Origin of the sequence: Proteus sp. G2673 (assembly GCF_009915125.1) — a bacterium.
Classification (GTDB): Bacteria; Pseudomonadota; Gammaproteobacteria; order Enterobacterales; family Enterobacteriaceae; genus Proteus; species Proteus penneri.
Map to the genome: position 1 here is coordinate 115,343 of NZ_JAABLT010000008.1, position 57,671 is coordinate 173,013.

Here is a 57,671-nt window from a genome sequence, read left to right on the forward strand (position 1 = left end):
AAAGTGGTATTACCAAGGTGATGGACGGAAATTCGCGGGTAAAGAAGCCTTTCGTCGTTTAGAAGAGCCACATAAATTAGTACATGAGTGTGGACGTTTAGCACTAAGCGCCAATATCAATGGTGATCAAGACGCAGTAACGCAATATATAAAACAGATGGAACAAGCCAGTGTTGATGTTATCAAGTATGTGGACGTTTTATTAAACTGAGCGGCTGACTAATTAGATAAATAAAAATCAGAACATCAAAAAGGAGCGATAAGCTCCTTTTGGTGTGTTGCACTGCGTAGATCAGCTTTTGTTTATTAAGGTATTTAATTGGCTATAAAGTGTGTTTGCACTGCTTTCGTAACCTTCACGAGAAAGATGAACACCATCAGGTCTTGCTAAATCATAGAGAGCCCAAACCTTTATTGAACATTCGCCTCCCATATAATCACGCCAATCCCAAAAGAGTGTTTTCTCTTGTTGTGCCACCTCTTTTTGAATACGGATGATATCACTTAGCCATTGAGGTTGTTGTGAACGGCAATCAGGGGCTTCTTTATTTTTAACTGAATCAGAAGGCCCAATTAATAAGATAGTGCTATTAGGCGCTTGCTGGCGAATTTGACGAATTTTATCCGTAAGCTGTTGGCGATAAGCAATTAAATCAAAGGTGTCATTAAAAGCTTCATTTGTACCATAAGCTAAAATCACCATATCAGGATGTAATTGTCCTAACGTTTCAGTCCACTGTGCGCCCCATTTATCCATCATATTGATAGTGGCACCATTAATGCCTAATGAAGAAAGCATTACCCCAGGTTGTTGATTGGTGATCAACCAACCGCCTAATTTAACAGGCTGGTTTTTGTTAACGGTAATGCTGACAGGGAATGTCATCGTTGTCGGGGTTGAAAACTGCCATTTACCTTGTGTTTGCGAGAGTGAAAGGACTTTGCTTGTCGATGACTGTACATTCACTTGCGCTGTTGTTGGCGTTTTATAAAGTGCTTGTAACTGATAACGTTGCTGAGTTATTGGGTTTTCAGATAACTGTAATTTTGCCCATTTCGCTTGAGGTTCACTAATAAAACCCCCTAATGGGAAATCAGGATCGCTATCTTTTCTGCTAGAAAGCAGTGTCCATGCTTTTTTGTCACTTTGGTATTGTACGTTTGCAATACGCTGACCAGCTACATTCGTCGGGGGAATAAAACCAATACCGCCATTACCATAGTCAGCCTGAAAACGTTCACGCAACTTACCACTGAAAAAATCAGCCGCAGTATGGGAATCCCCTAACTGGACAATGTGAACAGTTTGGCGACCTTGCTGGAGTTTCTTAACAAAGTCTGCAAAGTGAGGATCATGATAGTTATAAAGCTGTCTTGAACCATCAGCAGGTAATACGGATGGTGTGGGGAGCTTTACTGTTTTTTCAGTGTCTTGGTTACAAGCGACTAAGAGTGAAACTAAAGCCAGTATGATTGAGCTACTGATTAACGTTTTACGCTTAAGGATGTGCGTTATTTGTTTCATTTACAATAACCGTGTTTTTATCTTTTATATCATCGGCTGCATTATCTTCTTTACTTTCTTCTTGAAGATGAATACGTGAGAATACGTGCTGAGCAATAATTTGCTGACCTTTTAAGCTAAAATGAATGCCATCACCGGCTCTTAACTTAACACGGCTACTACCATCACCCATATAATCAGAATAAATATCTTTTTCATATTTAAACATATCATTGACGGAAAGGTAAATTTCGCCCATTTTCTCAGCTTCTTCACGATAAAGTTTATCGAGATATGCCATACCTTTAGATAACTTCTGCTTGCGCATATTAGGTGGTCCAACCCAAATAACAGTGACATTATTCTGTCGAGCATTTTCTATAATGCTTGCAATACGCGCTCGGTAGGCTGACTCCCATGCTTCACTCGCAAATTTTAAGTAACGTCCTCCGCCATCAGGTGGCATATCCCAAGGATCGTTAGGACCTAAAAAGACCACTAATAATTTGATAGAGTCATCACTGGCTAAACGTGTCGCAATAGTTTGTGGCCAATTGAAAAAGCGTGGATAAGCAAGTCCTGTACTTTGTTTACTTAAATCGATACTGTTGATGTTGTAATCTGTTTTCAGTTGACGCTTAAGTAAAGGTGCAACACCTTGCATCATTGAATCGCCTGCAAATAACACTTTGTCTTCTGATGATAAGGTAATTTCTGTTTTCTGAACGATGGGTTTTAAGGCTTGTAAGGCGTCATCAGACACATCCGTAACCGAATGGTAGGGTAATCCACTCATTGCTTGCTTACGCTCTAACAGTTGAGGGAAGCGTTGCGTTAATTGAGTTGCTGGTCGCGTATACCCGTTAAAGAAGTGTAGGCCAACAGCAAAGCCTTCAGGAAGTTGCTCAGGCGCTGAGGTTTGTACTATTGGTTTTGCCTGATTATCAGGATGATTAACTTGCAGGTAATCACCATAGCTTTCTACCGCAACGAATACGCCATCACGCAGCTGCCCCCCGACTTGCCAAGCATAATAGTGAGAAAGCCCAGACCAAGGTGCTGGGCGGTGATATTGTTGCTGCCAAAAGCGCTCTAGTGATGTTTGGTTTAGCCAAATCAACAGGATGGTACTAAAGAGTACCATTAAGGCGACTTTTGCTGTCTTTTTTAAATTTGAGCAGAAATCAAAAGCTGGCATAAATAAATCCTGGCACCCCATCTGGAGACAACATAAAAATAATCGTGAGGATCAACGCAAGTGGTAGAGGATAAACATACCACGGCACTCTTTTCTCAAGACGAGCCACAATATCCCTTAATGTCACAAAGCAAGGGTAAAGTAAAAAAAGTCCCCAGAACATAAAGAGGGTTAAGCCTTCAGCTTGTAGTGATGCCCAAGCTCCCACACTAAAGAGTTGCTGGATCAAGACCAACGCATCTCCCACGGTTTGACTGCGGAAAAATATCCATGCAAAGCAAACAAAGTGAAAAGTGATTATCCACGACAACAACATGTTTAATGACGATAACGCACTAGGAGGAGCATTTTTTTTCGTTGGAAAGAGGCGGTGTTTAATATTCAATAACACCACACCAATCCCGTGAATAGCGCCCCAAATAATGAAAGTCATGGCAGCGCCGTGCCATAATCCAGAAATCACCATTGCAGCAAAGGCATTAAAGTTCTGTCTAATCACTCCTTTACGATTACCCCCTAAAGGAATATAGACGTAATCACGAATAAAGGTAGATAAACTGATGTGCCACCGACGCCAAAAATCGGCTAAGTTTATCGCTAAATAAGGCGCATTAAAATTACGAGGTACGACAAAACCTAGTAATAAGGCAATACCTGTAACAAGATTGGTGTAACCCGAGAAGTTAAAATAGATATGCCATGCATAGGCATAAACAGCCGTCAATACTTGCCCACTTTGCGCTAAATCGGGGGCATTAAATACCGGATCGACATAATTTGTTGAGAACCAACCACTTAACCAAAAGAGTTTTGCGATAGCTAAAACAATCAGCATTATCGCCCCTTTATAATCAATGATTTTACGTGTTGGCGCCTGAATTTGCGGGAGAAATTCTTTAGCGCGATTAATTGGCCCCGCGACAATACTTGGGAAAAAGCATAAATAAAGAACGACATCCAAAAATGGCGCTTTAGGGATCTCTTTTCGGCAAACAGAAACGACATAACTGACTGAATGGAAAATATAGAAAGAGAGCCCTAATGGTGCAAGCAACTCAATAAGAGGTAGCTCAATACTGAGTCCCCATTGCTGGAATGTTTGCGTCAGTGTTTCTTGAAAAAATGAGTAATATTTAAAGGCGGTAAAATAGACTGCAACGAGTAACCCTAATAGCCAGTATATGACTTTAGAAGATGTGTACTTAGTTAATATGTTCGCCAGTAAATAAATAAACAGTGTATAGCTTAATAAGATAATCGCAGGACGATAATCTGCATAAAACAGAAAAGCATAACTAACTGTAATCAGTAGAATATTTTGTATCTTGACGTGCTTTTGGAAGAGCCAATATAGAACAAAAAAGCTAACAAAGGCTCCGAGAAACTCGAATGAAAAAAAATTCATAAATGGCTCTAAGGGTGTGATTTAAAAGTCATACCAAACGTGTTACCACATATATTATGAATTCTAAGCAGGCTTTCAATCAAAAGATTATCTTGTGATAAATAAAAGCCACTTTTCTCTAAAAAGAAAAGTGGCTTTTTGTCAGATGAAAGCTTGTTAAAGCTTAATAGATTAACTATCTTGCTTCGACTGCAACTGAACTTGAGTGATCAGTTTTTTATTTGAGTCGAACATTTCGGTCAGATAATCGTTATAACTTGAACCCAATTCTGAGTAACCTTTCAAGTCAGTGATTAACTGGCGAGAGTCGAGTTGTTGCTGCGTCATTCTTTGCTGTGCTCTTGAGGAGCGCAATGAATTATAGGCGCGGTGCGTATTGAGATTACGCATATAAGCAATCACTGAGCCTTCAATATCAGGGTAGGCTGCATAGCCTTTGGTTTTCCCTGGAACGTTATTGCAAGATTGACTCCCACATCGCATACCGAATAGATTATTATTTTGTTGTGCCAACTTCGATGTTCCCCAGCCAGATTCTGTTGCAGCTTGCGTTGCGACAAAGTGTGTCGGAATAATATCAACGCGAGTTAATAACGAATCCCAATTTACCTTTTTCGGGCTGGTACATGTAACGCCATAATATTGACAGATCTCACGCAATTTTTTTAAATCTGCGCTGCCCCAGTGCTGGGCTTTACGTTGGGCGGTTAACCACTCACGATCTTTCAAAATCTTATTATTAACATTGTCAATAATAGGAACTATGACATTTAAAAACGCTTTCTTACGCTGTGTTCCCGAAGGGTATTTTTTCAAATCTGGCAACGGTGTTGACGTGCTTTTGAAAGAATACGCTTGCAGTATATGGGAACTGCCGGTACTGGTTGAAGCAAAGCTTACACCAGTAAAGAGTAGTGAAATCAAGAAAGCGAAGACGGCACTTGTCCTCATCAATTGAGAGGGCATTGCTTCTCCTCGTTTAACTGGATAAAAATCGAACGAATACTAGCAAATTACTTTTTTCATATCTACAAAATATCGCCTCACATTAGGATAACTACGAGTGATTTGTTAAAAAAGTGTATAAGTTTTACTGGAAAGCCTCGTTTTATAATCGCTTTTTTCTTTTAACAAAAAGTGCTTTTTTGTTCTAAACTTAAATTTATCTTATAAAAAAAGACGTGACTTAACCCAAATTTAGCAAAATTAAGCATTTTTAATGTGTCAATTTTGTTTGTTATTTAGTCAATTTTTGTTGTTTTTGGTCTAGTTTTATTATCAATTTCACGCGCTTTTTCTGTTAAATCAGTAAAATCCACTTCACTCCAGTAGGTTTTGGGATGAGGTAAGTTCTCCATCTCTTTTGTTGGCCAAAGCTGAAATTCTGCTAATTGTTCTAAAACGTAACCAGAATAAGTATTTGGTAATGTGAGGTAGTGAGGCGACGTTGTTTCCTCAAAAGGTAACACTGGATAGCGTTGGTCTGAGATATGATAATCACGCATTAAAACTAAAAATTTATCAGGAACTCGTTGCTGACTATCCCACCATTGTCCATCAATAACATCAAACCATTGTTGTGTTAATTGGCGAGGCTGAGCTTCTAACTGGTAGAGCGCAGAAGGAATAATACCTTGCATTGATTGATTATATTGCTCAAGGCTGGTGGCGTGGCCTTTTAAGATCAGTGTAAGAGAAAGCCTTGCGCCAATTAAATTGGAATAGAGATCTTCAGGTGAAAATGCTGAGATACCTTCTGAAAAACCGGGGACAGAACGAAAACCATACCACTGTGCAATTTCATGCCAGACAGCGAGGCGATAACCGAGGTGTGCGGCAAGATAGGCGCTTAAGGTATAACGTTCTAATTCGTTTTTAGGTGGCGTAAATGCATTAAAGTGGATCTTACGTTGTGCTAACTCATCACTTAGCGCTAATGTCCACTCTTGGCCTAATTTTGGAAAGATATGACTAAAGAGATAATAAGTATAATCTGCGGTGTCACGAATATGGGCGATATCTAGAAATCCCCCTTTGTGTGAATAAATTAAACCGGATTTTTCGCTTCCAATCCCTAATACTGCCACAGTACCGAGCCAAAAACTGTCGTTATAACGATGATTACCCAATGCAGAGGCTTCAACAACATTATCAATACGATAAAACGGGATAGGAATTTCGAACGCTTTAACTTTTAAGTTGTAACCAAAGGCACAACAAGGTCTTAAACCATTGGGTGCTGTTAACGGTGTAGGTGTTTGCCAAAGTTGTGTTGCTTCTTCGTGGGTAACACTATCAAGATTGGCATGCAGAGATTTAACCGGTGTGACTTGAGTGCAACCCGTAATAAATAAGAAGACAATGGTATTGATAAAAAGAAACCGCTTAAACATCAAAATGCTTCACCTACTTGAAAATAGAATCCTGTACTTTCTTTACCGATACCAAAATCGAGACGTACATTCATGCGGGGTTTAAACTCAAATCGATAACCAATACCGATACTCGGCAACCAATGACCTTTACCTAAATCGCGCGCTTGATCGCTTAACGTACCGCCACCAACCCAAAGTGCAATGCCATGGCGCCAATCGAGTTTTTGGCGGTACTCTAATTGGGTTGAAAATACGTGATTATCTTGGTATCGGCCTTCATAATAGCCCCGCATTTGGTGCCCATTGCTTAGTTTTGACAATTGGCTCCAAGGCACATTGCCCGACGTAAAGCGTGCATAATTATCAAATGCTAATACCGCATTATTACTTAAAGGATAATAGTAGTTATATTGTATTTGGGTCGCATTAAAGCGATTATTACTGCCTGTCTTCGGTGAATAATGGGTATAGCTGATATCAAAAGCTTGACCTTGATAAGCATTCGGTAAGAAATCGCGACTATCGTAAGTAATGCGAGCTGTTATTCCCGAACTAGTTGAACGCAAAGGTAAATCGCGTGTACTCATATAGGCTTTAAAGGGGTCATCGGGGGCGGCTGCTTGTAGATTGGAGTAATCCCACCCTAAGCCTATATAGGTGTTTTTGGTAATTTGGCGCAGTAAAGTCGGTGTTAGACGCAATTCTTGAGAGCGAAATTCGCCAAAATGATCTTTTACTCGCCCTTCGTGATAACCCTCACCCCAATAATTGGTAGGGACATTGTTTAATCTACCAGTGAGATAAAAGCGCCAAGTATCATCTGCTAAATAGGTGTAGTTGCTAAAGGTCATACCAAAAGCACCCGTTGATGAGCCAAAGCCACTTAATGAGAAAGACGAAATTTTGCTATCAGGGCGACTATCTGCTTGATAAAGCCCAACAAGGGCAATCCCGACACCCAACTCTAATTCTGGTGTATAAAAAGGGCCAGGTAATATTCCCCAGTCGATAGTTTTACTGCGATCGAAGTTATTTTCTCCCCCTAAGCCCACTAACCATTGGTCTATTTGTTGTCTATCGGGAAAGAGCTGTGCTTGTGCGGTGTGTGAAGTAAAGAGGCTGGCAAAAGCCAGCCCCAAAATAAAAGGGTATTTAACCATTAAAAACGGAACTCACCAGAAACAAGGAAGCTATTACGGTTATTAAAACCAAATTCAGTTATCACATTAAAATTGCGAGTGACTTCTAAACGGGCACCCACCGTTTGGTTCCATTTATGGGCAAGATGCTGTTCAACATCGAATTTAATATTTCCCATATAGGATGGCGGTAATATATTCATCAAGCCATCAAGTTTATCAGGTAAACTTAATCGACTCACATCACCTTTAAAACGTTGAGTAATATCTTGGTACATCGCACCCGTCCACACTTGTAGTTTAGTATTACCTTGTCCAGAAATCAGTGGTGCGAAGACAAATTCATAACCGACACGAGGTGTAATCACTAACGCTTTAATATCACCATCAAGAATATCAAGGTTAGTTTTGGTGTAATTTAAATCAAAAGTACCAAAAAATTGATTATAACCACCGGCAAAAGTGAAACCAGCACCGTAGGATTTTCCTTTATAATCAAGATTAAAAGGTAAACCGCCAGCTATAGTTTGTCCCCCTAATGAAACAGAGTTTAATTGCGCTTGAGAACTACCTCTTGTTTTTCCATAGACCCCATAAACATTCATAAAAGGGAAAATCCAAGTATCTAGTTTCAGCATATGGGATTCGTTACTACTACGCGTATGCCCAGCATCGACACCAACTTTGGAAAGAAGATTTTGTCCTGTTGCAGTATCAGAACTAAAACCAATTTTATCTACAATGACATCTTGGCGTAGATTCATGTAGTTATAACCAATCCCAAAAGGCTCGGGTAAATCATAACCACGGGCACGGGCTTCATCGCCCCAAATCGGTAAAACGCGAGATTGGCTGGCAGGGGTACGAGTATCTAATGAACCTTCACTATTTAAAGCAGTACCGCCGGACTGGCTAACACTTAAAGAAAGCAGTGGTCGATCGCTATCCGCGTAAGAAAAGCCAGTCACAAGAAGGGAGGCGGTTAATACCACCTTATTTAAATTAGAAAAGTTCATATATAACCCACAGAAAATTAAAAAAGTAAGTAGTAAAAGAGTAGTCGGAAATTTTAATCTTTTTCTTATTAATGATCACCAGCTATAAGTGCGATATACAGTAAGAGATGCTTATATTTTGCGTTATCATGGGATTATTAAGGGATTATTAAGTAAAAAACCTTATTTTTTCTAAGCTAATCTTAATAAAAGTAGTCGATTTAAACTATAAAAGATAATGATTATTCTTATTTTAATTATTACTTTTTATTATTTCGATAAAATGACTATCGGAATAAGTTATTTGGGCAATAAAACGTTATGATAATAGCTATATCCTATGAACGCTTTTAAGAAAGGACCGTTATGACCTATCAGGAGCTTTACCAGTACGCTATTTTTATGCTCTCTCGTCGTGATTACAGTACAAATGAGCTACAACGTCGAATCGAACGCCGAATTCGTGAAACTGAGAAAGATTCACCTACTGCCCCCGAATGTTTGCCTCAAGTAATCGAACGCTTACTTGGAAGCCAATATCTTGATGACAATCGAACTATTTATAGTTTCTTTCGTAGTTATTTAAATAAATCCTATGGGCCGTTACGTATTCGTCAAGAATTACGCCTAAAAGGATTCCCTAGCGAAATTATTGATCGTGTATTAGAAGAAACAGATACCGATTGGTACGCACTCTGCCAAGATCTTAAAGAGAAAAAATTTGGTACAGACAAACCCAAAGATTTTAAAGAGAGAGCCAAACAAATTCGCTATCTGCAATATCGAGGGTTTACCTCTGAATATATTAATTCGCTATTTTAAGTCATTAACGCAGTGTCATTGCGATATCGGCTAAATTTTTATTATTCTCTTTTTTAAAATAGACTTTTTGATGTAAGAAGAAGTCAAAAGGAAAAGGAGATCGTATAAATTGTACTTCATCGTTTGTAATGGTTGAAATATAGTCAATATTTTCGGGTATAAAGCAGTAACCCTCGCCCTCATCAACACAATGTAAGACATCTGCCATCTCCGTTAACCCTAACGTGTGATATTGATATCCCTTATTTTTTAGTCTTTCTAAAATGGTTGTAAATATCGGATTTCGCAAAGAACTGCTTCTTTGTATTAAGGTTTCTTTGGCAAAGAAGGTTTTGGTATCTGGATATTTTTCAATCAGCTTTTTATTTACTAATAAACCGACCTTTTGTGTGCATAAATTAATCGCATTGATTTTTTTATAAGAATAATCAAACTCAAGAGACGAAATAACAAGATCAAACTCTTTATCAAAAAGTTCTTCGTTAATATTATCGATACAACCATCTTCTAACGATAATTTATATCGATTGTTTTCTTGTCGGATCTCCAATAATTTTGTTTTTAAGTCAGGATAATAAAGACCATCTAACTTGATACAAAGCGAGGTATTCTCCTCGTTTGAGTTCATTATTTGATTTTCAATTTTTCGGATTTTTTCATAATAAGGATACAAACGGTTATAGAGTGATTTTCCCGCGGGAGTAAGATCCATCCCATTTTTAGAACGTTTAATCAGTGATTTACCCAATTGGCTTTCAAGTTCATTAATACCATGGCGTAGTGCGGATGGGGTAACACGAGTTTGTTCTGCTGCTTTTACTAGACTTTGACAAGTCGCGACAGCAAAGAACTGGTTTATTTTTCGTGAGAAAAACATTCAGACATTCTCCACAAATCATATAAATCTCATATAAGTTATTTTTTAATAATCGCCCTGAGTGATATTTTTATATTGATGTTTATCAATAATGATTTTATAACGACTAAAAATGAAATAATTCCAAAGCTAAAGTTAAAAAGCGATATTATTGACTAATATTAATAATAAATAGTCGTATTTTTTATAAAAACAAAATCAAATGATTGATTACTTTTTATCAATCTATTTTACTTGTTGTTTGTCTCTATTTTTTACGCTTATCTTTTAATTGAAAACAGTAATTAGTCGGTAAAGAATAAAAAAACTCAATAGTAGCTTATAAAAAAGTCAATTTTCTTATTTTTTTTTCTTGATATTTTAATTTTCGAGATGAAATACAGATTTTATTCTCTCTATTTTAAATTAACTTATATTAGGAAAATATTTAATGAAAAACATTAATACGCTTTTAACAAAAATGAAGGCGAATACATCAGACATGATCTCGCTTAACGATTTAACACCATTATCGCTTCATGAAATTTATGCACTTAGTGAAGAAAAACTCAGTTGGCATGAAGCAAAAACATTATATAAAGAAGCACAAAAAGCCGCCAAAATGAGTAAAATCAATGAAGCACACTATTTAGCACGTCGTAATCCACAAGTGCAAAATGCAGTGGCTTTAGGAATGCGATCTCAGATTGCTCAAAGTAATACATTAGAAAATTGGATCCCAAATCGAGACAACTATTATGTCGATTCTAAATCTGTAGCATCGATGTTTTCGCCTGCGGGTTATTTAACAGAACTTTATCGTGAAGCGAAAGAAATACATGCTGAAAACCCAAGGTATCGCCTTAATAAACGCCGTCCTGATTTAGCAGAATTAGTACTTTCTCAAGAAAATATGGATAAAGAAATTTCAACACTGTCTTTATCAAATCAAATATTAACCACAGCATTACAATATAAATTAGGTAATGATAAAGATTTATTTCAAGAACTAGCAACACACCGTACAATGGGTGAAAATCCTTATCATCAACCTTATCAAACTATTCGAGAAACATTATTATTACACGATGGCTTGGTTGATAAATTAGTGAAAGCTAAGGATTCTCTTGATATTTTGGATACAGAATGGATCTCAACAATTATTTCATCGATTTCTCCTGAGTTATATACTATTTTAACAGAAGTAATTTCTGAAAATAATATTGATGAACTAGTAGAGAAAAATTTCGGAAATAAGGATATTAGTTTAAAAAATAATCTAAGATTCTTATCTGAATATTATTCTATTCCAGAAGAAGAAATATTACCATTATTTAATACACTTAAAGTAAATAATGAATTATCTTCAAAAGGCATGTTGATCTTAAATAAAATTATTCGCTTGCATAAAGCAACGGGGATCTCTGTTGATAATTTAATTATTTTAATTAAAACAAAAAATAATGATAACAATATTGATTCTGAGGTGATCCGCTCTATTCTTCATGTGCAATATATTATGGAGAAATACAATATTAATATTGAACAATCTATAGTGCTTAATGGTGCTAATATTAATGAAAACACATTAAATAATTCCTTGTCTCTATTTGATGTTTTATTTAATTCTCCTCCTTTAGGTGAATTAAAATTTATTGCAGATAATAAAGCACTTGATTTTAATTCATCATCTCCAGATGATATTATACGTATTAATACCTTAAAAAGAGCATTTCATGCCGATGATATTGGTATTGCTGCTATGTGGAAATTAGCTTCAGGTAAAACAACGGAATTTACTTGTTCTATAGAAAATATTTCACTGTTATATCGAGTATATTTATTGGCAACAGTACATGGCCTAGATATTTATACTCTTTCTTTATTACTCGATATGTTGTCAGATCCTTTTAGTAAACCCATTAATCAACAATCTTCATCGGATGATGCGGCTAATTTAATTTATACAATAGATAATTATTTAAAGTTTATTCAAGATTATAAATTGAATATTCCGGAACTATATGTAATGACGGCAAATCAATATGATTTGCGCTATACAAATGAAATAAAAAATCTTATTGAAGAATTAATGAATGTTAAGTTAGTTAATAATGCCTTATTATATCCACAGACAATATTAGAATCTTATTTACCTATAATATCTTCTTATTTTCATATTTCTTCTTTAAAGCAAGCTGGTTCCGTATGGATTACTCTGGAATCTACAGCTTCATTAAATTTAACTATTTATAATTTTGTTGATTTAATCAATAAGGAAGATAAAACACAAGAGGATAAAAATAATATTATTACTTATATACAAAATTTATGCCAAATGATCGCTATTTTTGCTAAAATAGGCTTAAATGAAGATGAGATAGATATATTGGGGGGGCAACGTGCGATTGGTAATGAAATAATCCTTCCAAATATCAAGTCAATAAAAGATTTATCTGATTTTCATCATTTTTATTTAGATAAAATAAGTAATAAAGAGGAGCTGTTAAACATTATTATAGGTAGAGATCGAGCTTCAACTTTATCAAAAATATATAAAGTTAGTGAAGATGTGATTAATCAAATAATCTCTCTATTGAAACTTGATGATGTGATTAAGTTTGATAATATCAAAGAAATTTCTAGCTATATTGATATGGTTAAAGTTTTTAATATTACACCAAATAATTTTGATTTATTAACTAAATTAAAATTTTCCATAAGTGGTAATAAAGAAGAAGATTATTTGAATTGGGATAGAGTCAGTAAAAACTTACAAAGTGGATTAAACGCTCAACAAGCTATTTTACTAAAAAATAAAATGGATGAAAAAAAGAGTGTTGCATTATGTTCATTTTATATTAATCAGTTTAGTGAGTTAAATTTAGTAACTAGTGATGATGTTTATTATTATTTACTGATTGATAATAAGATCTCATCTGAAATAAAAACCACAAAGATAGAACAAGCTATTGCAAGTATACAGCTATATATCAATGAATTTTTATCCTTAGATATGAAAGCTAATCACACATCTATTAAATCTCGTCAATTTTTTATAGATTGGGATAAATATAATAAGCGTTATAGCACTTGGAGTGGCATCTCTTTATTAACTTATTATCCTGAAAATTATATTGATCCTACAGTACGTATTGGTCAAACTAAAATGATGGATACGCTGTTACAGACGATCAGTCAAAATAGCATTAACAGTGATACAATTGATGATGCATTTAAAACATATTTAACTTCTTTTGAACAAATTGCTAATTTAGATGTAATTAGTGGTTACCATGATGGTGTGACATTAGAAGATGGAAAGACTTATTTTATTGGTCATAATGCATCAGAAAAAGCAAGTTATTATTGGCGTAGTGCAGATCATAGTAAAATAAAAAAAGGTGTCATGGCATCCAATGTCTGGACTGAGTGGACGAAAATTGAGAATGGTGCTAACCCTTACAATAATTTAATTCGCCCTGTTATTTTTAATAATCGATTATATGTTGCTTGGATTGAACGTAAAGAAGTTGAGAATAGAGAAATTGAAAATAAAGAAAAAACGACGTCTGTACCAATTTCTAAGCAGGCACATTATAGTTTAAATCTATCTCATATCCGTTATGATGGAACTTGGAGTTCACCTATTGATTTCCAATTTTCTAATAATATCATAGAGAAAAAAGAAGGGAATTTTCATTTAAGCTATGATCAAGAGCTTGATAAATTATACTTTTTAACTTATATCACTAAGGATACCTATGATGATGGAAATAAGGAGTATAATGTTTATTCTATTGATAATGAAATGATATTTTCTAATATATCGGACTCAAATGAAGAAAATGCAGAAAACATTTATATTAATGTGAAATCTGAATTTGATATAGTTGGTAAAGAATCCATTAATAATGTTAATAACAAATTTATGTTGAGAGGAAAATTTGCTTATTCTATTTCTCATGATCCTATTGATAATATAAAAACGACTGACTCTAAAAATGTTTCTCTTTCAGGCAGTTTAATTAATGGCGTAAGTATAGAATCGAAAAATGAAATGTTATCTTGTTATCTTTCCGCTTTTATTAACTGTGATGTTAATTATGGACATCTTGCTCCTGCATCTATTAAAGATATTTTTAAAGGTTTGTTAAAAGAGGGGGCTATATTAGAGGATATTGTTTATACTTCTGGTAGTGTCGGTAAGTTAGAAACTTTGGCTTTTAATATAAAAACTGATTATAGTTATTATTTGGGTTTTGATATTAATACAGATACAGTTTACTTCTTTATTTATGATAATAATAAAAATGCGATAATTAAAGGCTCAGATATTAATAACGGAGAAGACTATAACGTAGAACTGGCTTTTTTCACTAAACAGTCAAATAATTTATTAACTTATACATCGAAAAATGAAATCGCCTTTACGCTTTCTAATGAGTTAGGCGATGTATCGTTACAAAAATTTTTAAACACAGAAACGCCAAGATTTCTTTTTTCTGTTTCAGGAGAAACAAAGAGTGACTTGCTTCTGGGTGCATATGGGAAAATGATATCTTACCCATTGACTATTAGTGAGAGTGATTTAAATAAAGTTATCTATACTGATGATGAAATGATTGAAGATATTAAGATAACATTATCTTCTAATCCAGATAATAAAGTCACCTATTCTCTTGAACAATGGTCTAAAGCCAATACTTCTTTAAATGAAGGCAGTAATAGCTTCAATAGTAAAAATAATGTACTTAAGCTTGATGTGCCGCTAAGTGATTTTAATGATGATGGTGAATTAATATTAACTACAAAAGTAATAGCGGTTAATAAGAAACAAAAAGTTATTTCTGAAATCTTATGTTCTTTCAAAGTTAGTGAATTGGAAAATATAAATGAAAGTGTTATTAGCTTAAAAACAAATCGAAAACATGCTCAATATATGTCAATGACAGTAGCAAATAAACCTTTGTTAGTACGTTTAAATACGTTATTTGCACGCCAATTAGTCAAACGTGCGAATAAAGGAATTGATGCTATTTTAACATTAAGTTCTCAGAGGCTACCTGAACCTGCTTTGGATGAAGGTGCTGACGTACCGATGGATTTTAATGGTGCTAATGCCCTCTATTTTTGGGAACTGTTCTATTACACTCCAATGATGTTAGCAAATGTGATGTTAGAAGGACAAAATTACGATGAAGCTAATCGTTGGCTACGTTATGTATTTAGTCCAATTGGTTATATTGATAGTGATACTCATACTCATCGTGTTTGGAATTCGCAGCCATTGTTAGCAGATATAGCTTGGGATAATGACCAATTGGATTCAACCGATCCTGATGCTGTGGCACAAGCTGATCCAATGCACTATAAGCTGGCTACGTTTATGAAGTACCTCGATATTGTTATGGCAAGGGGAGACAGCGCTTATCGTCTACTTGAACGAGACTCTTTAAATGAAGCTAAAATGTGGTATGTGCAGGCGCTGAAGCTGTTAGGTGCTGAAACGGAATCAGTCAGTGACGCTATTTGGTCTGCACCAAAACTAATTGATGCAGCATCAAAAACAACCTCAACACGCGTAATTCATGAAGTGTGTGACGATGGGGAGTTACCGCGTACTGCAAATACCTTAACTTCGGTTTTTTTACCGCAAATTAATGAAAAATTAGCGCAGTATCGAGATATATTAAAAGCTCGTTTATTTAATTTACGTCACAATTTATCGATTGATGGACAACCGTTGTCACTGCCAATTTATACGACACCAGCAGATCCTAAAGCACTGCAAAATGCTGCCGTGTATCAATCACAAGGTGGTGGTGGTTTGCCAAATGCAGTGATGCCAACACAGCGCTTCCCTGTTATTTTAAATAGCGCAAAATCCGTGGTCAATCAGCTAATGCAATTTGGTAGCTCACTTTTTAGCATTACAGAACGCCAAGATGCACAAGCATTGTCTGAATTATTGATCACTCAAGGTAGCGAAATTATTCTGCAAAATATCAAATACCAGCAGAAAACGCTGGAAGAGTTTGAGCATAATAAAAAAGCATTACAGGATTTACGTTCAGGTGCTGATAAACGCCTTACTTATTATAAAAAATTGTATAACCAGAATATTAGCACACGAGAACAACAAGCCATGGATCTCTATTTGAGCTCTTCTGTGTTAAATACCGCAAGCCAAGGGCTCAATATGGCAGCAGCGGCTGCAGATCTTGTGCCAAATATTTATGGTATGGCTGTCGGGGGATCACGTTTTGGCGCTATTTTTAATGCAACATCAATTGTTCTGCAATTATCAAGTTCTGCCACCCGTATTTCCGCAGATAGATTAAGTCAATCAGAGTCTTATCGTCGACGTTATGAAGAGTGGGGCTCATTATGTGACACCGCACAATCCGAATTAGATCAGTTTGATGCTCAACTTGCCGCATTAGAGGTTCGTCGACAAGCGGCGAAACTGCAGTTAGATAGTATGAAGTTACAACAACAGCAAACACAAGAGCACTTAACCTTCTTGCAAAATAAGTTTACCAATAAAGCCCTGTATAGCTGGTTACGCAGTAAATTAATGGCGATTTATAAACCTTTTTACGACTTAACTGTTTCTCGTTGTCGTATGGCAGAATTGGCTTATCAGTACGACTTAGGTGAAACACAAACCTTTATTCGTCCAAGGGCATGGCAAGGTAACTATTCTGGTTTGATGGCGGGTGAAAGCTTAATGCATAACCTGATCCAAATGGAAAACAGCTACTTTGAAAAAGATAACCGTGTATTGGAAATCACCAAGATTGTGTCGTTGGCCGATGTGTATCAAGGTTTAAGCAGCAATAAGTTTGGTTTTGAGCAAGTCGCTGATGTGATTAACAAATCGAAAACACAGCTTGGTACGGCTGAAAATGGTATTAGCTTAAAAGACGGACAGCTACAAGCCTCTATTAAGCTCTCTGACTTAGCAATAGGAAAAGATTATCCTGCTGATTTAGGTAAATTGCGTCGCGTTAAACAAATTAGTGTGACATTACCTATGTTGACAGGTGCTTATCAGAATATTCGTGCAGTGCTGAATTATGGTGGTAGTGCAGTGAAACCTCGTGGCTGTAGTGCGATTGCGATTTCTCATGGCATGAATGACAGCGGTCAGTTCCAACTGAATTTTAATGATGATCGTTATCTACCATTTGAAGGTTTACCAGTGGATGATACCAGTACACTGACTTTAAGCTTCCCTGATGCAACAGATAAGCAAAAAGAGATGTTACTGACATTAAACGACATCATTCTCCATATTAATTACACCATTCGTTAATTATCTAAATCTTAATTAATTACAGGCTCCGTAAGGAGCCTGTCAGGAGTTCTACATGCAAAATTCAGAGAACTTGGCCTTTGATGCTCCAAATTTACCGAAAGGCGGTGGTGCAGTCACAGGGTTAACGGGCAATATGGGCGCAGTCGGCCCTGATGGTGCTGCCACTTTTAGCTTACCATTGCCTATTAGTAAAGGTCGTGGTTATGCCCCTTCTTTAAGCTTAACCTATCAAAATCAAGCAGGTAACGGCGCATTTGGGTTTGGTTGGTCTGTCGGTGTGATGTCGATCCGTCGTCGTACTTCAAAAGGCGTACCGACTTATACACAATTAGATGAGTTTGTGGGTGCTAATGGCGAAGTGATTGTGCCGATTATCAATAAGAACGGTGAAGTTGAAATTGCGCAACGGGATGAGTTATTTGGCGTAAAACTTGCTCATCACTATCAAGTAATTACTTATCGCTCTCGTGTTGAGAAAAGCTTTAGTCGTTTTGAGTTTTGGTCATTACATGAGGAGAATGTCCCTGCAAATATCCCTACTCAGTTTTGGGTGATGCTGAATGCAAACGGTGATGCTCATTTGTTCGGCTATGAAATAACAGCACAGATTGTGGATAGCCAAAACCGCGCGCACATTGCGCAATGGAACCTGAATGCGTCTGTTTCTGCAACAGGTGAACAAATTGAATATCATTATCGTGCTGAAGATGAACAGGGGTGTGATCAACAAGAAATTCAATCGCATGTGAATGCCAATACACAACGTTATTTAGAGAAAGTGTATTACGGTAATCCGGTGGGTGAACGTGTTTTTTCTTGTGTCAAATCCGATAATACATTATCGAAAAACGCCCTGTTTGTGCTGGTGTTTGATTACGGTGAACGCAGTAGTGCGTTAGCGACTTATCCTCAATGGCAGAACAATTCAGCATGGGCATTACGTAAAGACTGTTTTTCTCTTTTCCATTACGGTTTTGAAGTACGCACTCGCCGTTTATGCCGCCAAGTGTTGATGTATCACCGTCTTGAAAGCTTGGAAAAACAGGCTGCATTAGCAGAAACTCCAGAGTTAGTTGCTCGATTAACACTGACTTATGACGAGTCGGGATCGGGTTCAATTTTAGTTTCGGCGCAACAATCTGCGTTTAACGATAATAAAGATGCTCAGTCGTTAGTCACATTGCCCCCTGTGAAATTTGATTGGCAAATGCTAGGTGCGACTAAACAAGCACAATGGCAATCATTGGATGAACTGGCTTCTTTTACACCACAACAGCCTTATCAATATGTCGATTTATTGGGTGAAGGGCTTGCAGGTGTGTTGTATCAAGACAGTGGCGCTTGGTGGTATCGCGCCCCCATCAGAAAAGAAGATAAGCAAAACCCAAATGCGGTCACTTGGGACAAAGCGAAAAAACTCCCCATTATTCCATCATTACGAAACTCAGCCATGCTGACGGATGTAACAGGTGATGGAAAACTGGATTGGTTAGTGACACAAGGTCATGCCAATGGTTATTACACTCAGGATGAAACGAAAGCAGAAAGTTGGCTGAATTTTGTGCCACTTGATGCATTACCTGTGGAATATTTTCATCCTAGAGCGGAAATGACTTCATTAACAGGCAGTGGTTTTGCTGATCTCGCCTTAATTGGTCCTCGTAGTATTCGTCTTTATGCTGGCTCTGCTCAAGGTTGGAAAAAAAGCAAAGAGGTGATGCAGGCTGAAGGCGTAACGTTACCCATTAAAAACGTCAATCGTCGTACCTTAGTGGCATTTAGTGATGTGTTGGGTTCAGGTCAGCAACATTTAATTAAAGTGGATTACCAAGGTCTGACATGTTGGGTTCATTTAGGTGAGGGGAAATTCAGTTTACCCATCACTATTCCTGGATTTTCTGCCGATCGCCTTAAATTCAACCCTAATCAACTCTATTTAGCGGATCTCGATGGTAGTGGTACCACTGATATTATTTACGCTCAATCGACCCATTTAGAAGTGTATTTTAACCAAAGTGGGAAACAATTTGTGCGTGGTGATGATATCGCATTACCTAAAGGGATACGTTTTGATAGCCATTGCCAATTACAAGTTGCTGATGTGCAAGGTTTAGGAATTGCCAGTATTTTACTGACAAAATCGTATCCAACACCACAACATTGGGTGCTTTCTTTACAAAATCAAAAACCGTGGTTATTAACATCGATTAATAACAATATGGGTTTGATTCAAACTCTGCACTACCGTAGTTCAGCGCAATATTGGCTGGATGAGAAATTGGCTCGTCAACAACAAAATAAAAAGAAAGCGGTTAGCCATTTACCTTTTGCACTGCATACGCTGTGGAAAATTGAAACTATTGATGAAATTACGCAAAGCCGTTTAACACAAACTTACCACTATCGTCATGGTGTCTGGGATGGTATAGAAAAAGAGTTTCGTGGTTTTGGTTGTGTTGAAATGACCAATGCAGAGTCATTTAAAAGTGAAGAAGATCTGGCAGACAAAACGCCAAGTGCGTTAACTCGACAATGGTTTTTAACAGGAAAATCCGTCGTTGATACCCAAATGCCTGATGAGTTTTGGCAAGGCGACGATGCTGCATTTGCACTGTTTTCTCCTCGATTTACACAAGGTGAAGGCAGCTCAGAAAAAGCCTGTGATGATGCTATTTATCAGGAACATGCCTATTGGTTTGAGCGTGGGTTACAAGGTCAGTTACGCAGAAAAGAAATCTATGGGTTAGATAACGCAGTGGTTGCTGATGTGCCTTATGCTGTCACTGAACAACGACCACAAGTGCGTTTAATTGAAGCGCAAGGGCGCTCGCCAGTCGTGATGCCGTCTACCGTGGAAAGTCGAGTCTATCATTATGAGCGTATTGCTTCTGATCCTGTTTGTCATCAACAGATCACCTTAGAGCAAGACGACTATGGTTTTGTTTCTAAAGCCGTTTCGATTAACTATCCAAGACGCGCTAAGGGGGCGAAAAATCCTTATCAGCATTACGAAAGCCTGCCAGAAACGTTATGGGCATCAAGTTATGACGAACAACAACAGACACTATGTTTGAGTTTATCGCGTCAAACTTGCCATCATCTTGTTCATCCTGAAAAACAGGTTTATCAGCTCGCGATTACTAATGCGAGTCGTCAAGACATTTGGACATTGGGAGCAGAAAAACAGCCGAAAGAAGGATTAAGTGTCGAAGCCTTATTAGCAGCCAATAATTTGCTGACACAAAAAGCAGGATCAGTCTTTGTAGGGCAACAGCAGCTTGCTTATATGGATGCTGAAGGTAAAGCGACATTATCAGAACCTGATTTCCCTGTGCGTTTGGCCTATAGCGAAACGGCGGAATTAGATGAAGAAACAGCAAACGCTATTTCACATCCTTATCCAAATTTAAAACTGGATAACATTATGAAAAATGCAGGTTATCAGCAAAAAGCGTATTTATTTGCTGATGAGTCAGAAAAAGGCAAAACGCTGTGGGTGAAACCATTGTTAGGTATTATCCAATATGGTTCATTAGTACAATTTTATAAGCCTCTGATTTATAAGAAATCTGCATTGTCCTGTGAATATAACTTACTATGGGATAAGCAATTTTGTGCACTCATAGGCAAAGAATCACCCTTAAATACACAAGATTTCCATCTCTCTTACGATTGGCGTTTTTTATCGCCTAATTCGATTACTGATGCCAATCATAATATTCATCAAGTCACTTTTGATGGTTTAGGTCGTGTGACGACGACGCGTTTTTCAGGAACGGAAGACGGCAAACAAAGCGGTTATAGCGATAAAGCGTTTACTATGCCGACAACCATCGATGGTGCTTTAGCATTAACCTCGCCACTGCCGATTGCAACGGGTTTTGTGTATGTGACAGATAGCTGGATGTCAACATCAGCAAAATTACCGCCTCATGCATTGCAAATCATGACAGACCGTTATGACAGTGACTCACTGCAGCAAATTCGCCAGCAAATTGCTTTTAGTGATGGTTTTGGTCGCTTACTGCAAACCTCTATCAGAGTAGAAGCCGGTGAAGCCTTTTTACGTAGCGATAATGCCACACTGAGGGTTGATAAAAATCAGAGAGCGCAACAAAAGAGCACCACGATTCGTTGGGCTATTTCAGGCGAAACAGAATATGACAACAAAGGGAATGTAAAGCGAGTTTATCAACCTTACTTTCTTAATGACTGGCGTTATCTTGCTGATAGTTCAGCTCAGCAAAATCGTTTTGCTGATACTCACTACTATGACGCATTGGGGCGTTTATATCGGGTTATTACTGCCAAAGGTTATCAGCGTAATACCCTTGTGACACCTTGGTTTATTGTGCAGGAAGATGAAAATGACACTTTAACATAAGGTGATGAAATGCGGGTTATTGACTCTTCTCTCTCTAACCCGCTTAACGTAGGAATTTTATTATGCTGGTCGCAATCCCATCTGAAAGTGATGCACTCGCTTGGATGATTATCGGTGGATTTTCAGCCTGGGGAGGTATCGTGAGGTATTTAATGGAAATAAAACAGAAACAAATAAAGTGGTCTTGGTGTGGAATTACAAGCCAAGTGGTTATCTCGGTTTTTACTGGACTATTGGGGGGCTTGTTAAGTTTTGAAAGTGGTGCAAGTCGTTATATGTCTTACATGATTGCAGGACTTTTTGGCTCAATGGGGAGTACAACACTGATTTGGTTGTGGCACCGTATTTTTGGTGTGAACAACCTTAAGGAGCCGAAATGAATACTTATACATTGAGTCAACGAAGCCAAAATAACCTAAAGGATGTACATCAAGATCTTGTCCGCGTTGTCCATTTGGCATTGACATTGAGTAAATATGATTTTGTGGTGATTGAAGGCGTTCGTTCATTAGAACGTCAAAAAGCACTCATAAAAGAGGGCAAAAGCAAAACACTGAATAGTCGCCATTTAACGGGCCATGCAGTTGATATTGTGCCATTAGTAAATGGTGCGATCCCTTGGCAAGATTGGTCTGCATTTGAATCAGTATCAAAAGCCATGAAACAAGCATCTTCCCAATTAGGTGTTTCAATTAATTGGGGGGGAAATTGGGTTTCATTTCGCGATGGGCCCCATTACGAATTATGCCGTGAGTCATACCCATGAATATAAGCACTTTTTTACGTTTGGGGGTTAAGGGTGGGGGAGCGCTCATTGTCGTCGTTACATTGCTAGTTATTCGTTATCAACATAACCAAATAAGTCGACTTTCTGAGCAAAATAGTCAGCTTGAATATCAACAAAGCACGTTGCAATCACAATTAGTGCAATGGCATCAACAAGCCGAAAAAATGTCAGAAACATTAACGCGTCAACAAAAGGAGCAACACTATTTAGAGGAAGAAAATCATGCGATACGCCAAGAGTTACGGCAAATTTTGGCTCAAGCGCCTTGTGCTAATGAGTCTGTGCCTGACGCTGTTATCCAGTTGCAGCAAAACACCCTTAACCGTCGTTAAAGCGCCAGATAAATTTGTACCAACACACTTATTACAGCCCTGTTCCGCGCCGTTTTTTAATGTGCAAGTGTGGGGGGATTATCCTGATTATGTGGCGCGTTTAATGTTGGTATTAGAGAAATGTAATACCGATAAAAAAGCGGTGGCAGAAATATTGGCAACAAAAAGTTAGCTCGGTACCAATGCGCTAGATAATAAAAAACATGCAAACTAAGGAATTATAGAAATATGTTAAATCAACAATTATATACACGAACCCCGACTGTTGTGGTTCATGATAATCGTGGATCATCCATTCGTGAGATTAGTTATTGTCGTCATCCTGATTCACTGGATAAAACCGATGAACGCATTACGCGCCATCAGTATCATGCGCGTGGTTATTTAGAACGCAGCATTGATGCAAGACTGTATGACGCACAACAGTCAGACACCTCTATTCAACCTAATATTCAACAAACCATAAGCTTAGGTGGCGCCATTACTTTATCTCAAGGGGTTGATAATGGGAATAGCTTTAATCTCAATGATATTGAAGGCACGGCTGCACAGCAGATTAATGCCAAAGGAACGGTCACAATCTATAAATATAGTGAGTCTGGGTTTGAACGATATTTAGAGAAAGTAGAAGAAGGAAAATTAGGGAATTCAGACACGAAGGTTATTCAAAAATTTAAATGGGGACAAGGAAACGCGAGTGAGTTAATCGATACCAACCAAGTTGGAAAATGTATTGAACACTTTGATACGGCAGGTAAAAAAACATATGGAAATTATTCTCTCTTGGGGCATGCTATTGCAGAAACGCAACAATTTTATATGGGGAGTGTTATTGACTGGAATTCAAGTCGTGAAGTAAATGACATTCAACAAGCTGAAAAATTTACTACTCAATATACTTATGATGCGACAGGTGCTGTATTAGAAGAAACCGATGCAAAGGGAAATAAACGCCGTATTGCCTATGATATTGCAGGCTTTGTAAAACAAACTTGGTTGACGTTAAAAGGACAATCAGAGCAAGCGATTTTACGTGCTTTAACCTACTCAGCTGCGGGGCAAAAACTGCGTGAAGAGCAGGGTAATGGCTTGGTCACCACTTATGAATATGAGCCAGAAACACAACGTTTATTGCATATTAAAACAGAGCGCCCTCAAGGTCATGCGTTAGGGGCGAAGGTCATGCAAGATCTGCGTTATGAGTATGATCCGGTGGGCAACATTATTTGTTTGAAAAATGATGCAGAAGCAACGCGTTATTGGCGCAATCAGAAAGTGGTGCCTGAAAATCGCTATATTTATGATTCACTGTATCAATTGGTCAGTGCAACAGGGCGTGAATCCGCCAATCAACAAACGCCTGCTTCAATGCAATCTCAGCCAATTACTACGTTAGTGAAAGATGCACAAAGCTATACTAATTACACCCGCTTATACGCTTATGACAGAAGCGGTAATTTAACGCAAATTCGCCATCACTCAGCTATTGCGCAACAAAGTTTTACTCAAGATATTACCGTTTCAAATAAAACCAATCGCGCCTTATTAAAGTCACAATGTTCAGATCCAAAAAACGTGGATAGCTATTTTGATGAGAGTGGTAATTTAACCCAACTTCTTAATGGGGATGCCATTATTTGGGATAACCGTAATCATCTGAAAGCCACCAAAGAGATAATGGAAAGTGGGCATTTGTCTGAGGGCGAAACCTATCAATATAACAGTGCGAGCCAACGTATGACGAAAATACGCGGGCGCAAAGTTGCTGACGGTGATTTAGAAAAAGTCACTACGCACTATTTACCGAATATTGAACAATGGGAGGTGAGTGCAAGTGCTATTACAGAGAAATATGCTGTCGTTCAAATTAACGCGGGTATCAGTGCAAAAGTCAGGGCATTGTGTTGGGAGATTGGCTCACCGAAAGAAATTGAAAATAACTCACTGCGTTATAGCTATGATGATGGTATTGGCAACAGCGGATTAGAAACGGACGGTCAAGGGAAATTAGTCAGTTATGAGGAATATTACCCTTATGGGGGTACAGCCATTTGGTCCAGCGAAAATGCGGTAGAGGCGGATTACAAAACCATTCGTTATTCAGGGAAAGAAAAAGATTCTACAGGAATGTATTACTACGGTTACCGTTATTATCAGCCGTGGATTGGTCGTTGGTTAAGTGCCGACCCCGCCGGTACGATTGATGGGCTAAATTTATACCGAATGGTACGTAATAACCCAGTGACTCTTCATGATCCTGATGGGCGAATGCCAACTATTGACTCCATACCAAATGGCACACCTTTGACAGAAATATTTCAAAGGGGAGATATTCTTTATGGCTTAGATAAGCCTCGAGAGAAATCTTTATCTGCGTTGAGCTCTTCCGGCTTTAAAAGAATAGAAGCGATTGAACCACCATCTACTAAAAATATTTTGAAATTCATTAGACAATCTTTCCGGAAGGTGAAAGAGAAAACTAATATTATCATTCAAAATGATATCACTAATGCTGTCTGGGATGTTAGCAAGCCTAAGGAGTATTCTGATAACAAAATGATAAAAAAACAGTTAAACGATCCTGAGCGAGCCATTCAATTCAGACAATTTATTTCTTCTCATGAGAAATACAATGTCATAGATCAGGATGAGGCGACTAAACTTATATCAGAACCATGGAAAGCAATGCAATTTGGGGTTCCTTTATGGAAAAAGACCAGTAAAGCCGGGCTGGAGTTTCAGCTGCTAGTCAGAAAAAAACCGCTTCATTTTATGACCGATCTCATTGGAGATGATATTGGTGTGGTTATATCAAAAGAAGGACACGGGGCGAGTATAACATCCAGTGAACTTCGTTGGTTATACCGACATAGAGACCTTCCCGAAGTTCGCTCCAACCTGATATTTTACCGTGATGGTAAAAAAATATCTCATGAGGAAATTTTTGGAAAAAGTGAGTGGTCGAATTACCATCCCAAAAATCAATATAATAGAATGGAGAACAAACTATCGTCACATTTAAACGAGAAAGCCTAGACGTCAAGTGATTCAAGATAAACTGAAAGATAGGTTATATTGATTTTCAAATACAAATTGCCGATTTGAATCGTTCGGCAATATCTCAAGGAGATTTTCGTATTTTTTGAGTAAACCCAAAACATACAACTCAGTGAGACAGTTTTCTTGTCTCATTTGGGTTGTTTTTACTTCATACCGATAATTTGAATCTTTTTAATAAAAGATAAAATAAAGTATTAAAAATAAATTTATTTATTGTTTTTATTATTAATAGTCATTTAATAAATATTAAATGACTGTTTTAGTTCCATTTTAATATTAAATTAAATATCGATATCGCTCACAAATATAAATAAATGAATATTTAATTATCTTTTTTTGACTAGTATATATTGTGATTGATGCAATCATTATATTTAAAAATACTTATTAATAATTATGAGGCTTTATTATGAAGAAAAATAAACTTATGGTATTTACTGCGACGTTATTATTATCATCAGCGGGTTTTATTTCAACAGCGTCAGCTGATGTAACGCTAAAACATGGCTATATTGATGTGCCACCTAGCAGAGCTTTTCTTTGTTCATCAAAAGGAAACAATTTAAATAAAAACTGTGGTTCAATACAGTATGAACCTCAATCAATTGAAGGGCCTAACAAATTTCCTCAAGAAGGGCCTGTTGATGGTAAAATTGCCAGTGGTGGAAATGCGGCATTTTCTGAGTTAAATGAACAAAGTGCTGATCGCTGGCATAAAGTAGCAATGAAAAGTGGAGAGAATACATTTAAATGGACATTAACTGCGAAGCACAGCACAAAATCATGGCGGTTTTTTATTACTAAACCAGGGTGGGATGTTAATAAACCGCTGACTCGTGATGATTTTGATTTAACACCATTCTGCCAACAAAATGATAATGGTGAAATACCAAAAGAAACCGTAGAGATAAATTGTAATATACCAGAGCGTTCAGGTTATCAGGTTATTTTAGGTGTCTGGGATATCGCCGATACAAAGAATGCATTTTATCAAGTTATTGATGCAGAATTTAAAAACTAATCTATTTAATTTAAAATCTAAGTTTAGATTAGTTTTTTATTTATTAAATAAAAATAACGGTTATTTATTGTTGATATTTAATCAATAGCGCCTTTTCATGGGCGCTATTTTCATTAAATTGACTAGAAATCGACCGCTTACAATGTTATTTTCTATGTTATACCTATAATTATTTAGCTTAAAACCAACATCATTGAGGTGCGATTATGGAAATCTATTTAGATACCGCGGATATCGAAGAAGTCAGAAAACTCTCTCAAGTTCTTCCTATTGCAGGTGTCACCACCAATCCTTCCATTATTGCTAAATCGGCACAAAATATCGAAACCCTGTTACCTGAATTAAAAGCGGCAATGGGTGGTAAAGGGCGCGTATTTGCACAAGTGATTGCCAGTGATGTCGATACTATGATTGAAGAAGCGCTACGTATTGGCAATATTGCTGATAATACGGTGATTAAAATTCCAGTTACTGAAGCGGGTTTGGTCGCCATTAAACAATTAAAACAAAAAAATATGTTGGTATTAGGCACGGCAATTTACAGTGTCTCACAAGGTTTAATGGCAGCATTAGCAGGGGCAGATTATATTGCTCCTTATGTACATAGAATGGATAGGCAAGGCTCTGATGGGGTAAGAGTGGTTAAAGAGTTACAAACTTTGATCACCATGCATAATTTACCGACCAAAATCCTCGCCGCGAGTTTTAAAACGCCACGCCAAGTGGTCGATTGTTTATTAGCTGGCGCTTCTTCGGTGACATTACCGATTGAGCTTGCTTACTCCATTATTCGCTCACCGGTTGTCGATGATGCAGTAAATAGATTTTCGGATGATTGGCAAACAGCATTCGAACGTCGTTTTTTATAATCAAATTAATAATATGAGATTAAGTGCTATAGCGCTATATAGCACTTAATTTATCAAATTTGGTATATGGAGTTATTAATCTTCATTTTTACTAATGTATTAATAACTAGGTTAATATAGCTTAAAATAAACGAATATTGATTTACATCTAATAATAAGCCACCTTTCTGGCAATCTAAATTCAGATCTATTACTATAATGTTAGTCTATAAATGGATTATTAATATAATCTATGTTTTTTATTTTGTTATTATAAATAAGTTATATATCAATCCATTATATTTTGTTTGTTACGATTTTTTTATATTTTTTAAATTTAATTGTTTTTTTGTTTTTACTCAGTTTAATTGTTATTACTTTGGTTTTAATAACAAAATAATAAATTGTGACGGGCGTGTTAATTAAAGAGTTTGGTTGTTAAAAAACTAATATTATATTAATGGGGTAGTTAAATTACCTAATTAACAGGGAAAACCGATACTCCGCGGTGCAATGATAATTAACATATTCAGTTATTATCTTTATTTAGCGATAAATAAAACTTTATTTGTGATACTGGAGTAAATATGTGTGAAGAATACATGAATAAGCCACTCTATCTGTCTATTGCTGATTGGGTTCAAGAGCAAGAGCGTTGGGTAAGTGCAAAAGAGATCGCGAAAAAATTCGATATCCCTCAATGCAATGCGATTAATATCGTTTCTTACATTCTTTCTGATGTAAAAGAAATTGAGTGTGAAACAAAAAGTGTTCCTAATCAGCTTGAAGGCCGAGGTTGCCAATGCCAACGAATGATCAAAGTCAGTCATATCGATCCTCAGCTTTATTCACGCTTAAAAGGTCATGTACAAGGCAAAAGTAGTCAAAGCTCACCTGAAAAATTAGCCAGCATGATCCCTCATGGATTAAACCATGAGCAAAAATGGCAATGGATGTTGTCAAAATCACAGCGACGCTAATAGATCATGTTTGATCTAACGATAAAGAGAGTACGACAGGCGCTATGGCACCTGTCGCTACTTGTTACTGACCTTTCGGTTTAACGTCTGTTATCCCACGTAAACGCGGACGATTAGGTTCAGGAGTAGTTAATGGCGTGGTTTCAACTAAGCTTTGACGACAACGTACCGCTAAATCTTGGTATTCACGAGTGTTCATCCGTTTCCATTCCATATCTTGGTCGGTAATATCACGGAAATGTTTGGCTGGGCTGCCCATTAACATTTGGCGAGGTTGTCCTTGAAAACCCGCTTTTACAAAGCTCATTGCAGCGACAATGCTTTCGTCACCAATCACTGCACCATCCATAATGACGCTATTCATGCCGATTAGGCTATCACGCCCGATAATACAACTATGAAGAATGGCACCGTGCCCAATATGTCCATTTTCTCTAACAATGGTATCCATATCGGTATAACCGTGCATGATACAACCGTCTTGAAGGTTGGCACCTGCTTCAACAATCAAGCGCCCATAATCCCCTCTGAGTGAAGCGAGCGGGCCGATATAAACACCTGCACCAATCATCACATCGCCAATTAATACGGCTGAAGGGTGAATATAGGCCGTTGGATGTACCACAGGAACAAGGCCTTCAAACGCGTAGATACTCATCCGTTTTCCTCTTTGTTGTATTATCGAAACACTAGATCATTACCGACCTTTCCATTCAGGTGCACGTTTCTCCGCAAAGGCAAGTGGCCCTTCTGTGGCATCTTCTGAATGGAGAACACTTGGATAATGTTTTAATACACCACTGCGCATTAATTTGTAGCCATCTTCAATGGAAAGTTCGCTGGTAGCGCGATAAATTTCTTTTAAAGCAGCCACAGCTAGTGGTGCGCTATTAGCGATTTGATCAGCCAGCTCGCGAGCGCTATCCATTAATTCAGCGCCACTGACAACACGATTTGCAATGCCCCAACGTAATGCTTCGTCCGCATTCATGCGACGGCCGGTCATTAGCATTTCATTGACGATAGCAGGGGGTAAACGTTTAGGTAAACGCAATACGCCACCACTGTCAGGCACAATGCCTAGTTGTGCTTCAGGTAACGCAAAAGAAGCATTGTCTGAGCAGACCATCATGTCGGCAGCGAGTGCTAATTCAAATCCACCACCAAAAGCATAGCCGTTAACTGCAGCAATAACAGGTTTATCTAGATTGAAAAGCTCGGTTAAACCCGCAAAACCACCCGCACCGAAATCAGCGTCAGGGGCTTCACCTTCAGCCGCCGCTTTTAAATCCCAGCCTGCGGAGAAAAAGCGTTCACCTGCACCTGTAATAATCGCGACACGTAAGTTCGGATCATCACGAAAACGCAGGAAAACTTCGCCCATTTCATGGCTGGTTTTCGCATCAATAGCATTGGCTTTGGGTCTATCTAATACAATTTCAAGTACAGAACCACGAGTTGTTAGGTGTAATGACTGGCTCATGTTGTATTCCTTTTCGTCATCAAAAATAAGCATTTATGATTGAGGTTATTAATTTGTGGTTAAACTTACCTATGCCTTATTTCAAATGCTTTTTAATCACTTTTCCTGAGCAATTACGAGGCAAGCCATCTCTAAATTCAACTTCAGAGGGGATTTTAAACTTCGCCATATTTTGCTCACAGAAATGGAAGAACTCTTCTTCACTCAAGGTCTCATTTTCAACCAGTACCACAAAAGCTTTAATCGCTTCATCACGAATATTGTCAGGTACACCAATTACCGCCACATCTTGAATTTTAGGATGCGAAGAAATGATGTTTTCAATCTCAACACAAGAGACATTCTCGCCACCGCGTTTGATCATATTGCAACTGCGATCAACGAAATAAAAAAAACCTTCATCGTCACGGTAACCATAATCACCAGTATGTAACCAACCTTCTGGCTCTAGTGCTTTTGCTGTAGCATCGGGTCGGTTGTAATACTCTTTGAATAAGGTTTTTCCAGGCTCGCCTTTTACACAAATTTCGCCTACAACCCCATCAGGGACTTCGTTGTTTTGTTTGTCTCTGATTTGGGCTTGATAGCAAAAACCGGGTCTACCAATGGAGGGCCAACGGCGTTTATCGCCAGGTCTATCACCGATTAAACCCACTATAGTTTCTGTCATGCCGTAAGAGGTGAGTAATCGCACGTTAAAGCGCTCAATGAAAGCGTCTTTTTCTTCATCTGCGAGATTGAGATAGAACATCACTTCGCGTAATTTGTGTTGTTTTTCTTCTGATGAAACAGGTTGTGTCATTAAAGTTCTCATCATCATGGGGATGCATTCTGTTACGGTTGCTTGATACTTAAGGATCTGTTTCCAAAAGGCTCTAGCACTGTACTTTTCGAGTAAAACAAAGGTGGCGCCCACAGAAAAGGCAGGCAGTGATGCCGTACATTGGCAATCAATATGAAATGCAGGCATAACGGTAAGAAAAATATCGTCTTCTCGTAATGCGTTTTGCCATGATGAGTAATAACCCGCAAAGCGTAAGTTATAGTGAGTGATAACGACGCCTTTGGGTTGAGAGGTCGTTCCTGAGGTAAAAAGAATTTCAGCAGTGTCATCCACACTTAATGGGGTGTGATGATTAAGCGTAACAGGGTGCTTGGCTTTCTCTTTTAGAAAATCAATAACCCCTTTCTCAGTAGGAAACGTGTTTTCTGTTATTAAAAACAACTGAGTTAAAGGATTTTGTTCATCCTGCAACATAGGTTGATAAATAGGATAGAAATTATCGCGTGTTACCACGTAATGAGCTTGGCAATGATTGATTATCCATGCGCTCTCTTCATACATAAAGCGCGCATTAATGGGCACCATAACAGCGCCTATTTTTGCTAACCCAAACCAGCAAAAGAAAAATTCAGGACAGTTATCAAGATGTAAGGCAACGTGATCGCCTTTTTTTATGCCACCAGCATGGAAAAGATTCGCGGTTCTATTTATCTCTTCATTTAATTCACTGTAGCTAAATTGTCTCACGTGTCCTTGTGCGGATTCAAAAATTAGCGCTGTTTTTGTGCCATAAACCTCTGCCAAATCATCCCACATTTGACGTAAGTTTTGTTTGCCAATCACATCCATTAAACTATTACCCTATTCTTTCGCTGTAAATTCAGACGTGTTTTATGTCTATACAGCGCCTGAATTTTACAGTGTTACTTTACAATTTTAGCCAGTCCCTTATCGACCAGCCCCCTGATTTGTTCGTCGCTATAACCGATATTTTTCAAAATTGCGTCAGTGTCCATGCCGTGAGATGGCATTCCACGCCAGATTTTTCCTGGGTTATTTTTAAATTTCGGCATCACATTTGGCCCTTTGCAGGTTTCGCCATTCATGGTTTGCCATTCGGTGATCGATTCACGCGCGATATATTGCGGATTGTCTTCAAGCTCAGGAATAGTCAGTACTTTGGCACTGGCAATATTAAGCTCTGAAAGTCGTTTAAGAACCTCAGTGATCGGTTGTTTTGCTAACCATTCGTCTAACTTGTCTTCAAATAATTGACCATGAGGGCAATTAATACGGTGAATAAGTTGAGTACCTTCTGGCACTTCAGGTGTACCTAAAAGATAAGCAAGGCCGATATCTTTGAAAATTTCTTCAATTTGAGTGATACCGACAACTTCCATCACGATAAAACCATCTTGGCAACGGTAAAGCCCACAGCCTGCGTAGTACGGATCTTTCCCTTTGGTCATTCGAGGGCAGATTTCACCACCATTGAAATAATCCATCATGAAGTATTGCCCCATACGCAACATCACTTCATACATAGCAATATCAATACTTTCGCCTTTGCCTGTCTGTTGGACTTTATACAGTGCAGCTAATGCGGATGTGGTTGCTGTCATCCCTGAGAAATAGTCTGCGGTATAAGGGAAGGCTGGCATCGGCTGATCTTTGTCACCGTTTTGGATCAGGTAACCACTAAAGGCCTGAGCGATGGTGTTATAAGCGGGTAGGTTGGTATATTGCGGATCGCCGTATTGACCAAAACCCGATAAATGCGCAATAACCAATTTAGGATTATGCTCCCACAATACTTCATCAGTAATGCCACGGCGTGCAAAGGCAGGGCCTTTACTGGCTTCGATAAAGATGTCGGTTGTTTCCATTAATTTTAAGAACGCATCACGACCTTCGTCTTTAAAGATATTTAACGATAGCGCATGAAGATTGCGTCGGGAAAGTTGGGGATAGTGAGGTTGAACGCGAATGGTGTCAGCCCATGCAACGTTTTCAATCCAAATCACTTCAGCACCCCATTCTGCAAACATTTGTCCTGCAAATGGCCCTGCAATTTCAATTCCTGAAAACACAACACGAACCCCTGAAAGTGGGCCGAATTGTGGCATTGGTAAATGTTCTGTCATAGCGTCACCTCGTAAGTGGTTTAGTGAATACTCTCTCACCTAATCATGAGAGAGTTTTCGTGATTAATTAGCGATACTGTTTAAGTACTGAACGTCCTAATGTCAGGATCTGCATTTCATCAGAACCACCAGATACACGGTCAACACGAAGGTCACGCCAGAAACGAGAAATACGGTGCTCGCCAGCAATACCGACACCACCAAGCACTTGCATTGCACTATCAACTACTTCAAACGCGGCATTTGCACAGAAGTATTTACACATAGCCGCATCACCAGAAGTGATTAAGTTGTTGTCACTCTTCCATGCAGTTTCATATAACATGTTGCGCATTGAATTGAGTTTGATCGCCATATGTGCGAATTTTTCTTGAATTAATTGGAAACGGCCGATAGCTTCGCCAAATTGCACACGCTGGTTGGCATAACGAGCGGCATCTTCGAATGCACACATTGCTGTACCGTAGTTAGTGAGAGCCACTAAGAAACGTTCGTGATCGAACTCTTCTTTCACACGGTTAAAGCCGTTACCTTCACGGCCAAACATGTCTTTTTCTTCAAGTTCAACGTTATCGAAAGTAATTTCACAGCAGCTATCCATGCGTAAACCCAGTTTTTCTAACTTGTTGACTTTGATGCCCGGCTTACTCATATCCACAAACCATTCAGTAAAGATAGGTTTATCTGGAGATGCTGAGTCACGACTCATCACAACAATGTAAGGGGTATAGGCACTACTGGTGATAAAGCATTTGCTACCGTTGAGGTAAACTTTGCCATTTTTACGGGTATACGTGGTTTGTAAGCTACCAACGTCGGAGCCTGCACCGGGTTCAGTGATAGCCGAGTTCCACATCTGTTTACCTGTACCACGAAATGCCATGATTTTATCAATTTGCTCTTGAGTCCCTTCACGTAAGACGGTGTTAAAGCCACCTGGTAATTGATAAAGCACGTAAGTTGGCGCACCTAAACGACCTAATTCCATCCAGATTGCAGCAACAGTAACAAAACCTGCATTTAAGCCGCCGTGCTCTTCAGGGATAAGCAGATTGTCGATTTCCATATCCGCTAAGGCTTTGACAAAACGTTCTGGGTATTTACTTTCGCGATCACACTCAGCGAAATAAGCTTCCCAGTTTTCACTGGCCATTAATTCGCGGACACCGTCAACAAACAGTTCCTGCTCATCATTCAATCTAAAATCCATGTTAATAACCTCTTAATATGTCATTCTTTGCGTATAGCGGATCAGTCTTTCCAATGTACTTTTGCATCTTTAATAAAGGACAAGGTGACCATGATATTGACGAAAAATAGTGGGCATCCTCCGGCGATAATGGCGGTTTGAATAGGTTTTAAACCCCCAAGTGCTAATAGGATGATGCCGATAATACCGACCAGCACAGACCAGCCGATACGCACTAATAAAGGTGGCTCAGAGCCTTCTTTCATAGAGCGACAAGTGGACATTGCTAGTGTGTAAGAGCAGGCGTTAATTAAGGTGACAGTGGCAATAAAGCAGAGAATAAAGAAGCCCCACATTGTCGCTGTACTCAGTGGTAATGCCGCCCATGTTTCGATAATGGCGCGTGGAACACCATATTGCTCAATCAGTTGTGGAATATTGAGAATATTTTGGTCAATCAGTTGTAAGGTGTTACCACCAAGGATTGTCCAAATTAACCAAGTTCCTGCGGTTAAGCCTGCAACCATTCCTAAACACAGTTCACGAACAGTACGGCCTTTAGAGATACGTGCTAAGAAGATACTCATTTGGATGGCGTAAATAACCCACCATGCCCAATAGAAGACAGTCCAGCCTTGAGGGAATCCACCTTTACCGATAGGGTCTGTATAGAACAGCATACGAGGCATATACATCAACAATGTACCGACAGAATCGGTAAAATAATTGACGATAAAGCTCGCACCACCAACGATAAACACCCAACCCAACATTAAGAAACTCAGGTAAGTACGCACATCACTGGCGATCTTCACCCCTTTTTGCAGACCAAATGCCACGCAAATTGCGTTTAATAAGATCCAGCAAGAGATAATGATGGCATCTAATTGTAGGGTATGAGGAATACCAAATAAGTATTGAATACACTCAGTGACAAGCGGTGTGGCTAACCCAAGACTTGTCCCCATGGCTAAAATTAAGGCGACTAAGTAGAAATTATCAACAATAGTACCGAATAAGCCATTAACGTGTTTTTCACCTACCAATGGGGTTAAGGTACTACTTGGACGGATAACTTCCATTTTGCGAACAAAGAAGAAGTAAGCGAATGCAACAGAAAGAAAACTATACGTTGCCCAAGGTAGAGGACCCCAGTGGAACAAGCTATAAGCAAGGCCAATTTCTTTAGCTTGAGTCGAATAACCTTCCATCCCAAAAGGTGGGCTTGAAATGTAGTAGTATATTTCAATCGAACCCCAGAAAAGGACGGCAGCAGAAGTACAAGACGCAAACATCATAAAGATCCAGCTTGCGGTACTAAATTCAGGTTTGTCTTCCCCTAGACGTTTATTGGCATAACGACCGAAGACCAACCAAAACCAACCCCCGAACATGATAACCATGTACCATTCAAAGGCCCAACCCCAGACATTGGTAACATAGCTGAATACGGCATTAATCACTTCATTTGAAGCATCAAGATCGCGAACCGTTAACCAACATAAAATACCAACAATGATTAATGGCGGAAAAAAAACCTTCGGTTCTATTCCTGCCTTTTTATTATCTTTGCTCATAGGTAAATTTTCCAAATATATTTAGCGCAGAAGTTTAAGTAGTGTTAATTCCTAATAACTAATAAAACAGTTAAGTTTATTTATGAATATTTTGTCTATTGGTGATTCATCATAATAGAAAAATAAAGTCATTGGCTAATTCACAAATTCATTAATGATGAAGAATAATGGATATTATAAGAAATCTATTCTGTTATTCACTTCACACTATTCTTTTTGTCGATTTTATGTTACGGTTTATAACGTTTTGTTTTCATTATAACTTATTGATAATTATTGATATTGCATTATATGTAATCGGCTTGTTATATTCCGTCTTTCAATATTGTTGATCTGAGTGGCAATATTGAATGTTAAATACCGTTATATTTATTATGTTCAATATTGTTGATCGAAGTAGCAATATTGAAAGTTGAACACTTCAATTAAAACTAATTTCAATATTGGTGATGTATTTAGCAATATTGAACGCTATCTCTTCTTTATTTAATAATGTTCAATATTGGTGACCTAGGTTTAATTTTTTAATCACTTAATTATGTTAATTCTATATTACATTGCCAGAGTAAATGACATTATTTATTAATTTCAGGAGATGTAATGAATATTATTACATGTTACAAGAGTGTTCCCGATGAGCAGGATATTACGGTAAATAGCGCGGACAGTTCGCTAGATTTTTCTCGCGCTAATACCAAAATTAGCCAATATGATTTAAATGCGATTGAAGCCGCTAATCAGCTTAAGACGCAACTTGATGGTATTCAAATCACGGCAATGAGTGTGGGTGGTAAAGCTCTGACAAATGCGAAAGCACGTAAAGACGTTCTTTCTCGCGGCGCTGACGATTTAGTTGTTGTGGTTGATGAGCAATTTGAAGCCTCTCTGCCTTATCAAACGGCGGTTGCACTGGCTGCGGCGGCGACTAAAAAAGGTTATGACTTAATTCTTTGCGGTGACGGCTCTGCAGATCTCAGTTCACAACAAGTTAGCTTGCTGGTGGGTGAAATTTTAAATATCCCTGCAATCAATGGCATTAATAAAATTGTTTCTCTCTCTAATGACTCAATAACCGTTGAACGTGAATTAGAAAATGAAATTGAAACACTGACCATTCCATTACCTGCTGTCATTGCGGTGTCTACTGACATTAACACACCTCAAATTCCTTCGATGAAAGCCATTCTTGGCGCTGCCAAAAAACCTGTTCAGCAATGGAGTGTTGCCGATCTTGGTCTGGATGTGATTACTGCGCGTTCAGAGCAAAAAGTCGCGGCACCAAAACAGAAAGTGCGTCAACGCATCATTATTGAAGGTGATGGTGACGATCAGATTGCTGAGCTGGCAGAACATTTACGTAAAATTCTTAAGTAATAGGGGGAGTTATGAGTCAGTTTTCAACTGTTTGGGTATTTAGTGATGCACTTTCCCGTTTACCAGAATTAATGGGTGGCGCTTCTTCAGTAGGTCAATCTATTAATGTATTTACCTTAAATGATGAACAAAGTGCGCTTGCCTTTAAATTAGGTGCAACAGCGGTTTTCCAATTAGAAGGCAAACCAGACGATCGCATTATTGAAGACTATGCACAAAGCATGGTTGAAACCATCAAACAAAAAGGTGATGCAGGTTTAGTGTTATTACCTAATACACGTCGTGGCAAATTACTTGCAGCACGCTTAGGCCATCGTTTAGAAGCAGTTGTTTCTAATGACGCACAATCTTTAAAAGCAGAGGGTGATGCATTAGTAACAAAACACATGGTTTACGGTGGTCTTGCCTTTGGTGATGAAACGCTGAAAACGCCTTATTGCGTAGTGACTGCAAGTGTAGGTGCCTTTGATGTTGCACCAGAAACAGGGGCGACGGGGAATGCACAAAAAGTGGCATGGATTGCGCCATCTCAAACTATCGTTCGTAATTCAGTTCAGCCACGTGCAATCAATGCCGTTGATTTAGATAAAGCACGCTTTGTTGTCAGTGTAGGTCGCGGTATTGGTAGCAAAGAAAATATCGTCATTGCAGAAGAATTAGCGAAAGCCATTGGTGCTGAAATCGCCTGTTCTCGTCCTGTTGCTGAAAACGAAAAATGGATGGAACACGAGCGCTATGTCGGTATTTCTAACCTGATGCTGAAACCAGAACTCTATTTGGCTGCCGGTATTTCAGGGCAAATTCAACATATGGTTGGCGCTAATGGCGCACAAACTATTGTTGCTATTAATAAAGACAAAAATGCACCTATCTTCCAATTTGCTGACTACGGCATTGTCGGTGATTTAATGAAGATTTTACCTGAATTAACCCGTCAATTATCTAACTGATTTATTTAAGCAGGGAAGGGGACTTCTCTGCGTTTATCGCAAATTCTGGAGATGTTATGTCCGATTCCGAAGATATTTTCGATGCCATTATTGTTGGCGCAGGATTAGCAGGATCTGTGGCTGCACTTGTTTTGGCAAGGGAAGGTGCACAAGTATTGCTAATAGAAAGAGGTAACTACGCTGGCGGGAAAAATGTAACCGGTGGTCGTCTGTATGCACATACTCTTGAACGCATCATTCCTGAGTTTGCGCAAGAAGCACCCGTTGAACGCGTTATTACTCACGAAAAATTGTCATTTATGACTGAAACCGGCGCAATGACAATTGATTACCAAAATGCCGAAGAAAATAACCCCAAAACCGCCTCTTGGTCTGTATTACGTGGTGAATTTGATCAATGGCTAATGGAACAAGCCGAAAATGCGGGTGCACAATGTATTACAGGTATTCGCGTTGATAAGCTCGTCGAGCGTGATGGCAAGATTGTCGGTGTGGAAGCTGATGGTGATGTGTTAGAGGCTAAAGCCGTTATTTTAGCTGATGGTGTGAATTCTATCTTAGCTGAACAGTTAGGGATGACAAAACGTGTTGCCGCTGAAAATGTCGCAGTAGGTGTAAAAGAGATCATCGAATTGCCTGAAAGTGTGATTAAAGATCGCTTTAACCTAAAAGATAACGAAGGCACGGCATGGTTATTCGCGGGATCACCTACCGATGGATTAATGGGCGGTGGTTTTTTATATACCAATAAAACCACGCTCTCTTTAGGTCTTGTTTGTGGGCTTCACCATATTAAAGATGCGAAAAAATCCGTACCACAAATGCTGGAAGATTTTAAACAGCATCCTGTTGTTGCTCCGCTCATTGAGGGTGGAAAAATGGTGGAGTACGGTGCGCATGTCGTTCCAGAAGCGGGCTTAAGAATGCAAAACGAATTAGTACGCGATGGTGTATTAATTGCTGGTGATGCAGCAGGGATGTGTATGAACCTTGGTTTTACTATCCGTGGCATGGATTTAGCGATGGCATCTGGTGAAGCGGCTGCAAAAACGGTGCTTTCTGCTATGGCAAAAAATGATTTTAGTAAACAATCACTCAATGAATATCTCAAACATTTAGAAGATGGCTCATTGCGCGATATGAAAGCGTATCAGCGTATGCCTGATTTACTTGATAATCCTCGTATGTTCACTGCTTATCCTGAAATGGTCGTTGGTATCGCAAAAGATCTCTTTACCGTTACGGGTGAAGCACCCGTACCAATGCGTAAAACCATGCTGCGTCATACCAAAAAAGTCGGTTGGATGAATCTGATCAAAGATGGGATCAAAGGAGTAAAAGCAATATGAGTTCTCCCGTAAATGTCGATGTCAAACTAGGCATCAATAAATTTAATGTCGATGAAGAAAATCCACATATCGTTGTTAAAGAGCAACCCGATAGGCAGGTATTAGAAACCTTAGTCAAAGCGTGTCCTGCAGGTCTGTATAAAAAACAAGAAGATGGCACTATCAGTTTTGATTATGCAGGGTGCTTAGAGTGTGGAACGTGTCGAATTCTTGGTTTAGATAGTGCGCTTGAAAAATGGGAATATCCACGCGGAACTTTTGGCGTGGAATATCGTTACGGATGATGTATCGCTACTTTTCTCCCAGAGCTGTCTCCGGCCTGGGAGCTTTTCTTTTTTATTTTATTTAGAAAAATACCAGGACACAGTCATGCAACCCAGAAACTTTGATGATATTCGTTTTACCTCTGTACATCGTCGGGTGATGTTATGGGGGAGTGGCGGCCCTTTTCTTGACGGCTATGTGTTAGTGATTATCGGTGTGGCATTAGAGCAACTCACACCATTATTACAGCTTGATGCACGATGGATCGGTCTGCTTGGTGCGGCAACATTAGCAGGGCTTTTTATTGGTACATCACTCTTTGGTTATATTTGTGACAAAGTCGGTCGCCGTAAAATGTTCCTCGTGGATATTGTGGCTATTGCGCTTATTTCGATTGCAACGATGTTTGTGTCAACGCCAGTGGGCTTGTTGGTGATGCGATTTTTGATTGGGATTGTGATTGGTGCTGACTACCCGATTGCGACATCAATGATCACGGAGTTTTCCAATAAAAAACAACGCGCTTTCGCTGTCGGTTTTATTGCCGCAATGTGGTATATCGGGGCAACATGTGCCAACTTAGTCGGTTATCTTTTATATGATGTTGCAGATGGCTGGCGCTGGATGTTGGGCAGTGCTTTTATTCCTTGCGCTATTATTTTAATTGGTCGCTTTGATTTGCCTGAATCTCCGCTTTGGTTAATACGTAAAGGGCGTATTCAAGAGTGTAATGAAATGATGATCAAACTCTTTGGCGAGCCAGTGGTTTTTGAAGCGGAAGATGCCAAAAAAACGCGTTTTATCGAGCTATTTAATAAACGTCACTTCTCTTTTGTGTTGTTTGTTGCGGTGATTTGGACTTGCCAAGTTATCCCAATGTTTGCCATTTATACTTTTGGGCCACAAATTGTCGGTTTATTAGGATGGGATACTGGACGAAGTGCGGCATTGGGTAATGTGGTCATCAGCCTATTCTTTATGTTTGGGTGTATTCCCGCTATGTTTTGGTTAAACCAGACAGGACGACGCCCATTATTGATTGGTAGTTTTGCCATGATGACATTGGCATTATTCGTGCTGGGTGTTTTCCCTAATCTGCCTATTTTATTTGTGATCTTAGCGTTTGCGACTTACGCCTTTTTCTCTGGTGGCCCCGGAATTTTACAATGGCTCTATCCTAACGAATTGTTTCCAACCGATATTCGTGCATCGGCAGTGGGCATAATTATGTCGATAAGCCGTATTGGTACGGTCATTTCAACTTGTGCATTACCTGCCTTTATCGCTACTTACGGGATTAATACGACGATGCTAGTGGGTGCCGCAATCTCTTTATTCGGCATGATAGTTTCTGTGTTGTTTGCACCAGAAACCAAAGGATTAACGCTTAATCAGACTTCAACCATGCCAATGAGACGGGGTAAATAACACCTTTAATTGATAAGCAAGAAAATAAGTTAAGCAATTTAAATCATTTTTTATTTAGATGTTATAAATTTTAATCGTTATTGTATTTATTTTTATATTATTTTAATTTAAATTATCACGCCAATAATTATTGATAAGATTTGTTTATACCTTAAAGAGAGATGAGGCTATTTATATTAAAGAGAGTGATTTTATTATTTAAATAAAATCACTCTCTCTTTTATTTTTAAAAATAACACCTTTATAACGCCTTAGTTTCAAATTTATTTCATTGTTATTAATTCATCTTCAATTACAAATTATATTTAACTCATCAAATCTAGACCCCAATCACAAATCTCTCTCAGACTATTCAAATGACGAAAAACAGTTCGTTATTTACCAAGAATGAATAATTTCCCCTACTCAGAATAAGGTCATTACAGACGTAAACACCAGCAAAAAAGCGGTTGAGTAGGTATTTATGACCTTATTAGAAACGACAGTTAAAGAATGTCTAAACAATATTGTAAAGCAATATGCTTCACAAATAGCCTTGATTGAAAGCCAAAGTAAAAAGACACTTTCTTGGCAACAATTACAACAAGAAGTAGAAAATGTTGCGCGTGGTTTTTTAGCGATTGGTTTAAAAAAAGGTGATCGTTTAGGTATTTGGTCTGCTAATAGTAAAGAGTGGATAATTTGTTTTCTTGCTGCGGCTCAAATTGGTGTTCCTGTTGTTTGTATTAACTTTCATTTTAAAAAAAGAGAGTTATTAGATTTATGTCGATTAACCGGTATTAAAGCCTTATGTTTTTCTGATGGGTTTAAAAGTAATGACTTTATTGAAGTGATTAATTGCCTTGCTAAAAAAGTAACTGAAAATAAGGATGTATTACCCCAGTTATTTATTAGCATGGGAAATAAATCAGCAGAAAAAAGCGTCTCATTATCTCAATTAAAAGCAATTAGCCAAACAATATCAGAGAAAGAATATCAACAGGCTATTTCACAAGTCAGTGTAAAAGATTTACTGACTATTCAAATGACTTCAGGCAGTACAGCGATGCCTAAAGGTGTCATGTTAAGCCAATATAATGTGATTAATAATGCCATGCTGTCAGCACAGCGATTAGGCGTAACGCATAACGATGTCATTTGTCTTGCGGTTCCTCTGTTCCACTGCTTTGGGCTCTCTTCTTGTCTCTTTTTTGCGTTAACAACCGGATGCCAATTAGTTCTTCTTGATAACTATTGTGCTGAAGATGTTTTAAACGTCGTCCAAGACTATCGTTGCACCGTTATGCATGGCGTACCAACGATTTTTAGCCGTTTAATGAAACACGAGCAGTTTTCTCACTACGATTTATCTAGTCTTGATAAAGGCATTATTGCCGGAGCAAGTTTTCCTCCTGCATTAATTAATGAGATTGAAAATACGCTAGGAATGAAAGGGATCACCGTCTCTTATGGACAAACAGAAGCTTCGCCTTGTTGTACTCAAACATTACCAAACGATGCATTACCCATAAAACGCAGCTCTATCGGTAAACCATTACCTTTTGTTGAAATGAAAATCATTAGTCCAAAAACGGCTAAACCTGTGCCAGTGGGCATTTTGGGTGAAATTTGTACCCGAGGCTTCCATGTGATGATGGGTTATGACAATGCCCCAGATAAAACCAAGGAAGCTCTAGACGAAGAAGGTTGGTTACATACAGGGGATATTGGTTATGTCGATGAACAAGGAAATTACCACTACGCCTATCGCATGAAAGAGATTGTCGTTCGTGGTGGTGAAAATATTAGCCTTTGTGAAATAGAAGAGGCCATTGCGGAATATCCCGGTGTTGACGCAACGAAAGCGTTCGGCATTCCTTCTGTCGATTTAGGTGAGGAAGTGATTGCCACTATTTGTGTGCAAAAAGACTGCACCCTAAATGAAAGCGAATTACGTGCATTTCTACAAGAGCGACTAGCTCGCTACAAAATCCCCAAAGAACTCCATTTCTTTACGCAGTTTCCTCATACCCCTTGCGGAAAAATTGATGTGCAAGCCCTGAAATTGCAATTGGGTTATGGCGTTTCAATCAAGGATGAAAAAACCAAAGTAGCGGGTTAAGTGACAAAGGATTTATCCACATTCTGACAACAGCAGTATGAAGTCTAAAAATAATTAGGAGAAAAAATGACAAGTCGTAAAGCACTAGAAGGCGTCACAGTAGTTGAGTTGGCGACCTTTATTGCCGTACCCGCAGCGGGTCGTATTTTAGCTGATATGGGTGCGAACGTAATCAAAATTGAATCCCCAAGTGGTGATAACTTACGTTACACCGCACCGACTGAAGGCCGTCCGTTAGATCAACATGAAAATACCAGTTTTGATTTAGAAAACGCCAATAAACGTGGCATCGTGTTGAATACGAAAACAGAAGCAGGGAAAAAAATTCTGTTTGAGCTGCTAGAAAAAGCGGACATTTTCTTAACTAACTGGCGTCCTGGGGCAAGAGAACGCGCAGGGTTAGATTATGAAACGTTAAAACAACGCTTTCCAAAATTAGTTTACGCCAGCGTGACAGGCTATGGTGATGAAGGTCCAGATAAAGACTTACCCGGATTTGACTACACGGCATTCTTTGCTCGTGGCGGCATTTTAGGTTCGCTGTACCAAAAAGGCACAGTGCCGATGAACGTGATCCCTGGCCTTGGTGATCACCAATGTGCATTAGGTTTAGTGTCTGGTGTGCTAGCTGCTTATATTCGCGCTAAAAATATTGGTCAAGGTGAGTATGTTTCAACTAACTTACTGCATACTTCAATTTATACCCAAGCAATCATGATCCAAGCGGCACAATACCCAGATTATGGTCAGCCGTATCCAATCGATCGTCGTAATACCACCAGCCCATTTATTCTGGCTTATAAAACAAAAGATGACCGTTTTATTCAAGTCTGTATGCCTGTTTATGACGCCTACTATCCAACCTTTATTTCTTGTATTGGTCGCCCAGATTTAGCGCAAGACACTCGTTATACACGCCTACAAGAAGTGGCAAAAAATAATCGCTCCCCTGAATTATATGACCTGATTTGGCAGCAAGTTGAGCAAAAAACAGCGTCAGAGTGGGCCGATATTTTCACCAAAAACGATATCCCATTCAGTATTGCGCAAACTTGGGAAGAGGTACTGGAAGACAAACAGGCTTGGGCAATTAACACCTTCTACAGCATGAAGTACAAAAATGGCAGTGAAAAAGCCTTAGTTCGTCCACCAATTGATTTCTTAGAGAGTGGCTTACCTGAATATCGTCGTGGTCCTTTGTTAGGTGAAGACACACCGTCTGTATTAGCTGAATTAGGGTATAGCGCAGAAGAAATTGCCAGCCTTGAAGCCAATAAAGACGTGATGACGTGGAAAGAATAATCCACTTATTTTTTTAATTTTCAGGAGAGCAAAGGCATGCAACAAGACATTTTCACAATGGGCGTTGATATCGGATCGTCTGCATCAAAATGCATCATCATGAAAAATGGTGACGCGATTGTCGCTAAATCACTGGCATCAGTGGGTGCAGGAACTTCTGGGCCTGAAAAAGCGATCGCTGAAGTATTAAGCCAGTTTGGTGGCTCCCTCAGTCAGATCAGTTGGATCTGTGCAACAGGATATGGCCGTAATTCTCTGAAAGAAGCCAATAAAGAAGTGAGCGAACTGAGCTGTCATGCCAAAGGCGCGCACTTTCTTTTTCCGGGCGTAAAAACAGTGATTGATATCGGTGGTCAAGACGTTAAAGCACTTCATATGGATGGTGTGGGCCGTTTATTAAACTTTGTGATGAATGACAAGTGCGCTGCCGGTACAGGACGCTTTTTAGATGTCATGTCGAGAGTATTAGAAACCAAGATTTCTGATCTCGCTCAAGAGGGCGCTAAGTCCACTAAAAAAGTCACGATTAGCTCAACCTGTACAGTGTTCTCTGAATCAGAAGTCATTTCTCATCTCGCGAATAACGAAACAATACCCGACGTGATTAATGGTATTCACCGCTCTGTGGCTAGCCGTATTGCTGGTCTTGCAAAACGAGTGGGGGTTGAAGCCCCTGTCGTGATGACAGGCGGTGTTGCCAGTAATTTTGAAGTTGTTCGTTATGTAAGCGAAGAGCTGAACGCTTCTATCGCTACCTCACCTTTATCACAATACAACGGGGCGATAGGTGCCGCCATTTATGCCTTTGAAGCGTACCGCCATCAATTGGAAGACGATGCGTTAACAATAGGAACATCAAAATGAGCAATGTAGATATGAATGCGCCGGATTATATTCCTGCGAAAAAACGACTGCAAAAAATCGCTGCTGATGCTTATCAGCGTGCGTGGGATGCTAAAAATAGCGGTGAGAAAATAGGGTGGTGTGCCTCTAACTTCCCTCAAGAAATCGCTGAAACATTAGGTTTATGTGTCGTTTACCCCGAAAACCAAGCTGCTGCGATTGCAGCAAAAGGCGCGGGTTTAAAAATGTGTGAACATGCAGAAAGCATGGGATATTCCAATGATATCTGTGCTTATGCTCGGATCAGCCTCTCTTACATGGATATTAAACAGTGTGAAGAGATGGATATGCCTCAGCCTGACTTCTTGCTGTGCTGCAACAATATCTGTAACTGCATGATCAAGTGGTATGAAAATATCGCATACGAATTGAATATCCCTATGATCCTTATCGATATTCCTTATAAAAATGATTATGACACTGATGACGTGACAGTGAAGTATGTTCAAGCGCAATTTGATGATGCGATTAAACAACTTGAAAAAGTCACTGGCAAAGTCTTCTCTGAAGAAAAATTTAAAGAAGTTTGTGAAATCTCACAACGCACAGGGCGTGCATGGCTAAAAGCCGCAGAATATTGCCAATATGAACCGTCTCCAATGAATGGTTTTGATCTGTTTAATCACATGGCTGTTGCTGTTTGTGCTCGCGGTAAATTAGAAGCCGCACTGGCTTTTGAGCAACTGTGTGAAGAGATGGAACAAAACATCAAAGAGAAAAAATCGACTTATCGCGGTGAAGAAAAATACCGTGTTCTCTTTGAAGGTATCGCCTGCTGGCCTTATTTGCGTGCCACATCTACCCCGTTAAAAGAGCAAGGTATCAACGTTACCGCTACTGTTTACGCCACTGCATTTGGTGTGATTTATCAAAATAGTGACGAGATGATGCGTGCTTACTCTTATGTTCCTAATTGTGTCTCTGTTGAGCGTGCGGCAGATATGCGTATTGATGTGAGCCGTCAAAATAAAGTTGATGGTGCAATTATTCACGTTAACCGCAGTTGTAAGCTCTGGAGTGGCATTATGCCCGAAATTGAGCGCCGTATTCGCCATGAACTTAAGATCCCAACGGTGACGTTTGATGGCGACCAAGCAGATCCTCGTGTTTTCTCTGAAGCGCAGTATGTCACCCGTGTTGAAGCATTAACAGAAATTATGGCTGCGAATAAAGCAGATATGAAAAAGGGAGACATCTAATGAAAACATTAACGGATAGATTTGATGAGATGCAAGCGGTGGTGGATAACCCCGTTGCGCAATTAGAAGGTTTTATTCGTAGTGGCAAAAAGGTGATTGGTTGTTTTCCTGAATATACTCCGAATGAAATTGTCTATGCGGCAGGTATGGTGCCTTTTGGCATTTGGGGCGCGGAAGGACGTGAGATCTCAGAAGCGAAGAAATATTTTCCGCCATTCTATTGTGCATTGGCACTTTCTTCACTTGAGATGGGATTGGATGGTGCGCTGAATAAGCTGTCAGCAGCCATAATTCCTTCTTTGTGTGACACCTTAAAATGCTTAGGGCAAAACTGGAAAGCCGGTGTGCCACAAGTGCCTTTTATCCAATTGGTGCATCCACAAAATCGTAAAACCGCAGCGGGTATTGCTTTTTTAACCGAACAATACAAAAAAATTGCACTGCAATTAGGGGAAATTTCAGGTCTGCCTGTGACAGATGATGCACTAAAAAATGCGATCCATCTGTTTAATCAGCGTCGTGCCGCGTTACGTGAATTTTCAGAGATGGCTGCGCTTCATCCAAACTTAATCACGCCACAACGTCGTAATACTGTGATCAAAAGTGGTTATTTTATGGATGTCGTTGAACATACAAAAGCCGTTGAAGCCATTGTTGCACAATGCAAAACCTTATCTGCAGAACCTTGGAAAGGACACAAAGTTGTTGTGACAGGCATTATTGCGGATAGCCCTTCTATTCTACAAATTTTGGCTGATAACAAGATGGCGATTGTGGCAGATGAAGTGGCACATGAGTCTCGTCAGTTCCGTCAAGATATCCCAGAAAATAACGCACCTTATGAAGCAATGGCAGAGCAAATCGCCCAGCTTGAAGGGTGTTCACTTTTATATGATCCAGAGAAAAAACGCGGCCGTTTAATTGCCGATATGGTGAAAAACACAGGTGCTGATGGTGTTGTCTATTTGCTAACAAAATTCTGTGATCCTGAAGAATTCGATGCCCCGATAGTGAAGAAATTCCTCGATAGAGAAGGCATTCCTTCCATCATTATCGAAATCGATCAGCAAACTAAAACGTATGAACAAGCTAGAACGGCACTGCAAACTTTTGCTGATGTGCTTTCTGCTTAACAACATTAATCAATAGTCACAAAAGACCTGTGTGGATAGCACAGGTCAATTGAACCCTAACACATATAAGTGGGGCAATCATGGGTATTATTTGTTTAATCATTGGGCTAGCGATATTAATGATCATGTGTATGAAAGGCATACATATCTTCATTTCTGTCTTTACCACTAGCCTATTTCTTGCTGTGACTGCATGGCTTGTATCACCCGATATGCTTAATCCTGTCGATGCACTGTTACAAGTGTATACCGGTGGGTTAGGTGGCTATTTTGGTAGTTTCTTCTTCATTTTCGTACTAGGTGCGATTTTTGGAAAATTAACCGCTATCAGTGGCGCTGCTGATAGTGTTGCCTCTTTTATTATTGGTAAATTTGGTGAAAGAGCCGTTATTCCTTCATTAGTTGCGGCTTGTGCCATTTTAGCCTACGGCGGTGTGTCAGTGTTTGTTGCACTGTTTACTGTTTATTCGATGATGGTGAGTTTATTCCGCAAAGCCAATCTTCCTCGCAGACTTATTCCTGCTGTCTATTTTGCCGGTGCAGGTACGTTTGTGATGATCATGCCGGGATCACCACAAATCCAAAACCTTATCCCAATGAAGTTCTTAGGTACGTCAGCTACGGCCGGTTTAGTACCGGGTATGTTGACAGCATTGTTCCAAATCACCTTAGTGATTATTTATCTCACTTGGTTATTTAAGCGTGTAAAAGCGAAAGGTGAAGGCTGGGTTGAAGACGAAAAAACAGCGAAGGCAGAGGAAGGTAAAAAAGATCGTCAATTACCCAATGTGCTCGTTGCATTACTCCCTATGCTTATTTTGCTGGTCGTGCTGAATATCCTGAAATGGGACCCTGCTATTGCACTATTCTGCGCCATTATCGCCGCCTTGATTGTGTATTTACGCTATCTCGATTGGAAAAAGCTCGTACCTAATTTGGCTGCAGGAACAATGGAAGGGGTGACCTCTCTCTTTAATACGGCGGTTATTGTTGGGTTTGGGGCATTAGTGATGACCTTACCAGCGTTCAAAGAATCATTCCAAGCGATTGCTCAATCGGGGCTGAATCCACTTGTTGTGACCGCAATTTCGGTCGGCGCTTTGGTGTTTATCAGTGGCTCAGGCTCCGGTGCGTTAAGTATTGCTATGCCAATGATTGCTGCAATGTTCCCTGCAACTGTGGTTGATCAAGGCTCCTTACACCGTGTGGCCACCATGGCATCAATGAGTACAACTCCGCCATTTAACGGATTGATTATTACTGTCTTTAGCGTTTGTGGTGTCAGCCATAAAGAGGGCTATGGCCCTGTAGGAACGTTAACTCTCGCTATCCCATTGTTAGCCATGATGTTTATGTTGCTGCTGTACACCTTCTTACCTGCATCCATAGCGACGATGTAGCAATAACGTTAACCGATTAATGCGTGCGATAAGACGACAAACGTGAAATCGCACGCCATAGAGATACCCCTATCTATTCACAGAGGAAGATAAACATGGATTTTCAGCTAACAGAAGAACAAGTCCTGATCCGCGATATGGTCAGAGAGTTTGTTGAAAATGATATTAAGCCTATTGCTGGCGAAATTGATAAAGAACACCGTTTTCCAAGTGAAAGCGTTGCACCTATGGCTGAATTAGGACTCTTTGGTTTCAATATTGATGAAAATTATGGTGGAACAGAAGCTGATGCAATTAGCTATGTATTAGCAACAGAAGAAATGGCAAAAGTCAGCGCTGCACACGCCATGATCATGGGGTCACAGTGTTCATTAACTGGGCCTGTTATTCAAAAATATGCTGATGAAGAAACCAAAGCACGTATTTTACCGGGAGTGGTTTCAGGTGAACAAATTGGTTGCTTCTGTTTATCCGAACCAAGTGCGGGTTGTGATGCCGCAGCCCAACAAACAACTGCTGTTCGTCAAGGTGATAATTATGTGATCAATGGCTCTAAATTGTGGATCACAGCCGCCCCTCAAGGTGCATTCTTTATCGTATTTGCCATGACTGATAAAAGTGCGGGCGTTAAAGGGATCACGGCATTCTTAGTTGAGCGTGATAACCCAGGGATCAGCATTGGTTTACCAGAAGAAAAAATGGGTATGAATGGTTCTGAAACCTGTTCTGTCAGTTTTAGTGACTGTGTTGTACCTGTTAGCGCACGTTTAGGTGCTGAAGGTAAAGGCTTTAGTATTGCCATGGAAACCTTAGATGGTGGCCGTTTAAGCTGTTCAGCGATTGCGTTAGGTATCGCACAAAGTGCATTAGATGCCACGATTGATTACACCAAAGAGCGTATTCAATTTGGAAAACCTATTGCAGCCAACCAAGGTGTGCAATGGATGCTAGTGGATATGGCTACCCGCGTAGATTGTGCTCGTATGTTGGTGTATCGCGCAGCTGCGGCAAAAATTGCTGGGCTTCCTTATACCCGCGAATCAGCACAAGCCAAGTTATACGCTTCTGAAACAGCAACCTATGTAACTCAAAAAGCCGTTCAACTCCACGGCGGTATGGGTTACACCAAATCTTATCCTGTTGAACGCCTAATGCGTGAAGCAAAACTCACTGAAATTTTTGAAGGCACAAGCGAAGTGCAACGCATGGTGATCGCTAAACATATTTTAGCGTAATGACATTGGGATTTTATTAATTTGCTCCCTTGAGCAAAACGGAGAATGTGAATTATGAAACTTATTGCCTGCTGTAAGGTTGTTCATGACGAACAAGACATCACAACGCGGCCTGATCGTACACTCGCAACTGATAATGCGGGTTTAAAAATTAGTTTATATGATTTAAATGCAATTGAAACCGCAGTAGAAATTGCCTCGGCTATAGGGGATAGCACCGTAACCGCATTAAGTGTGGGGACAAGTGCCATGGTAGAAAACGCGAAAATCAAAAAAGATATTTTATCGCGTGGCCCTGATGCATTAACACTTGTTGCTGATGATGCTTGCAATGCTCTTTATTCAACAGATACCGCCAATATTATTGCGCAAGCCGCACAAAAAGTGGGTTTTGATTTATTAGTTTTCGGTGAAGGTTCTGGTGACTTATACGCTCAACAAACAGGTTTAGCGGTAGGTGAGTACTTAGGCTTACCTTGTGTTAATGCCGTTAATAAAATCACCGTTGAAGGTGACAAAATCATTGTTGAACGTGATCTAGAAAATATCACTGAAGAGCTAGAGCTGACATTACCTGCCGTTGTCTGTGTGACATCAAGCATTAACACCCCAAAATTACCATCAATGAAAGCCATTTTAGCGGCGAATAAAAAGCCGGTTGAGAAACTTGGGTTAGGCGATATTGGTGTTGATATTTCAGCACTGACAGTAGTGCAAACACAAGTGTGCGCACCAGAACAGACTGATCGCCTTGGTATTATTTTAGAAGGTGATTCAGATGAAAATATTGCCACGTTTGCTGAGCATTTACGCCAAGCGGTTAATCAATAAGGAGATTAAAAATGGCTAGTTTACTACCTACTACCTTTGTTTATGCCGAGAAAGCGGATGATTTAGCGAAGCTGATAGCGTTTGCTCGTGGTCTTGGCGAAAAAGTGAATGTGTTATTTATCGGTGATGATGAAAGCACGCGTGAATGTGTCAGCCTTGGCGCTGATTGTGTCTATTGCTTTGCGCCACAAGAAGGTGTGATTGCTGAAGATTATGCGGCCTCTTTTGCTGAAATTATTAAAGAAGCAGGTGCTAATGCATTGGTTTTATTAGCATCATCAAAACGAGCAAAAGCCATTGCGGCTCGCCTAGGTGTGACGTTAAAAGCGGGTGTTGTCAGTGATGCATTAAGTCTGACTGTTGAAAACAATACTGTGATCGCAACACACCAAGTTTATGGTGGTTTAGCACATGCTAAAGCAGAAATTCGCTCACCTTATGCTATTGCTACCGTTGGTAGTGCATTAGATGTGGAGGTCATTACAGATGCGCCCAATGCATCAGTGGTGCAAGGTGCCTTTATCGCCCCTGCGCATACATTAAAAGTGTTGGCACGTAAGCCAAAACAAGGTAGTAGCGTTGATTTAGGTAAAGCGCATTGTGTTGTTGGTGTTGGACGTGGCTTTGGTAAGGCGGATGATATTGCGTTAGCGTCAGCATTGGCGAAAGCCCTTCAAGGTGAAGTGGGTTGTTCACGTCCAATTGCAGAAGGCGAGGGCTGGATGGAACACGACCGTTACATTGGTGTTTCAGGCGTGACCTTAGGTGCGGATGTATATGTTGCTGTCGGTATTTCAGGACAAATTCAACATATGGTCGGTGTAGATAGAGCAAAAATTATTGTTGGTATCAACAAAGATAAAAATGCGCCTATCTTCAATATGGTGGACTACGGGATTGTCGGCGACCTCTACAAAGTGTTACCTGCATTAACAGCAAAACTTGGCGGCTAATTCCCGTCGGTCGCTTAGTGAACGTATGCTAAGCGACCACACATAATAAAAGGATAGAAAAGTATGTCAGACGATATTTTTGACGCCATTATTGTGGGTGGTGGACTTGCTGGTGGTACTGCTGCCTATGTTTTAGCGCAAGCAGGATGTGATGTATTAGTGGTTGAGCGAGGTAATTTCGCTGGCAGTAAAAATATGACGGGCGGACGTTTATACGCACACAGCCTTGAAAAAATTATCCCCAACTTTGCCGAAGAAGCCCCAGTTGAGCGCCTTGTTACGCGTGAAAAGATCTCCATGTTAACACCGACAGATGGTGTGACGTTAGATTATCAGCATACTCAGCAAGAAGAGGAAGCTGCACGCTCTTATACTGTATTGCGCTCTTCATTTGATCAGTGGTTAATGGAAAAAGCAGAAAATGCTGGCGCACAAGTGATCACGGGCGTTCGTGTCGATGAAGTATTAGTAAAAGATGGCAAAGTATGTGGCGTTAAAGCGGGTGATGATGAAATTGAAGCCCATGTGGTTATCCTTGCTGATGGTGTTAACTCGTTATTAGCAAAACAATTAGGTATGACACAGAAAGTTAATCCTCATACTGTTGCTGTTGGTGTTAAAGAATTACTTGAATTTACTCCTCAACAAATGGAAGACCGATTTGGTTGCACTAATGATGAAGGGTTAGCTTGGCTTTTTGCGGGCGCACCATCAGGGGGATACTTAGGTGGTGGTTTTTTATATACCAATAAAAATACCGTTTCTTTAGGCCTAGTTTTAGGGCTACATAATGTCGATAAGTTCGAAAAAACGGTTCCTCAATTATTAGAAGATTTTAAACAACATCCTGTTGTTGCACCGCTTATCAAAGACGGCAAATTATTAGAATATTCAGCCCATATGGTGCCAGAAGGTGGCATGAATATGGTGTCTGAATTAGTGAGAGATGGTGTATTAGTGGCGGGGGATGCTGCTGGTTTTTGCCTCAATGTGGGTTATACCGTAAGAGGGATGGATCTGGCGATTGCTTCAGGCGAAGCTGCCGCAAAAGCGGTATTAATGGCGAAAGAACAAAACAGCTACAGTCAAAGAGAGCTGAATTGTTATCAATCTTTATTAAATGACAGTTTTGTTATGAAAGATATGAAGCTATATAAAGATCTACCTGCTTTCCTTGATAACACCAGATTCTTTACGGATTACCCGCAAATGGCAGCCAATGTTATGCATGATTTATTCGTGATTAATGGCCCAGAAAAACCAGTACGTAAGAAAATACTGTCTCAAGTTAAGAAAGTCGGTGTGATGAACTTAATTAAAGATGGCTTTAAAGGAGTACGTTCTTTATGAGTCAAGTAAACGTAGACGTTAAATTAGGCGTTAATAAATTTAATGTGGATGAAGAAAATCCGCATATTGTCTTAAAGGATGATATCGATCCTGCACAATTTGAAATCTTAATGAAAGCTTGTCCCGCAGGGTTATATAAAAGAGATGAAAAAGGGCAATATCTTTTTGATTATGCGGGGTGTTTAGAGTGCGGTACTTGTCGTGTGTTATGTGGCGAGACGATTTTAAAGAAATGGGAATATCCGTGTGGCACACTAGGCATTGAGTTTCGTTACGGTTGATGTGATAACTTTTATTTCCCCTCTCTAGAATAACCTCCAAAATAGAAACTAGAGGGGGGAGATAATTAATCTATTTATCTCAATGAATGTATTTTTCGATACTCTGAAGGTGTCATAAAAAATTCAGATTTAAATTTTCGACTTAAATTAGAAATATCACTAAATCCACATTCATAAGCCAGTTGGGTAATATTTTTCTCTGCTAAAAGTGGATTAACTAACGCCGCTTTATAATTCTCAAGACGTTTTTGGTAGATCCAACGAAGTACAGAGGTATTTTGTTCTTTAAATAACATCTGTAAATAGCGTACTGAGATCCCACATGCATTAGCACATTCATTCACACTGAGATCAGGATCAGAAAGATGTTGCTCAAGATAGTGCTGAGCAAAATAAAACAGTGTTGATCTTCCTAAGCTTTGCGGTGGTGTCGCAATACTGAATTCGCTAAAGGCTGAGGTAATTAAATTCAATAAAATATCAGCAAGTTGTTGTGCATGTTGTGGTGGCATTGAATCCAAGAATGGAATATAACGCATCACAAAACTATAAACGAGAGAGCCGGTAATGCTATTACCACGTATCGCCCTTGCAGTAAGATTTTGGGTATTACCTAAACGTGATGCCAGTTTCTCCCTTGGGATCAGGATCTTAAATAACGAGTAGTCGTTATCAAAAGACCAAGATACGGGTCTTGCCATATCAAAAATACAAAAGTCGCCTTGTCGCAGAAATGCGGTTCTTCCATCTTGAGTTAGATGGCTGGTTCCTGAACGCTGTATCTCAATTTGAAAATGTTCTTCTAAGCTCAGTTTATGGCTCAAAGGACGGCTACTTGCCCAATGTCCATTAGACTCTAACTGAATAAAGCGAATATTTGTCACCTTTTGCTCGACAATATTGGCATAAAATCGAGAATGAGGAGGCAATTCGACTTCATTGCATTCATAAGACGATAAAAAGCGGTCTTTTATTGTATCCCTGAATACGGAAAACCGATCTACGTCAGGGAGCTCCCGAGTCGTAAACATGCTTTTCATAGTACGCCCACTTTTATTGAAAGTATTTTTGTTGTGTAGCTACCCGTCGAGTATAAAAATGTCTTAACTCAGACAGAAATAGAATAATTTTTTCGATAACGTTAATCTAAACATTAGAATAGTACGTTTAAATAATTATTAATGAAGATATGTATTATCTTGCTTGTTAATAAATTGAAGACAATATATTTAAAAATTTTTAATTTATTTAAACTAAAGTCATGTAAATTATAGAACTAATTTATTGCATTTTTTATGCTATCATCTCTATGCTATTAATCCTAAGTTAATTTCCTATCTTTAGAGAGAGATCTCATAAATAGATTAAGAGTGATTCTTATTAATATCTTATTTATTTCATTCTTTTCAGAGTGTGAGTTAATATGGATTTTATGTACTTAATATAATTGATTGTTAAAATATTTTATATTTTATGGTTAAAATATAATGAGTAATTAGGTTTAATTATATAATTACTGATTTTTGATATTAATGCAGTGTTATATTATATACGGATTTGTTTTTTTATCATAATTAAATGTTAATAGTGACGGTTTTTTTAAATTTTATTAATTATATTAGTTTATAAAATTACTTAATTTATAAAATATTTTCGATAAACACAGCCCACTAAAATAGTGGGCTGAAAAGGGCTATTTTCTATCTTTAGCATAGAGTATTACCCACATACAGCACCACGTTGTTACCCTTAAGTTGTGTTTATCAATCAGCTCCTGGCTATCTGCTCCTGTCAGGTATCACTAGAGCGGATTTTTTAGGAAAATCTCGAAATTTTAATCACTTTTTTATCACAATGACGGAATATATGTGAAGGATACTTCAATTAGTAATTTATTTTATTTATTTTGCATGATAAAAATAATTATTGTGCTAATGTAATAAATATTACTATATTATAGCTAGTGTAAGGCTAAATTTTGAAAGAAAATATTTTGCAGACTATCCTAGATTGGATAGAAGAAAACTTAAATAGTCCTTTATCTCAAGATGATGTTATAAAAAAATCAGGATACAGTAAAAGGCATTTTCAAGATTTATTTTATAGTTATACTGGCAATACGATTGCTAAGTATATCCTCGCGAGACGGTTATCGTTGTCTGCAACTTTATTACGATTGACAAATCTTTCTGTGTTAGAGATATCAATCGTTTATCAATTTAATTCTCAACAGAACTTTTCAAGAGCTTTTAAACGATACTTTAAAATAACACCAAGCGCTTACCGGAGCTGTGCATACTGGGATTTTACTGATTATATACCGCAATACAGATATTTAACTTTCCCGAGTTTGATGAATAGTGAGAGCTTTGTTTGTCTGTTACATTCTGAAAATGAGGAAAGTGTTTTTTATGTTTATATTCCTTTTGAGCTTAAGGCTAAAGTTGCTCGAACGGGATTAGGTTTTAAGAATAAAAATAAAATAGATAAATTAAAAAGCTTAATAAAAAATAGTTCTGAAATTTATTTAAATGTATATTATAGATATGAAAGAACCACCTCCACTAAGAACATTTTAGCTGTATATAACTTTTTTGAATTTACTAATAAATATGAAACCTTTGTTTCTACAAATGGTGATAGGTATTATAAATTTTCATTTTATGGTACATGGGATGAATATTTCATATTATCTAATGTTATTTATTTTAGAGAGCTACCAAAGTTAAAGGCTAAAAAAAGAGATAGCTATGATATTGAAGTTTTTAATATCAACGATATGAAAGATAAATGTAATATATGCTCATTAGATTATTTCGTTCCTGTAGTATGATTTTTTAGTAATTTTTTAGGTGTTGTATTGTAATATTCTTTAAATTTTTTTATAAAATATGAAGTTGTTTTATACCCTAATTTATTTGATATAGTATTGATATTTAAATTTGTTGTTGTTAATAAATTTATAGCATGTTCCATTCTTGTTTTTGTTAATATTTTAGTAAAGCTTGTTTTTTCAGCCTCGAGTTTTTTTCTTAAAGATGATGTTCCAATATATAGCCTTTTACTAATATCTTTTATTGTCCACTCATAACTTAAATCTTCACTAATGATATTGGTGATTTTATTTGTATATGATGAATTATACATCTCATAGATAAATCCCATCATATTTATTTCTAATCCGCTCAATAAACATGCTATTTTTAATATATATTCATGTTCTATTTTATCAGACGTGACAATTTCATTGTTAAATTTACTTTTTAATTTATTAAATAATAGAATATCTTCTGGTTGAGCCTTTTTTATTAAAACATTATTTTCAATACTCTGTGCATTCTCTTTTAATCTAAGATGGTTAGAGGCAAGGTTTATTTTTAACGCATCTCTAAGAACATCACAAGATAAATA

Annotated in this window: 45 protein-coding genes (2 of these 45 running past the window's edge); 29 read left to right on the forward strand and 16 right to left on the reverse strand. The window is 38.7% G+C overall.

The window, feature by feature from the left end:
• Nucleotides 1–211 carry the 3' end of a methyl-accepting chemotaxis protein gene (locus tag GWI59_RS04585; protein WP_072064425.1) on the forward strand. The gene continues 716 nt to the left of window position 1, outside the view, so 211 of the gene's 927 nt are visible here — the last part of the coding sequence; its start codon lies beyond the left edge, outside the window; the stop codon is at nt 209–211.
• 81 nt (nt 212–292) lie between these two features.
• Here the strand turns inward: GWI59_RS04585 and GWI59_RS04590 are convergent, their stop codons facing one another.
• The 7 genes from GWI59_RS04590 to GWI59_RS04620 all read right to left on the reverse strand — a co-directional run bounded on the left by GWI59_RS04590 (nt 293) and on the right by GWI59_RS04620 (nt 8,637).
• Nucleotides 293–1,525, reverse strand: coding sequence for an SGNH/GDSL hydrolase family protein (locus GWI59_RS04590; protein ID WP_072064424.1), 1,233 nt, complete (start codon nt 1,523–1,525; stop codon nt 293–295).
• Complete coding sequence (locus tag GWI59_RS04595) at nt 1,500–2,702, reverse strand: SGNH/GDSL hydrolase family protein (protein WP_006536250.1); 1,203 nt, start codon at nt 2,700–2,702, stop codon at nt 1,500–1,502. The genes GWI59_RS04590 and GWI59_RS04595 overlap by 26 nt, the downstream gene beginning before the upstream one ends.
• Nucleotides 2,689–4,107: an MBOAT family O-acyltransferase gene (locus GWI59_RS04600; protein WP_072064423.1), complete on the reverse strand. Its 1,419-nt coding sequence runs from the start codon at nt 4,105–4,107 to the stop codon at nt 2,689–2,691. The genes GWI59_RS04595 and GWI59_RS04600 overlap by 14 nt, the downstream gene beginning before the upstream one ends.
• 171 nt (nt 4,108–4,278) lie before the next feature.
• The gene (locus tag GWI59_RS04605; protein ID WP_072064422.1) at nt 4,279–5,073 is read right to left on the reverse strand and encodes a protein bax; all 795 of its coding nucleotides are present in this window, start codon (nt 5,071–5,073) and stop codon (nt 4,279–4,281) included.
• Nucleotides 5,074–5,348: 275 nt separating this feature from the next.
• The gene (locus GWI59_RS04610) at nt 5,349–6,500 is read right to left on the reverse strand and encodes a DUF4056 domain-containing protein (protein WP_161724096.1); all 1,152 of its coding nucleotides are present in this window, start codon (nt 6,498–6,500) and stop codon (nt 5,349–5,351) included.
• Entirely contained in the window at nt 6,500–7,642 is a 1,143-nt protein-coding gene (locus tag GWI59_RS04615; RefSeq protein ID WP_161724098.1) for a BamA/TamA family outer membrane protein, read from the reverse strand. Before GWI59_RS04615 ends, GWI59_RS04610 begins: the two co-directional genes overlap by 1 nt.
• The gene (locus tag GWI59_RS04620; RefSeq protein WP_161724100.1) at nt 7,642–8,637 is read right to left on the reverse strand and encodes a hypothetical protein; all 996 of its coding nucleotides are present in this window, start codon (nt 8,635–8,637) and stop codon (nt 7,642–7,644) included. The genes GWI59_RS04615 and GWI59_RS04620 overlap by 1 nt, the downstream gene beginning before the upstream one ends.
• A 345-nt stretch (nt 8,638–8,982) precedes the next feature.
• On the opposite strand from GWI59_RS04620, the gene GWI59_RS04625 reads away from it, so the two are divergent.
• Nucleotides 8,983–9,438, forward strand: a complete 456-nt coding sequence (locus tag GWI59_RS04625; protein WP_006536241.1) for a regulatory protein RecX — start codon at nt 8,983–8,985, stop codon at nt 9,436–9,438.
• Between the two features lie 4 nt (nt 9,439–9,442).
• Here the strand turns inward: GWI59_RS04625 and GWI59_RS04630 are convergent, their stop codons facing one another.
• Nucleotides 9,443–10,315 (reverse strand): LysR family transcriptional regulator, encoded by an 873-nt coding sequence (locus GWI59_RS04630; RefSeq protein WP_161670886.1) that lies wholly within the window; start codon nt 10,313–10,315, stop codon nt 9,443–9,445.
• A 430-nt stretch (nt 10,316–10,745) separates the two neighbouring features.
• On the opposite strand from GWI59_RS04630, the gene GWI59_RS04635 reads away from it, so the two are divergent.
• The 10 genes from GWI59_RS04635 to caiF all read left to right on the forward strand — a co-directional run bounded on the left by GWI59_RS04635 (nt 10,746) and on the right by caiF (nt 29,030).
• Nucleotides 10,746–17,615 carry a neuraminidase-like domain-containing protein gene (locus tag GWI59_RS04635; RefSeq protein ID WP_161724102.1) on the forward strand — a complete coding sequence of 2,290 codons (6,870 nt, stop codon included), beginning with the start codon at nt 10,746–10,748 and terminating at the stop codon, nt 17,613–17,615.
• A gap of 55 nt (nt 17,616–17,670) precedes the next feature.
• Nucleotides 17,671–22,002, forward strand: a complete 4,332-nt coding sequence (locus tag GWI59_RS04640; protein ID WP_161724105.1) for a SpvB/TcaC N-terminal domain-containing protein — start codon at nt 17,671–17,673, stop codon at nt 22,000–22,002.
• Between the two features lie 62 nt (nt 22,003–22,064).
• The gene (locus GWI59_RS04645; protein ID WP_072064415.1) at nt 22,065–22,382 is read left to right on the forward strand and encodes a phage holin family protein; all 318 of its coding nucleotides are present in this window, start codon (nt 22,065–22,067) and stop codon (nt 22,380–22,382) included.
• Complete coding sequence (locus GWI59_RS04650; RefSeq protein ID WP_161670883.1) at nt 22,379–22,768, forward strand: M15 family metallopeptidase; 390 nt, start codon at nt 22,379–22,381, stop codon at nt 22,766–22,768. The genes GWI59_RS04645 and GWI59_RS04650 overlap by 4 nt, the downstream gene beginning before the upstream one ends.
• Nucleotides 22,765–23,121, forward strand: a complete 357-nt coding sequence (locus GWI59_RS04655) for a DUF2570 domain-containing protein (protein WP_072064413.1) — start codon at nt 22,765–22,767, stop codon at nt 23,119–23,121. Before GWI59_RS04650 ends, GWI59_RS04655 begins: the two co-directional genes overlap by 4 nt.
• Nucleotides 23,063–23,293 carry an Rz1-like lysis system protein LysC gene (gene lysC / locus GWI59_RS17660; protein ID WP_006536220.1) on the forward strand — a complete coding sequence of 77 codons (231 nt, stop codon included), beginning with the start codon at nt 23,063–23,065 and terminating at the stop codon, nt 23,291–23,293. Before GWI59_RS04655 ends, lysC begins: the two co-directional genes overlap by 59 nt.
• Nucleotides 23,294–23,349: 56 nt before the next feature.
• Nucleotides 23,350–26,157, forward strand: a complete 2,808-nt coding sequence (locus tag GWI59_RS04660; protein ID WP_161724107.1) for an RHS repeat-associated core domain-containing protein — start codon at nt 23,350–23,352, stop codon at nt 26,155–26,157.
• A gap of 433 nt (nt 26,158–26,590) precedes the next feature.
• Nucleotides 26,591–27,202: a lytic polysaccharide monooxygenase gene (locus tag GWI59_RS04665; protein WP_006536210.1), complete on the forward strand. Its 612-nt coding sequence runs from the start codon at nt 26,591–26,593 to the stop codon at nt 27,200–27,202.
• 206 nt (nt 27,203–27,408) lie between these two features.
• The gene (gene fsa, locus GWI59_RS04670; RefSeq protein WP_006536209.1) at nt 27,409–28,071 is read left to right on the forward strand and encodes a fructose-6-phosphate aldolase; all 663 of its coding nucleotides are present in this window, start codon (nt 27,409–27,411) and stop codon (nt 28,069–28,071) included.
• A 566-nt stretch (nt 28,072–28,637) separates the two neighbouring features.
• On the forward strand, nt 28,638–29,030 hold the full coding sequence (caiF, locus tag GWI59_RS04675) for a carnitine metabolism transcriptional regulator CaiF (protein ID WP_072064411.1): 393 nt from the start codon (nt 28,638–28,640) through the stop codon (nt 29,028–29,030).
• Between the two features lie 64 nt (nt 29,031–29,094).
• Here caiF and caiE read toward each other — a convergent pair whose 3' ends face one another.
• From caiE to caiT, 6 genes are all read right to left on the reverse strand, one after another.
• Nucleotides 29,095–29,688, reverse strand: a complete 594-nt coding sequence (gene caiE, locus GWI59_RS04680; RefSeq protein ID WP_006536206.1) for a carnitine operon protein CaiE — start codon at nt 29,686–29,688, stop codon at nt 29,095–29,097.
• Between the two features lie 39 nt (nt 29,689–29,727).
• A complete protein-coding gene (gene caiD / locus GWI59_RS04685; protein ID WP_109848187.1) occupies nt 29,728–30,513 on the reverse strand; it encodes a crotonobetainyl-CoA hydratase in 786 nt (261 codons plus the stop codon).
• Between the two features lie 76 nt (nt 30,514–30,589).
• A complete protein-coding gene (caiC, locus tag GWI59_RS04690; RefSeq protein ID WP_115065634.1) occupies nt 30,590–32,146 on the reverse strand; it encodes a crotonobetaine/carnitine-CoA ligase in 1,557 nt (518 codons plus the stop codon).
• A gap of 74 nt (nt 32,147–32,220) precedes the next feature.
• Nucleotides 32,221–33,441 carry an L-carnitine CoA-transferase gene (gene caiB / locus GWI59_RS04695; RefSeq protein ID WP_006536201.1) on the reverse strand — a complete coding sequence of 407 codons (1,221 nt, stop codon included), beginning with the start codon at nt 33,439–33,441 and terminating at the stop codon, nt 32,221–32,223.
• A gap of 67 nt (nt 33,442–33,508) precedes the next feature.
• Entirely contained in the window at nt 33,509–34,651 is a 1,143-nt protein-coding gene (caiA, locus tag GWI59_RS04700; RefSeq protein ID WP_006536200.1) for a crotonobetainyl-CoA dehydrogenase, read from the reverse strand.
• A 41-nt stretch (nt 34,652–34,692) separates the two neighbouring features.
• A complete protein-coding gene (caiT, locus tag GWI59_RS04705; protein ID WP_006536199.1) occupies nt 34,693–36,207 on the reverse strand; it encodes an L-carnitine/gamma-butyrobetaine antiporter in 1,515 nt (504 codons plus the stop codon).
• A 600-nt stretch (nt 36,208–36,807) separates the two neighbouring features.
• Between caiT and GWI59_RS04710 the strand changes: the two genes are divergently transcribed.
• The 16 genes from GWI59_RS04710 (at nt 36,808) to GWI59_RS04785 (ending at nt 54,260) form a co-directional block, all read left to right on the forward strand.
• The gene (locus GWI59_RS04710; RefSeq protein ID WP_006536198.1) at nt 36,808–37,581 is read left to right on the forward strand and encodes an electron transfer flavoprotein FixA; all 774 of its coding nucleotides are present in this window, start codon (nt 36,808–36,810) and stop codon (nt 37,579–37,581) included.
• An 11-nt stretch (nt 37,582–37,592) separates the two neighbouring features.
• Complete coding sequence (locus GWI59_RS04715) at nt 37,593–38,531, forward strand: FAD-binding protein (protein ID WP_109848191.1); 939 nt, start codon at nt 37,593–37,595, stop codon at nt 38,529–38,531.
• Nucleotides 38,532–38,587: 56 nt separating this feature from the next.
• A complete protein-coding gene (gene fixC, locus GWI59_RS04720) occupies nt 38,588–39,880 on the forward strand; it encodes an FAD-dependent oxidoreductase FixC (RefSeq protein ID WP_161724109.1) in 1,293 nt (430 codons plus the stop codon).
• Entirely contained in the window at nt 39,877–40,164 is a 288-nt protein-coding gene (fixX, locus tag GWI59_RS04725) for a ferredoxin-like protein FixX (RefSeq protein WP_109400055.1), read from the forward strand. The genes fixC (GWI59_RS04720) and fixX overlap by 4 nt, the downstream gene beginning before the upstream one ends.
• A gap of 85 nt (nt 40,165–40,249) precedes the next feature.
• Nucleotides 40,250–41,572, forward strand: coding sequence for an MFS transporter (locus GWI59_RS04730; RefSeq protein WP_072064404.1), 1,323 nt, complete (start codon nt 40,250–40,252; stop codon nt 41,570–41,572).
• A 463-nt stretch (nt 41,573–42,035) separates the two neighbouring features.
• Nucleotides 42,036–43,673 carry an AMP-binding protein gene (locus GWI59_RS04735; protein WP_161669901.1) on the forward strand — a complete coding sequence of 546 codons (1,638 nt, stop codon included), beginning with the start codon at nt 42,036–42,038 and terminating at the stop codon, nt 43,671–43,673.
• Nucleotides 43,674–43,739: 66 nt separating this feature from the next.
• A complete protein-coding gene (locus tag GWI59_RS04740; RefSeq protein WP_006536191.1) occupies nt 43,740–44,975 on the forward strand; it encodes a CaiB/BaiF CoA transferase family protein in 1,236 nt (411 codons plus the stop codon).
• Nucleotides 44,976–45,011: 36 nt separating this feature from the next.
• Nucleotides 45,012–45,839 (forward strand): acyl-CoA dehydratase activase, encoded by an 828-nt coding sequence (locus GWI59_RS04745; RefSeq protein ID WP_072064401.1) that lies wholly within the window; start codon nt 45,012–45,014, stop codon nt 45,837–45,839.
• The gene (locus GWI59_RS04750; protein WP_109400051.1) at nt 45,836–47,077 is read left to right on the forward strand and encodes a 2-hydroxyacyl-CoA dehydratase subunit D; all 1,242 of its coding nucleotides are present in this window, start codon (nt 45,836–45,838) and stop codon (nt 47,075–47,077) included. Before GWI59_RS04745 ends, GWI59_RS04750 begins: the two co-directional genes overlap by 4 nt.
• A complete protein-coding gene (locus tag GWI59_RS04755) occupies nt 47,077–48,210 on the forward strand; it encodes a 2-hydroxyacyl-CoA dehydratase subunit D (protein WP_161724111.1) in 1,134 nt (377 codons plus the stop codon). Before GWI59_RS04750 ends, GWI59_RS04755 begins: the two co-directional genes overlap by 1 nt.
• A gap of 80 nt (nt 48,211–48,290) precedes the next feature.
• Nucleotides 48,291–49,610: a GntP family permease gene (locus GWI59_RS04760; protein WP_006536187.1), complete on the forward strand. Its 1,320-nt coding sequence runs from the start codon at nt 48,291–48,293 to the stop codon at nt 49,608–49,610.
• Between the two features lie 95 nt (nt 49,611–49,705).
• Nucleotides 49,706–50,845: an acyl-CoA dehydrogenase family protein gene (locus GWI59_RS04765; protein WP_072064398.1), complete on the forward strand. Its 1,140-nt coding sequence runs from the start codon at nt 49,706–49,708 to the stop codon at nt 50,843–50,845.
• Nucleotides 50,846–50,899: 54 nt separating this feature from the next.
• Nucleotides 50,900–51,676, forward strand: a complete 777-nt coding sequence (fixA, locus tag GWI59_RS04770) for a putative electron transfer flavoprotein FixA (RefSeq protein ID WP_161670879.1) — start codon at nt 50,900–50,902, stop codon at nt 51,674–51,676.
• 11 nt (nt 51,677–51,687) lie between these two features.
• Nucleotides 51,688–52,629, forward strand: coding sequence for an FAD-binding protein (locus tag GWI59_RS04775; protein ID WP_072064397.1), 942 nt, complete (start codon nt 51,688–51,690; stop codon nt 52,627–52,629).
• Nucleotides 52,630–52,692: 63 nt separating this feature from the next.
• Nucleotides 52,693–53,979 carry an FAD-dependent oxidoreductase FixC gene (gene fixC, locus GWI59_RS04780; protein WP_109848197.1) on the forward strand — a complete coding sequence of 429 codons (1,287 nt, stop codon included), beginning with the start codon at nt 52,693–52,695 and terminating at the stop codon, nt 53,977–53,979.
• Nucleotides 53,976–54,260: a ferredoxin ydiT gene (locus tag GWI59_RS04785; protein WP_006536179.1), complete on the forward strand. Its 285-nt coding sequence runs from the start codon at nt 53,976–53,978 to the stop codon at nt 54,258–54,260. The genes fixC (GWI59_RS04780) and GWI59_RS04785 overlap by 4 nt, the downstream gene beginning before the upstream one ends.
• Before the next feature lie 74 nt (nt 54,261–54,334).
• Here the strand turns inward: GWI59_RS04785 and GWI59_RS04790 are convergent, their stop codons facing one another.
• Nucleotides 54,335–55,300, reverse strand: a complete 966-nt coding sequence (locus GWI59_RS04790; RefSeq protein ID WP_006536178.1) for a helix-turn-helix domain-containing protein — start codon at nt 55,298–55,300, stop codon at nt 54,335–54,337.
• A 938-nt stretch (nt 55,301–56,238) separates the two neighbouring features.
• Between GWI59_RS04790 and GWI59_RS04795 the strand changes: the two genes are divergently transcribed.
• A complete protein-coding gene (locus GWI59_RS04795) occupies nt 56,239–57,093 on the forward strand; it encodes a helix-turn-helix domain-containing protein (protein WP_161707266.1) in 855 nt (284 codons plus the stop codon).
• On the opposite strand, the gene GWI59_RS04800 is transcribed toward GWI59_RS04795, so the two are convergent.
• On the reverse strand, nt 57,072–57,671 hold the 3' portion of the coding sequence (locus tag GWI59_RS04800; protein WP_161707267.1) for a helix-turn-helix transcriptional regulator. The gene runs 192 nt beyond the window's last position; the window shows 600 of its 792 coding nt (coding positions 193–792); its start codon lies beyond the right edge, outside the window; it ends in the stop codon at nt 57,072–57,074. The genes GWI59_RS04795 and GWI59_RS04800 overlap by 22 nt on opposite strands.

Bases quoted from the DNA above. Each gene is read 5' to 3' on its own strand.
- GWI59_RS04590 (WP_072064424.1), bottom strand. From the start codon at position 1,525: ATGAAACAAATAACGCACATCCTTAAGCGTAAAACGTTAATCAGTAGC.
- GWI59_RS04595 (WP_006536250.1), bottom strand. From the start codon at position 2,702: ATGCCAGCTTTTGATTTCTGCTCAAATTTAAAAAAGACAGCAAAAGTC.
- GWI59_RS04600 (WP_072064423.1), bottom strand. From the start codon at position 4,107: ATGAATTTTTTTTCATTCGAGTTTCTCGGAGCCTTTGTTAGCTTTTTT.
- GWI59_RS04605 (WP_072064422.1), bottom strand. From the start codon at position 5,073: ATGCCCTCTCAATTGATGAGGACAAGTGCCGTCTTCGCTTTCTTGATT.
- GWI59_RS04610 (WP_161724096.1), bottom strand. From the start codon at position 6,500: ATGTTTAAGCGGTTTCTTTTTATCAATACCATTGTCTTCTTATTTATT.
- GWI59_RS04615 (WP_161724098.1), bottom strand. From the start codon at position 7,642: ATGGTTAAATACCCTTTTATTTTGGGGCTGGCTTTTGCCAGCCTCTTT.
- GWI59_RS04620 (WP_161724100.1), bottom strand. From the start codon at position 8,637: ATGAACTTTTCTAATTTAAATAAGGTGGTATTAACCGCCTCCCTTCTT.
- GWI59_RS04625 (WP_006536241.1), top strand. From the start codon at position 8,983: ATGACCTATCAGGAGCTTTACCAGTACGCTATTTTTATGCTCTCTCGT.
- GWI59_RS04630 (WP_161670886.1), bottom strand. From the start codon at position 10,315: ATGTTTTTCTCACGAAAAATAAACCAGTTCTTTGCTGTCGCGACTTGT.
- GWI59_RS04635 (WP_161724102.1), top strand. From the start codon at position 10,746: ATGAAAAACATTAATACGCTTTTAACAAAAATGAAGGCGAATACATCA.
- GWI59_RS04640 (WP_161724105.1), top strand. From the start codon at position 17,671: ATGCAAAATTCAGAGAACTTGGCCTTTGATGCTCCAAATTTACCGAAA.
- GWI59_RS04645 (WP_072064415.1), top strand. From the start codon at position 22,065: ATGCTGGTCGCAATCCCATCTGAAAGTGATGCACTCGCTTGGATGATT.
- GWI59_RS04650 (WP_161670883.1), top strand. From the start codon at position 22,379: ATGAATACTTATACATTGAGTCAACGAAGCCAAAATAACCTAAAGGAT.
- GWI59_RS04655 (WP_072064413.1), top strand. From the start codon at position 22,765: ATGAATATAAGCACTTTTTTACGTTTGGGGGTTAAGGGTGGGGGAGCG.
- lysC (WP_006536220.1), top strand. From the start codon at position 23,063: ATGAGTCTGTGCCTGACGCTGTTATCCAGTTGCAGCAAAACACCCTTA.
- GWI59_RS04660 (WP_161724107.1), top strand. From the start codon at position 23,350: ATGTTAAATCAACAATTATATACACGAACCCCGACTGTTGTGGTTCAT.
- GWI59_RS04665 (WP_006536210.1), top strand. From the start codon at position 26,591: ATGAAGAAAAATAAACTTATGGTATTTACTGCGACGTTATTATTATCA.
- fsa (WP_006536209.1), top strand. From the start codon at position 27,409: ATGGAAATCTATTTAGATACCGCGGATATCGAAGAAGTCAGAAAACTC.
- caiF (WP_072064411.1), top strand. From the start codon at position 28,638: ATGTGTGAAGAATACATGAATAAGCCACTCTATCTGTCTATTGCTGAT.
- caiE (WP_006536206.1), bottom strand. From the start codon at position 29,688: ATGAGTATCTACGCGTTTGAAGGCCTTGTTCCTGTGGTACATCCAACG.
- caiD (WP_109848187.1), bottom strand. From the start codon at position 30,513: ATGAGCCAGTCATTACACCTAACAACTCGTGGTTCTGTACTTGAAATT.
- caiC (WP_115065634.1), bottom strand. From the start codon at position 32,146: ATGGATGTGATTGGCAAACAAAACTTACGTCAAATGTGGGATGATTTG.
- caiB (WP_006536201.1), bottom strand. From the start codon at position 33,441: ATGACAGAACATTTACCAATGCCACAATTCGGCCCACTTTCAGGGGTT.
- caiA (WP_006536200.1), bottom strand. From the start codon at position 34,651: ATGGATTTTAGATTGAATGATGAGCAGGAACTGTTTGTTGACGGTGTC.
- caiT (WP_006536199.1), bottom strand. From the start codon at position 36,207: ATGAGCAAAGATAATAAAAAGGCAGGAATAGAACCGAAGGTTTTTTTT.
- GWI59_RS04710 (WP_006536198.1), top strand. From the start codon at position 36,808: ATGAATATTATTACATGTTACAAGAGTGTTCCCGATGAGCAGGATATT.
- GWI59_RS04715 (WP_109848191.1), top strand. From the start codon at position 37,593: ATGAGTCAGTTTTCAACTGTTTGGGTATTTAGTGATGCACTTTCCCGT.
- fixC (WP_161724109.1), top strand. From the start codon at position 38,588: ATGTCCGATTCCGAAGATATTTTCGATGCCATTATTGTTGGCGCAGGA.
- fixX (WP_109400055.1), top strand. From the start codon at position 39,877: ATGAGTTCTCCCGTAAATGTCGATGTCAAACTAGGCATCAATAAATTT.
- GWI59_RS04730 (WP_072064404.1), top strand. From the start codon at position 40,250: ATGCAACCCAGAAACTTTGATGATATTCGTTTTACCTCTGTACATCGT.
- GWI59_RS04735 (WP_161669901.1), top strand. From the start codon at position 42,036: ATGACCTTATTAGAAACGACAGTTAAAGAATGTCTAAACAATATTGTA.
- GWI59_RS04740 (WP_006536191.1), top strand. From the start codon at position 43,740: ATGACAAGTCGTAAAGCACTAGAAGGCGTCACAGTAGTTGAGTTGGCG.
- GWI59_RS04745 (WP_072064401.1), top strand. From the start codon at position 45,012: ATGCAACAAGACATTTTCACAATGGGCGTTGATATCGGATCGTCTGCA.
- GWI59_RS04750 (WP_109400051.1), top strand. From the start codon at position 45,836: ATGAGCAATGTAGATATGAATGCGCCGGATTATATTCCTGCGAAAAAA.
- GWI59_RS04755 (WP_161724111.1), top strand. From the start codon at position 47,077: ATGAAAACATTAACGGATAGATTTGATGAGATGCAAGCGGTGGTGGAT.
- GWI59_RS04760 (WP_006536187.1), top strand. From the start codon at position 48,291: ATGGGTATTATTTGTTTAATCATTGGGCTAGCGATATTAATGATCATG.
- GWI59_RS04765 (WP_072064398.1), top strand. From the start codon at position 49,706: ATGGATTTTCAGCTAACAGAAGAACAAGTCCTGATCCGCGATATGGTC.
- fixA (WP_161670879.1), top strand. From the start codon at position 50,900: ATGAAACTTATTGCCTGCTGTAAGGTTGTTCATGACGAACAAGACATC.
- GWI59_RS04775 (WP_072064397.1), top strand. From the start codon at position 51,688: ATGGCTAGTTTACTACCTACTACCTTTGTTTATGCCGAGAAAGCGGAT.
- fixC (WP_109848197.1), top strand. From the start codon at position 52,693: ATGTCAGACGATATTTTTGACGCCATTATTGTGGGTGGTGGACTTGCT.
- GWI59_RS04785 (WP_006536179.1), top strand. From the start codon at position 53,976: ATGAGTCAAGTAAACGTAGACGTTAAATTAGGCGTTAATAAATTTAAT.
- GWI59_RS04790 (WP_006536178.1), bottom strand. From the start codon at position 55,300: ATGAAAAGCATGTTTACGACTCGGGAGCTCCCTGACGTAGATCGGTTT.